63 protein-coding genes, 5 pseudogenes and 1 riboswitch (1 of these 69 cut by a window edge) are annotated in these 56,866 nt (G+C 38.0%); of the genes and pseudogenes, 55 read left to right on the top strand and 13 right to left on the bottom strand.

The window, feature by feature from the left end; genetic code table 11:
- The 5 genes from NR125_RS06880 to NR125_RS06860 form a co-directional block, all read left to right on the top strand.
- Positions 1-310, top strand: partial view of a dienelactone hydrolase family protein gene (locus NR125_RS06880; RefSeq protein ID WP_019379563.1) — the 3' portion only. 320 nt of this gene lie to the left of the window's left edge; 310 of the gene's 630 nt are visible here — the last part of the coding sequence; the start codon falls outside the window, past its left edge; the stop codon is at positions 308-310.
- A gap of 233 nt (positions 311-543) precedes the next feature.
- Entirely contained in the window at positions 544-792 is a 249-nt protein-coding gene (locus NR125_RS06875) for a hypothetical protein (protein ID WP_051005523.1), read from the top strand.
- Positions 793-1,061: 269 nt separating this feature from the next.
- Positions 1,062-1,211: riboswitch (cyclic di-AMP (ydaO/yuaA leader) on the top strand.
- Positions 1,212-1,339: 128 nt separating this feature from the next.
- Positions 1,340-2,602, top strand: coding sequence for a cation:dicarboxylate symporter family transporter (locus NR125_RS06870; protein ID WP_009335337.1), 1,263 nt, complete (start codon positions 1,340-1,342; stop codon positions 2,600-2,602).
- 497 nt (positions 2,603-3,099) lie between these two features.
- Positions 3,100-3,660, top strand: coding sequence for a DUF4256 domain-containing protein (locus NR125_RS06865; RefSeq protein WP_033196451.1), 561 nt, complete (start codon positions 3,100-3,102; stop codon positions 3,658-3,660).
- A gap of 183 nt (positions 3,661-3,843) precedes the next feature.
- Positions 3,844-4,611: an SDR family oxidoreductase gene (locus tag NR125_RS06860; protein ID WP_256814861.1), complete on the top strand. Its 768-nt coding sequence runs from the start codon at positions 3,844-3,846 to the stop codon at positions 4,609-4,611.
- Between the two features lie 544 nt (positions 4,612-5,155).
- Here NR125_RS06860 and NR125_RS06855 read toward each other — a convergent pair.
- Entirely contained in the window at positions 5,156-5,578 is a 423-nt protein-coding gene (locus NR125_RS06855; RefSeq protein WP_019379556.1) for a hypothetical protein, read from the bottom strand.
- 586 nt (positions 5,579-6,164) lie between these two features.
- On the opposite strand from NR125_RS06855, the gene modA reads away from it, so the two are divergent.
- Entirely contained in the window at positions 6,165-6,974 is an 810-nt protein-coding gene (gene modA, locus NR125_RS06850; protein ID WP_192908133.1) for a molybdate ABC transporter substrate-binding protein, read from the top strand.
- A gap of 47 nt (positions 6,975-7,021) precedes the next feature.
- Positions 7,022-7,170: pseudogene (locus tag NR125_RS29885) on the top strand (molybdate ABC transporter permease subunit); the annotation flags it as partial.
- Between the two features lie 226 nt (positions 7,171-7,396).
- Here the strand turns inward: NR125_RS29885 and NR125_RS06840 are convergent.
- Both NR125_RS06840 and NR125_RS06835 read right to left on the bottom strand, forming a co-directional pair.
- Complete coding sequence (locus tag NR125_RS06840; protein WP_251157278.1) at positions 7,397-9,040, bottom strand: hypothetical protein; 1,644 nt, start codon at positions 9,038-9,040, stop codon at positions 7,397-7,399.
- Between the two features lie 2 nt (positions 9,041-9,042).
- Positions 9,043-9,822 (bottom strand): ABC transporter ATP-binding protein, encoded by a 780-nt coding sequence (locus NR125_RS06835; RefSeq protein ID WP_256814858.1) that lies wholly within the window; start codon positions 9,820-9,822, stop codon positions 9,043-9,045.
- Positions 9,823-10,020: 198 nt separating this feature from the next.
- Here NR125_RS06835 and NR125_RS06830 point away from each other — a divergent pair.
- Positions 10,021-10,550 (top strand): annotated as a pseudogene (locus tag NR125_RS06830) (SF0329 family protein).
- Between the two features lie 77 nt (positions 10,551-10,627).
- On the opposite strand, the gene NR125_RS06825 reads toward NR125_RS06830, so the two are convergent.
- Complete coding sequence (locus NR125_RS06825) at positions 10,628-11,038, bottom strand: VOC family protein (protein WP_256814857.1); 411 nt, start codon at positions 11,036-11,038, stop codon at positions 10,628-10,630.
- Positions 11,039-11,127: 89 nt separating this feature from the next.
- On the opposite strand from NR125_RS06825, the gene NR125_RS06820 reads away from it, so the two are divergent.
- The 11 genes and pseudogenes from NR125_RS06820 (at position 11,128) to NR125_RS06770 (ending at position 18,587) form a co-directional block, all read left to right on the top strand.
- Positions 11,128-11,823: an RNA polymerase sigma factor gene (locus NR125_RS06820; protein WP_252245883.1), complete on the top strand. Its 696-nt coding sequence runs from the start codon at positions 11,128-11,130 to the stop codon at positions 11,821-11,823.
- Positions 11,820-12,377: a GNAT family N-acetyltransferase gene (locus NR125_RS06815; protein WP_192908139.1), complete on the top strand. Its 558-nt coding sequence runs from the start codon at positions 11,820-11,822 to the stop codon at positions 12,375-12,377. Before NR125_RS06820 ends, NR125_RS06815 begins: the two co-directional genes overlap by 4 nt.
- Before the next feature lie 84 nt (positions 12,378-12,461).
- Positions 12,462-12,941: a GNAT family N-acetyltransferase gene (locus NR125_RS06810; RefSeq protein ID WP_256814855.1), complete on the top strand. Its 480-nt coding sequence runs from the start codon at positions 12,462-12,464 to the stop codon at positions 12,939-12,941.
- Positions 12,942-13,206: 265 nt separating this feature from the next.
- Entirely contained in the window at positions 13,207-13,512 is a 306-nt protein-coding gene (locus tag NR125_RS06805) for a metal-sensing transcriptional repressor (protein WP_217034665.1), read from the top strand.
- A 185-nt stretch (positions 13,513-13,697) separates the two neighbouring features.
- The gene (locus NR125_RS06800) at positions 13,698-13,886 is read left to right on the top strand and encodes a metal-sensing transcriptional repressor (protein WP_306219726.1); all 189 of its coding nucleotides are present in this window, start codon (positions 13,698-13,700) and stop codon (positions 13,884-13,886) included.
- A 106-nt stretch (positions 13,887-13,992) separates the two neighbouring features.
- Positions 13,993-14,208, top strand: a complete 216-nt coding sequence (copZ, locus tag NR125_RS06795) for a copper chaperone CopZ (protein WP_009335323.1) — start codon at positions 13,993-13,995, stop codon at positions 14,206-14,208.
- A 111-nt stretch (positions 14,209-14,319) separates the two neighbouring features.
- On the top strand, positions 14,320-16,737 hold the full coding sequence (locus tag NR125_RS06790) for a heavy metal translocating P-type ATPase (RefSeq protein ID WP_009335322.1): 2,418 nt from the start codon (positions 14,320-14,322) through the stop codon (positions 16,735-16,737).
- A 22-nt stretch (positions 16,738-16,759) separates the two neighbouring features.
- On the top strand, positions 16,760-17,056 hold the full coding sequence (locus NR125_RS06785) for a hypothetical protein (protein ID WP_256814854.1): 297 nt from the start codon (positions 16,760-16,762) through the stop codon (positions 17,054-17,056).
- Between the two features lie 41 nt (positions 17,057-17,097).
- Entirely contained in the window at positions 17,098-17,565 is a 468-nt protein-coding gene (locus NR125_RS06780) for a hypothetical protein (RefSeq protein WP_256814853.1), read from the top strand.
- An 80-nt stretch (positions 17,566-17,645) separates the two neighbouring features.
- Positions 17,646-17,864 (top strand): annotated as a pseudogene (locus NR125_RS06775) (glutaredoxin family protein); the annotation flags it as partial.
- 105 nt (positions 17,865-17,969) lie between these two features.
- Positions 17,970-18,587, top strand: coding sequence for a nitrite reductase (locus NR125_RS06770; RefSeq protein WP_256814852.1), 618 nt, complete (start codon positions 17,970-17,972; stop codon positions 18,585-18,587).
- 296 nt (positions 18,588-18,883) lie between these two features.
- On the opposite strand, the gene NR125_RS06765 is transcribed toward NR125_RS06770, so the two are convergent.
- Positions 18,884-19,294, bottom strand: coding sequence for a MerR family transcriptional regulator (locus NR125_RS06765; RefSeq protein ID WP_256814851.1), 411 nt, complete (start codon positions 19,292-19,294; stop codon positions 18,884-18,886).
- A 244-nt stretch (positions 19,295-19,538) separates the two neighbouring features.
- Between NR125_RS06765 and NR125_RS06760 the strand changes: the two genes are divergently transcribed.
- From NR125_RS06760 to tatA, 3 genes are all read left to right on the top strand, one after another.
- The gene (locus NR125_RS06760; RefSeq protein WP_009335318.1) at positions 19,539-20,579 is read left to right on the top strand and encodes an NAD(P)-dependent alcohol dehydrogenase; all 1,041 of its coding nucleotides are present in this window, start codon (positions 19,539-19,541) and stop codon (positions 20,577-20,579) included.
- A gap of 424 nt (positions 20,580-21,003) precedes the next feature.
- Entirely contained in the window at positions 21,004-22,452 is a 1,449-nt protein-coding gene (locus tag NR125_RS06755) for an alkaline phosphatase PhoX (RefSeq protein ID WP_251157283.1), read from the top strand.
- A 72-nt stretch (positions 22,453-22,524) separates the two neighbouring features.
- Complete coding sequence (tatA, locus tag NR125_RS06750) at positions 22,525-22,761, top strand: twin-arginine translocase TatA/TatE family subunit (RefSeq protein ID WP_009335316.1); 237 nt, start codon at positions 22,525-22,527, stop codon at positions 22,759-22,761.
- 413 nt (positions 22,762-23,174) lie between these two features.
- Here the strand turns inward: tatA and NR125_RS06745 are convergent, their stop codons facing one another.
- Positions 23,175-23,327, bottom strand: coding sequence for a hypothetical protein (locus tag NR125_RS06745; protein WP_009335315.1), 153 nt, complete (start codon positions 23,325-23,327; stop codon positions 23,175-23,177).
- Between the two features lie 211 nt (positions 23,328-23,538).
- On the opposite strand from NR125_RS06745, the gene NR125_RS06740 reads away from it, so the two are divergent.
- Positions 23,539-24,426 carry a glycine-rich domain-containing protein gene (locus NR125_RS06740; RefSeq protein WP_009335313.1) on the top strand — a complete coding sequence of 296 codons (888 nt, stop codon included), beginning with the start codon at positions 23,539-23,541 and terminating at the stop codon, positions 24,424-24,426.
- A gap of 98 nt (positions 24,427-24,524) precedes the next feature.
- On the opposite strand, the gene NR125_RS06735 is transcribed toward NR125_RS06740, so the two are convergent.
- The gene (locus tag NR125_RS06735; protein ID WP_009335311.1) at positions 24,525-24,743 is read right to left on the bottom strand and encodes a DUF3231 family protein; all 219 of its coding nucleotides are present in this window, start codon (positions 24,741-24,743) and stop codon (positions 24,525-24,527) included.
- A gap of 96 nt (positions 24,744-24,839) precedes the next feature.
- Here NR125_RS06735 and NR125_RS06730 point away from each other — a divergent pair, with 96 nt between their 5' ends.
- The 15 genes and pseudogenes from NR125_RS06730 to NR125_RS06660 all read left to right on the top strand — a co-directional run bounded on the left by NR125_RS06730 (position 24,840) and on the right by NR125_RS06660 (position 39,268).
- Positions 24,840-25,118, top strand: a complete 279-nt coding sequence (locus NR125_RS06730) for an ArsR/SmtB family transcription factor (RefSeq protein ID WP_009335310.1) — start codon at positions 24,840-24,842, stop codon at positions 25,116-25,118.
- A gap of 111 nt (positions 25,119-25,229) precedes the next feature.
- Positions 25,230-25,613, top strand: coding sequence for a VOC family protein (locus NR125_RS06725; RefSeq protein WP_026041539.1), 384 nt, complete (start codon positions 25,230-25,232; stop codon positions 25,611-25,613).
- Between the two features lie 192 nt (positions 25,614-25,805).
- Entirely contained in the window at positions 25,806-26,606 is an 801-nt protein-coding gene (locus NR125_RS06720) for a peptidoglycan-binding protein (protein ID WP_256814850.1), read from the top strand.
- Positions 26,607-26,772: 166 nt separating this feature from the next.
- Entirely contained in the window at positions 26,773-27,228 is a 456-nt protein-coding gene (locus NR125_RS06715; RefSeq protein ID WP_009335307.1) for a VOC family protein, read from the top strand.
- A 98-nt stretch (positions 27,229-27,326) separates the two neighbouring features.
- Entirely contained in the window at positions 27,327-28,715 is a 1,389-nt protein-coding gene (locus NR125_RS06710; protein ID WP_009335306.1) for an aminotransferase-like domain-containing protein, read from the top strand.
- Positions 28,716-28,815: 100 nt separating this feature from the next.
- Positions 28,816-30,132 (top strand): MFS transporter, encoded by a 1,317-nt coding sequence (locus NR125_RS06705; RefSeq protein WP_256814849.1) that lies wholly within the window; start codon positions 28,816-28,818, stop codon positions 30,130-30,132.
- A gap of 50 nt (positions 30,133-30,182) precedes the next feature.
- Entirely contained in the window at positions 30,183-31,388 is a 1,206-nt protein-coding gene (locus NR125_RS06700) for an aminotransferase-like domain-containing protein (protein ID WP_256814848.1), read from the top strand.
- A gap of 964 nt (positions 31,389-32,352) precedes the next feature.
- Complete coding sequence (locus NR125_RS06695; RefSeq protein WP_009335303.1) at positions 32,353-33,900, top strand: glycine betaine uptake BCCT transporter; 1,548 nt, start codon at positions 32,353-32,355, stop codon at positions 33,898-33,900.
- A gap of 208 nt (positions 33,901-34,108) precedes the next feature.
- Positions 34,109-34,619, top strand: a pseudogene (locus NR125_RS06690) (DinB family protein).
- Positions 34,620-34,808: 189 nt separating this feature from the next.
- Positions 34,809-35,102 carry an antibiotic biosynthesis monooxygenase family protein gene (locus tag NR125_RS06685; protein ID WP_009335300.1) on the top strand — a complete coding sequence of 98 codons (294 nt, stop codon included), beginning with the start codon at positions 34,809-34,811 and terminating at the stop codon, positions 35,100-35,102.
- 396 nt (positions 35,103-35,498) lie between these two features.
- A complete protein-coding gene (locus NR125_RS06680) occupies positions 35,499-35,789 on the top strand; it encodes an RNA polymerase alpha subunit C-terminal domain-containing protein (protein ID WP_009335299.1) in 291 nt (96 codons plus the stop codon).
- A 231-nt stretch (positions 35,790-36,020) separates the two neighbouring features.
- On the top strand, positions 36,021-36,500 hold the full coding sequence (locus NR125_RS06675) for an SRPBCC family protein (protein ID WP_256814847.1): 480 nt from the start codon (positions 36,021-36,023) through the stop codon (positions 36,498-36,500).
- Between the two features lie 579 nt (positions 36,501-37,079).
- Positions 37,080-37,970 (top strand): mechanosensitive ion channel family protein, encoded by an 891-nt coding sequence (locus tag NR125_RS06670; RefSeq protein ID WP_009335297.1) that lies wholly within the window; start codon positions 37,080-37,082, stop codon positions 37,968-37,970.
- 180 nt (positions 37,971-38,150) lie between these two features.
- Entirely contained in the window at positions 38,151-38,528 is a 378-nt protein-coding gene (locus tag NR125_RS06665; RefSeq protein ID WP_009335296.1) for a cupredoxin domain-containing protein, read from the top strand.
- Positions 38,529-38,707: 179 nt separating this feature from the next.
- Positions 38,708-39,268, top strand: a complete 561-nt coding sequence (locus NR125_RS06660; protein ID WP_009335295.1) for a hypothetical protein — start codon at positions 38,708-38,710, stop codon at positions 39,266-39,268.
- Between the two features lie 67 nt (positions 39,269-39,335).
- On the opposite strand, the gene NR125_RS06655 is transcribed toward NR125_RS06660, so the two are convergent.
- Positions 39,336-40,748 (bottom strand): PQQ-dependent sugar dehydrogenase, encoded by a 1,413-nt coding sequence (locus NR125_RS06655; protein WP_256814846.1) that lies wholly within the window; start codon positions 40,746-40,748, stop codon positions 39,336-39,338.
- Between the two features lie 154 nt (positions 40,749-40,902).
- On the opposite strand from NR125_RS06655, the gene NR125_RS06650 reads away from it, so the two are divergent.
- The 4 genes from NR125_RS06650 to NR125_RS06635 all read left to right on the top strand — a co-directional run bounded on the left by NR125_RS06650 (position 40,903) and on the right by NR125_RS06635 (position 43,854).
- On the top strand, positions 40,903-41,058 hold the full coding sequence (locus NR125_RS06650; protein ID WP_157380262.1) for a hypothetical protein: 156 nt from the start codon (positions 40,903-40,905) through the stop codon (positions 41,056-41,058).
- Between the two features lie 133 nt (positions 41,059-41,191).
- A complete protein-coding gene (locus NR125_RS06645; RefSeq protein WP_256814845.1) occupies positions 41,192-42,124 on the top strand; it encodes a D-2-hydroxyacid dehydrogenase in 933 nt (310 codons plus the stop codon).
- A 201-nt stretch (positions 42,125-42,325) separates the two neighbouring features.
- Positions 42,326-43,354, top strand: a complete 1,029-nt coding sequence (locus NR125_RS06640) for a DUF3231 family protein (protein ID WP_009335291.1) — start codon at positions 42,326-42,328, stop codon at positions 43,352-43,354.
- A 287-nt stretch (positions 43,355-43,641) separates the two neighbouring features.
- Positions 43,642-43,854, top strand: a complete 213-nt coding sequence (locus NR125_RS06635) for a hypothetical protein (protein ID WP_009335290.1) — start codon at positions 43,642-43,644, stop codon at positions 43,852-43,854.
- Between the two features lie 177 nt (positions 43,855-44,031).
- On the opposite strand, the gene NR125_RS06630 is transcribed toward NR125_RS06635, so the two are convergent.
- Positions 44,032-44,154, bottom strand: a complete 123-nt coding sequence (locus NR125_RS06630) for a hypothetical protein (RefSeq protein ID WP_256814844.1) — start codon at positions 44,152-44,154, stop codon at positions 44,032-44,034.
- A 363-nt stretch (positions 44,155-44,517) separates the two neighbouring features.
- On the opposite strand from NR125_RS06630, the gene NR125_RS06625 reads away from it, so the two are divergent.
- A complete protein-coding gene (locus tag NR125_RS06625; RefSeq protein WP_256814843.1) occupies positions 44,518-45,024 on the top strand; it encodes a hypothetical protein in 507 nt (168 codons plus the stop codon).
- Here the strand turns inward: NR125_RS06625 and NR125_RS06620 are convergent.
- On the bottom strand, positions 44,996-45,268 hold the full coding sequence (locus NR125_RS06620; protein ID WP_256814842.1) for a hypothetical protein: 273 nt from the start codon (positions 45,266-45,268) through the stop codon (positions 44,996-44,998). The genes NR125_RS06625 and NR125_RS06620 overlap by 29 nt on opposite strands.
- Positions 45,269-45,529: 261 nt before the next feature.
- Between NR125_RS06620 and NR125_RS06615 the strand changes: the two genes are divergently transcribed.
- Positions 45,530-45,676: a hypothetical protein gene (locus NR125_RS06615; protein WP_198286729.1), complete on the top strand. Its 147-nt coding sequence runs from the start codon at positions 45,530-45,532 to the stop codon at positions 45,674-45,676.
- 268 nt (positions 45,677-45,944) lie between these two features.
- Here the strand turns inward: NR125_RS06615 and NR125_RS06610 are convergent, their stop codons facing one another.
- A complete protein-coding gene (locus NR125_RS06610; protein WP_009335286.1) occupies positions 45,945-46,997 on the bottom strand; it encodes an alkene reductase in 1,053 nt (350 codons plus the stop codon).
- Between the two features lie 157 nt (positions 46,998-47,154).
- On the opposite strand from NR125_RS06610, the gene NR125_RS06605 reads away from it, so the two are divergent.
- The 4 genes from NR125_RS06605 (at position 47,155) to NR125_RS06590 (ending at position 49,430) form a co-directional block, all read left to right on the top strand.
- Positions 47,155-47,592: an Lrp/AsnC family transcriptional regulator gene (locus NR125_RS06605; protein WP_256814841.1), complete on the top strand. Its 438-nt coding sequence runs from the start codon at positions 47,155-47,157 to the stop codon at positions 47,590-47,592.
- 298 nt (positions 47,593-47,890) lie between these two features.
- Complete coding sequence (locus NR125_RS06600) at positions 47,891-48,088, top strand: alpha/beta hydrolase family protein (protein ID WP_306219718.1); 198 nt, start codon at positions 47,891-47,893, stop codon at positions 48,086-48,088.
- A gap of 93 nt (positions 48,089-48,181) precedes the next feature.
- Entirely contained in the window at positions 48,182-48,637 is a 456-nt protein-coding gene (locus tag NR125_RS06595) for an NUDIX hydrolase (RefSeq protein ID WP_009335284.1), read from the top strand.
- 283 nt (positions 48,638-48,920) lie between these two features.
- Positions 48,921-49,430 carry a DinB family protein gene (locus tag NR125_RS06590; protein ID WP_256814840.1) on the top strand — a complete coding sequence of 170 codons (510 nt, stop codon included), beginning with the start codon at positions 48,921-48,923 and terminating at the stop codon, positions 49,428-49,430.
- A 761-nt stretch (positions 49,431-50,191) separates the two neighbouring features.
- Here NR125_RS06590 and NR125_RS06585 read toward each other — a convergent pair.
- Both NR125_RS06585 and NR125_RS06580 read right to left on the bottom strand, forming a co-directional pair.
- Positions 50,192-50,980, bottom strand: a complete 789-nt coding sequence (locus NR125_RS06585; protein WP_372675455.1) for an SDR family NAD(P)-dependent oxidoreductase — start codon at positions 50,978-50,980, stop codon at positions 50,192-50,194.
- A 31-nt stretch (positions 50,981-51,011) separates the two neighbouring features.
- Positions 51,012-52,025, bottom strand: a complete 1,014-nt coding sequence (locus NR125_RS06580; protein ID WP_256814836.1) for a helix-turn-helix transcriptional regulator — start codon at positions 52,023-52,025, stop codon at positions 51,012-51,014.
- 628 nt (positions 52,026-52,653) lie between these two features.
- On the opposite strand from NR125_RS06580, the gene NR125_RS06575 reads away from it, so the two are divergent.
- The 7 genes and pseudogenes from NR125_RS06575 (at position 52,654) to NR125_RS06545 (ending at position 56,734) form a co-directional block, all read left to right on the top strand.
- Positions 52,654-53,379, top strand: a complete 726-nt coding sequence (locus NR125_RS06575; protein ID WP_009335280.1) for an alpha/beta fold hydrolase — start codon at positions 52,654-52,656, stop codon at positions 53,377-53,379.
- A 130-nt stretch (positions 53,380-53,509) separates the two neighbouring features.
- Positions 53,510-54,243: pseudogene (locus tag NR125_RS06570) on the top strand (SDR family NAD(P)-dependent oxidoreductase).
- Between the two features lie 82 nt (positions 54,244-54,325).
- On the top strand, positions 54,326-54,694 hold the full coding sequence (locus tag NR125_RS06565; protein WP_071157464.1) for a YunG family protein: 369 nt from the start codon (positions 54,326-54,328) through the stop codon (positions 54,692-54,694).
- 142 nt (positions 54,695-54,836) lie between these two features.
- Positions 54,837-55,208, top strand: a complete 372-nt coding sequence (locus NR125_RS06560; RefSeq protein ID WP_009335277.1) for a VOC family protein — start codon at positions 54,837-54,839, stop codon at positions 55,206-55,208.
- Between the two features lie 377 nt (positions 55,209-55,585).
- Positions 55,586-55,777: a hypothetical protein gene (locus NR125_RS06555; protein WP_034297392.1), complete on the top strand. Its 192-nt coding sequence runs from the start codon at positions 55,586-55,588 to the stop codon at positions 55,775-55,777.
- A gap of 88 nt (positions 55,778-55,865) precedes the next feature.
- Complete coding sequence (locus NR125_RS06550; protein ID WP_071157466.1) at positions 55,866-56,207, top strand: DUF3221 domain-containing protein; 342 nt, start codon at positions 55,866-55,868, stop codon at positions 56,205-56,207.
- A gap of 137 nt (positions 56,208-56,344) precedes the next feature.
- Positions 56,345-56,734, top strand: coding sequence for a hypothetical protein (locus NR125_RS06545; protein ID WP_256814827.1), 390 nt, complete (start codon positions 56,345-56,347; stop codon positions 56,732-56,734).
- Positions 56,735-56,866: the final 132 nt, after the last annotated feature.

Raw genomic sequence — 56,866 nt, 5'->3', positions numbered from 1 at the left:
TATAGGTGCAACTGTTGCCTGGCTGTGCAGTGAGGGAGATTGTGTTGATGGTATAGTGGGATACTACGGCTCAAGGATCAGGGACTATTTAGAGTTAACACCCCAGTGTCCCATAATGCTATTCTTTCCACAAGAAGAGCAGTCTTTTAATGTTGATGAGTTACTATTAGCTTTAGAAAAAAAGAAAATTAAAGTACATAAATTTAAAGGGAAACATGGATTCAGTGATCCATATTCCTCCAGATATGATGCAGAATCAGAACAAGAAGCATTTAGCAAAGCCATGGATTTTTTATTGCATATTGATTGAGGTATTATTATGAAGCTAACCGTGAGTGTTATCACCTTGAATTTTAATAAAAGTTTACAAGCCCGTTCAATTTTCTTAATACAAGGATGCTAATTTAGATTTAGCGGGGATAGCATGTGTGGCTATCATTGTATTTGGCGCAGGCGGAGCCAAATGCCTTTTTTGTTTTGCTTATATTCAATTTATAAAATTTACTGTCTATTATTTAGCCTCTATAAAGGATCAAGTGGGAAATGTCCATTATTTTGAGGAGAAAGATCTTAACATCCATTCTTAGCAGTGTGTTATTTGTACTGATTTTTTCAGTGCCAACAGTCTTTGATATGAATGCATTTGTTAATTTATATTATTTAAATCTTATGTTTGTCGCTGCCTATGGAGTAATCACTTCGATGTTCAGTGATTGGTTGAGCAAGAAGATTTTCATTGCAAACACTAATCGTGAAATTGCCTCCTTTTTATTCTATTTGGTTCAGTATTAAAAGAACTTAGTCTTGTTTCTGCTGTCTCTTTTTTCATCATTGACCGTGTACTGACAAAAGCAGAAATAAGGTGGTGGTCAGTAAATACAGCATTATCCGTGATAGTCCTTATATTTATTATTGCTATTAATATTGATTTCCCATAACAAGTCCTAGAGCTGAAAATTCATTGAATTTCAGCTTTTTTTGGTGTGTTAAAGAGGCCATTTAGTTTACTGCCGGGAAAACTTAACTATTTACAAAAAATATCTTGAAATAATATAATGATATAGTGATTTATGCTTAATCTTATTTTAAGAACGGGGGACCCATTATTTACAGCGGAGTTTCCGCTTGGGGTGAATCCTACTATGGAAGGGCTTACTGTTTCCGCAGTCCTAACCCGAAAGCTAACCTCGTCAGCGTTTAAGGAAACATAAGAGAATATGAAATAGTGTGAATTGACAAAACCAGCATTTTTGTCGATTTTCTTTTTTATCAGGATCTCATCTTTGTTTCCCTTGCCTGCGCAGCACGTATAAAACTAAACAAGAAGGTAGGGTAATTGATGAAAAAAATTAAATTAAGTTTAGCCACTCAAATTTTCATCGGTCTTATTTTAGGAATCGCTATTGGCGGTATTTTCTATGGAAGTGAAACGGCGCAAAGTGTGCTGCAGCCCTTTGGCGATCTTTTTATCCGCTTAATTAAAATGATTGTTGTTCCTATTGTACTATCAACAATTATTGTTGCCATTGCTGGTGTGGGTGATTTAAAAGCCGTCGGGAAGCTTGGCGGTAAATCATTGACTTACTTTATTGGCATGACTTTGGTTGCTATTGTGGTGGGCCTCATTGCAGGTAATGTTATTCAGCCTGGTGCCGGCCTGAATATGGACAGCCTGCAGCAAAGTGACATTTCGAGCTATGTTGAAACCAATAAAGAGCAGGAAGGCAAGTCGATAGCAGATACATTTTTGCATATCGTACCTACTAATCCTGTACAAGCCATGGTTGAAGGCGATATGCTGGCGATTATCTTCTTTGCTGTTGTATTTGGCCTTGGAATTGCAGCAATTGGAGAAAAGGGAAAACCAGTACTGAGATTTTTCGAAGGCACGGCAAAGGCCATGTTCTATGTGACAAACCTATTTATGAAGTATGCACCAATCGGAGTATTTGCCTTAATTGGTGTAACGATTTCCAAGTATGGTTTTGCCTCATTGATTCCATTAGGCAAGCTGGCACTTACTGTATATGGAGCCATGATCTTCTTTGTTCTTGTTGTGTTGGGGATAATGGCCAAAGTTGTCGGGTTCAGCATCTTTAAATTATTGAAGATGATAAAAGAAGAATTGATTTTGGCATTCTCAACTGCAAGTTCTGAAACAGTGCTTCCGAGAATCATGGACAAAATGGAGAAAGCGGGAAGCCCGAAACATATTTCGTCATTCGTTATTCCGACAGGCTATTCTTTTAACCTGGATGGATCCGTTTTATACCAGGCAATTGCCTCTTTATTTATTGCACAGATGTTTGGCATAGAATTAAGCATAGGACAGCAAATTACGTTAATGTTAGTACTGATGGTTACATCCAAAGGAATGGCGGGCGTGCCAGGCGTATCCTTTGTCGTGCTGCTGGCTACTTTCAGCACAATTGGATTGCCTGCAGAAGGCCTTGCCTTTATTGCCGGCATCGACCGTATCCTTGATATGGGCCGAACAGCTGTTAACGTGGTGGGGAACTCACTTGCGGCTATTGTTATTGCCAAGTGGGAAGGGCAATTTAACCCTCCAGCAGAAGAAAGATTTGAGCAACAAGCTTCATAATAGATTGGAAAACACTAACAAATGGCAGCATATTTGTTAGTGTTTTTTTTTGCTTCTTTGTGTTATTCCATAAAGAGAGGATGATGGAGCAGGTTCGGACAGAGAAGCGGGAAACCAACGTGAAGGAGTCCGAAGGTGGAGCAGGCTCGGACAGAAAGGGGAGAAATCAACGTTAGCTAGTTAGAAGGTGGAGGAGGTTCGGACAGAGAAGCGGGAAATCAACGTGAAGGAGTCCGAAGGTGGAGCAGGCTCGGACAGAAAGGGGAGAAATCAACGTGAGCGAGTCCGAAGGTGGAGGAGGTTCGGACAGAAAGGGAAGAAATCAACGTGAGCGAGTTCGAAGGTATAGGAGGTTCGGACAGAGAAGCGGGAAATCAACTTGAGCGAGTCCGAAGGTGGCTTATGAAAAGTTAATGCTGTTCCACTTTTATCAAATAGCCCTTAAGGGTCATAATTATATTATAATGGAGTAAAAACTAGGAGGAGTTAATTTGACAATGGGAAATATGGAGCTGTCACCAGAACAGCGTGAAGAACTGCTGGAAACTCTGAAAGCGCGTTTTGAGAAAAACATGCACCGTCATGAAGGTGTGGAGTGGGCTGATGTACAAGCTAAGCTCGAGGCTAATCCTGAAAAATTGTGGTCACTCAATGAAATGGAAGCAACTGAAGGCGAACCGGATGTTGTACGCCATGATCAAGAGACCGGCGAATACATATTTTATGATTGTTCAGCTGAAAGTCCAAAAGGCAGGAGAAGTGTTTGTTACGATCGTGAAGCGCTGGAGGCACGGAAGAAACACAAGCCGGAAAACAGTGCTATGGATATGGCAGCTGCCATGGGCATTGAGCTTTTAACCGAAGAGCAATACCGGGAGCTTCAGGAGCTTGAACATGTCGATAAGAAAACCTCTAGCTGGGTGCAAACGCCTGAGAATATCAGAAAACTTGGCGGGGCGATCTTTTGTGACCGGCGCTACGACACTGTTTTTGTGTATCACAATGGAGCCGATTCGTACTATGGTGCAAGGGGTTTCCGGGGCTCGCTGAGGGTTTAGATTCATTGCAGAAATTTGGGGGCCTGACTTCCTGAAGACTACAGTTTAATGAACAGGTTTTGTATTTCGCTGCCATTACGGCGGCTTTTTCTTTATTTAAAAACTGGCAGTTTAGTTGAATATAGCACCAAATATCTGAATAATACAATATAAAGGAAACCCATTAGAATGGGAGTGTTGTACTTGAAAATACTGGTCACCGGTTCCACAGGCCAACTAGGTTCAGCTTTACTTAATCAACTAAAGGAGTCTGGTTATAAAGTAAAATTAACTTCTAGAAGAAAACCTGATGGAATTGAAGATTTCAAGTGGATTTATAGCGATTTATCGTCAGGTGAAGGGTTAGAAGAAGCAGTAAAAGATGCAGATGTCATCCTTCACGCAGCAACAAGTCCAATAAAGAATTCAAAAAGTGTTGAGGTTTCAGGCTTTAAGGAGCTATTAAAAAAAGCACAGCACGTAAAACATTTTATTTATCCGTCAATTGTTGGGATTGATGAAATACCATTTAACTATTATAAGCTAAAATTAGAAGCAGAAGAATTGCTGAAAAACAGCTCTATCTCTCATACAATTGTACGCGCAACTCAGTTCCACCATTTTATTGATCATTTATTTCTATCCAAATCCTTTCTTAAAAGATATATTGTCCCGGATAAATTTAAGTGCCAAAGTGTAGATGCGGGTGAATTCGCTGAGCATCTAATAGGTTTAGTGGATAAAGAACCACAAGGAAGAGCGGAGGATTTTGGCGGACCAGATGTAATGACATTAAGAGAAATGGCTGAACTGAAAATCAAACTAAATAATGAACCAAATAAAGTTTTAAGCTTATCTCTAACTGGAAAACTATATAAATCTTTCTGTGATGGGAAAAATACCAATCCTGCTCGAAAAATGGGAAAAATCACTTTCGGTGAATATCTAAGTGAAAAGATAAAGGGGCAGTAGTGCGCTCTTAATGATTGAGGCGTTGATCCAGGAGGGGATTAACGCTATTTTTTTGGAACTGCCTTAATATGCAGGTTAATAAGGATCCAGATTAAAAAATACATAATAGAGGTAATAACCTATGATTTATTTTAGATTTTGTTTTTATCAATTCTTTTTATTTTCCACACTCTTTGTTATTAACATCAACTTTGATAAATATATCAGTAAACCATTTACTCGTGTTGATTTAATCGCCATATGTATAAGTGTGCCTATCCTGTTTATTCTTTTTACCGCTGTAAGTAAGTTATATAGACGATTCGAGGTTATTAAATTACGAAATAAAATATTCATTTCAATACCTGTTTTTATCATATCAGTCCTATTTGCAGGGTTTCTGGGACAACTGTTCTTCTAGATGGATTTTAACATCGAAATCATTTATTTTAAAATAAAATAGATGAATTATTAATTTTGTTAAAGAGAGCTATTTCTGCGACCTGCTTTTTTTAACTAAATAGGCAGATTTGTTGAAAATGTTACAAAGGCCGATAAGGGGTTGTTAAAGAGAAAAATCTAATGTTTTTAGTAACGGATCAATTTTTGAGTCAAAGGTGAAAAAGTAAGATTTATTTTCATCATCAAATAAGAGTAAATATGGCTTTTCGTTTTTTGGAATGATAATGATCATTTCATCAATCAAAGCATATATCCATTTGTTTTCTACTCGATGAGACGGCTCTAAAGGGATTTTAATCATGTAGCCTTTGTCTGGAATTGGTTTTAACTTTTTAACAACATTATCAATTTCTTTAATTATTTTTTCAGCTTCGAATTGTATCTTAGGATTTGTTGGGACTGTCTTTGTTATCTCATTTTTTTCAATATCAAGAAGTTCAATATTCGGCCTGGTTTGTGCATTTACTACGATTAGATTCATTAGCAAAAATATGTGAATGAATGAAAGCAATATTTTATGAACCACAAAGTTCACCTCGTTTGTTATTATCACCATCGATTATTAAGTTATGTATAAGCTTGTTGTGCTAATGAAATCTTGGCTGAAGGAGCCAGCTTTTTCTTATTTAGCTAACGGGTGTGGATTCCGATTCTATAATAATATGAATTTCATTATATTAATGAAAAACAGCAATGTTTTATACCATTCATTAACGGAATTATCTGAGGCGATAGGAGCTGCAGAGGACAGTAATAAGCTGTATTAGCGGGATTCATTTAAGCAAGCACTGCTGGTTCAAAAATATTAAAAGGAAGGCATTGTGCCTTCCTTTTTAGTATGTTTCATACTCCTGTCTTGGAAGTATAATAATCCCCTAATGACTTACTTCTGATTGAAACTGTGGAAGATTGAATTTCTTTCATAATGGATACTAGCTGGTTTCTTTTAGCTGTTTATAGAATAAGCTGTTGAAGCTTCCGGTAAAAAGATCTTATCGCCTTGCAGGCTGATTTTTTCACTGTATTTGCCCAGAGTATCTGACGATAACCAGGGCATTAGCAGTTATAATTAGTTATAATCAGAAATAACAAATTGGGAAGGGAGATTTATAATGAAAAAGCAGTACCTGTTATTTTTTTCATTAATAGTCCTTTTTTTATCATTGGCTGGATGTTCAAATAATGACCAAACTAAAAAATCAGGAGAGGAGAAGCAGGAAGGAACCGAAGAGAAAGTGGAATTGACTATTTCGGCAGCAGCAAGCCTGCAGGATGCCTTAATAGATATTGAAGCAAGCTTCGAAAAAGAACATCCGAATATACTTGTAAACTTTAACTTTGGAGCATCAGGCTCTCTTCAGCAGCAAATTTCGCAGGGAGCACCTGTTGATCTTTTCTTTTCAGCAGCAGAGGATAAATTTGATAAATTAGTACAGGACGGGCTCATCGAGGAAAAGAATGGAATCGATTTAGTTGGGAATGAACTTGTACTAGTGGTGCCGAAAGATTCAGCATTTGGAATTAAATCATTTAATGATCTTGCTGAAGCAGATAAAGTGTCTATCGGCACTCCAGAATCTGTTCCTGCAGGGAAATATGCGAAGGAGTCTTTAGAAGATACGGGTATTTGGAAAAACATAGAAGAAAAAGTGGTGTATGCCAAAGATGTTCGGCAAGTACTTACATATGTAGAGACAAATAATGTGGATGCTGGAATTGTTTATAAAACGGATGCGTTAGTATCTGAAAAAGTTAACATCGTGGACACGGCAGATGAAAACACTCACGATGCCATTATTTATCCTTTGGGAGTGGTTAAGGATACAAGTCATCCAAAGGAAGCCAATTTATTCTATGATTATCTTCAGAATGAAAAATCAATGAGTATTTTTGAAGAGTATGGGTTTAAAGGCCTTAAATAATTTAAATGGCTGCTGATTTTTGGGCACCAGTTGTTATGAATGTTACCGGAAATATCCCAGGAAAAACACAAACGATCCCAACAGCTATAGTTGTAGCTATTAACTTAGGCAATATGGAGGTGGCCTGGTTATGGGGGCGAGCATGATTGGGATGTCGTTTATCAAGTTAGTTTTAGTCCAGATAATAAAATCTTAAAAATGCTTTTATATTAGCAGGCATCCTTTTGCGGGATGTCTATTTTTATTGGAAGAAGACTGGAATTCGTAAAAAACATCAGGTGACAGTACTAAAAGAGGCAAAAAAAGAGCTGCCAATATTGGCAGCTAAAGCATATAACATATTCAGATTAAAATCTGCGAAGGAGAATTTATGCGGTTATCCCGATATCAAAATGACCATCCTTTGTTAAACGCCAATCGGGTTATTCAACAATCTGTTCCCAACTAATATTGAAAGCAAGCTTCCAAAAAATACGCAGGCAAATAATCGAAACCCCCAAATACAGATAGATTCCATATGGCAATAATGTGCTGGCGAAATGAAGTCCGGCAAATAAGGCTACAATCAGCATTAATCCGAAAATAATGGCACTATTGCCGTTTTGATTGTACTCATCAAAAGACTCCGAAAAGGGAAGAGCTTTCTTTAGGACCATAAAACAAATGACCGCATATAGACAGGCACTGATAAATACAGCGACAAGATCAGGCAGAATTTTTGCCCCGAACAGGAAAAGGAATAGTGCACTCAGAAGCAAGTATACTGGCAAATATAACTTAAAGATAAATGCCTTGATGGTACCGCTGAAAACCGGCTTTAGCTGTTTGAGGGGGGCAACCCGGTAAATAAAGGCACCCTTATATTTCCCTGAATACTTTAGAAGAATCATGATGGTCGGAATGATGATTAAGCTAAAGTAAATCGTTAAATAGGACTTGCTGTCAGATACCTGTACAAAATCTTCTCGAAGAGTATTCATGATAATAATAAACGGAATCACGATAGAAAAACCCAGAGACGGATAGGCTTTTAGCTTAAAATCCCGTTCATTTCTCATCATGCTGCCGGCAAATCTGAACACTGCTCTTTCTTCAGGTGAGCGGCAAATGATGTTGAGAAGGAATTGCCCTACTTTACTTCGTTTCTTTTCTTTGGATTTTCCATGATAAGCAAGCTTTTGCAAGTTTTGCTCGAAGGTGCTGGAAAATTTCATATAAATCCAGATGGACAGGATCGGAACAATGAGTCCTAATGCTGAAAAAATGAGATAAAACGGCTGGAAGGTGCCCTTCATCATCATTTCGATATTTGCCCCAAACCACATTGGAAAGATGAACACCTGCCACCACTTTGGCTGAAGCGAGACCGTTAAGTCAATTAACTCAAAAGAGCGAATAAGCAATTGATAGCCAACCATGATCATAAGGGAAAGCCCAATTTGGACATAGTTGATGATATCTTTTAATTTTTCCCCATCAAAAAATCGCAGGATCGTTAAATAGATCAGTGCGGTTAAACCAACAACCAATAGGTCAATCAGGATGATGTTTACCGCAGCAATAAGGAAAAATAAGAGCCCATTTTTGATAAGTCCCACTATCAAAGGGATTCCAGCAAGCGCAATGGTAAGGAAAGAAAGATAAATCGTAACATGCACCATTTTTGCCGTGCTGATCGTTTTTCGGTCGACTGGCTTTGGAAACAGGATGTTACGATCACGAATATCCAGTAAAACCGAAGAGAAATCGGAAATCATGGAGGTCATAACGAAAAAGGTGAATATCCCATAAAAGAGGCTCATCTGGAATAGGTAATTGTCCCCCATAAGCACAAATGGTATCAAAAACAGCCCAAACAATACATAAATCCATAAAGATTTTATGTACTGATTGTTTTTTTCCTTGTTTTCTTTTTTGGCATTCTGCGAGAAAATGGTGGGCACACGCCGTCCATCCATCGTCAGCTTTACTTGCAGGAGTCTTCTCATTATCTTGTAGTCTACGCCAAAGCCGCTGAAAATCCGCTCAAAACGATCCAATAGTTTAAGAGTGCGATAGTCCTGCATCCCTACATCTCCCTTACTACTGAAACAAATCTGGCACCAAGTTCCTTATGTTCACTGAATCCCGTAAGCTGGTTGAAGATCTGTTCAAGTGAACCTTCCGTATTTTGCTGCCTTAACTCTTCAAAGGTGCCATCAGCAGCAATTCTTCCGTCATGCAGAAGAATAATGCGGCTGCTTATCTTTTCAACCACATCCATAATATGAGAAGAATAAAAGATCGTTTTTCCCTGTTCGGCAAGCTGCGCCATGATTTCTTTGAATATCATAACACTGTTCGCATCCAGACCATTGATGGGTTCATCAAAGAACAGAAGTTCCGGATTATGCAGTAAGCTCGAGATAATGAGGAGCTTTTGACGCATTCCTTTTGAATAGGAGGCTATCCGGGAATGGTAGACTTCCCCTATGCCGAATAGTTCCATCAGGCTTTTTGCCTTATCACTGGCGAGGTCCGTATTAAGGCCATACAATTCGCCAACAAAGGTTAAGTATTCCTGGCCGGTCAAATTATCGTATACTTCAGCGATTTCCGGCACATATCCGATCTTTCTTTTATATTCAATATTCCCATCTGAAATATCCTGGCCAAAGATTTTGACTTGTCCTGAATAATCATCTTCAATGCCAAGCGTGATTTTGACAGTGGTGCTTTTCCCAGCGCCGTTCGGGCCAATATACCCGATGATTTCCCCGCTTTTCACCTGAAAAGATACACCATTCAGCACGGACTTCGGACCATAGTTCTTTCTCAAATCACTAATTTCTAAAATAACTTCCTCCATCACCTTAACCTCATTTCAAAATTATTCCATTAATTCTAGTGTAACATTAGAATTGTTGTTGGCTAAAGGGGATTTGGGAATTCTTTTTGGTTTTGTCCTGCTTACTGGAGATGGAATAAAAAGGTTGTTAATCGAATGACCCTTTAAGATAATTAATCTGAAGGGATTTTGGTAATGGAAAATATTTAGGGGGATTAAATGTTGCGGAATCAGCAATGGAGCAAGGTAAAAAAAGATTAGACAGTTTTAAATGTGATTCTCTGAAAGAAAGGCTGCAGTTTACAGTGACCAATTACAGGAGGGCTCACTATCAATTGGGGAGAGCCTTTATTACGGTTGATAAAAAGGAAGTCATCAATATATGTACCATTACTTCTGAGACCGCTCTAAACAGAAGAACTTATGAAATAAAAAGAGAGAAACATATCCCTTATACCGATTGGAGCCAGGAATCAGTGATTTGGGATGAAGCACATGAATGGGTATTAGACGAAGGGATTTTTGCTCAGTATGATTTCTTTGATGCCGTAGAGGAATACTTTCTGCTGCCTATTGAAGAATCATTAAAATCCAACAACATGCTGATTAAAATATTCGCCTTGATAGATAGGAGGGTGGGGAAAAGGACTTTAGAAAAAATGAAGCAGTCTATTCTTTGCGAGAAAGAAATCGTCCAGTTCTTTTATACATTGCGATGTAAAGCTGAAGGTATAAGACTTCATGGTTAATGGAGCAGGAGGTATCCTCGCATGCTAAAAGGCCAGGTTAGTGGAAGCACACCATTCGCTGCTTCCACTATTTAAGTTTACAAATTGTCTTTATGATAGGGCGAATTCATTTCTTCGCTTACCACACTGAAGGTATTCCCATCAGGGTCAAAGAAATCAAACCCTTTCATAATCCCATAATCATGGATGTCTGTTGTTTCCACTTCATTTTGTTTCAACCGATCGTAAGCTTGCTGGATATTATCTACTTCGAAATTATAATATACGTTTTTATTTTTTCCTTTGACAGTAAATTCTGTTGGCTGAGGTTTTTCTGTTTTTATTAAAGCAAGACCTGTGACGTCATTCTCAAAAACATAACCCACACCATGATCAGCCCCATTTTCTTGCCACTCATCTACCTTCGTTAGACCAAGGTTTACTTCATACCATTTTTTAGATCTTTCCAAATCTGTCACCGGAATAAAAATACTGCCTACCTTAAACATGCAAAATCACACTCCTTATTTTTTGTTCCTATACAAACGATTATAATGAAAGAAAAGTTACAAAATAATGAAAATTTTCGGGGGATATAATGATTACAGAATCTTTAACTATTGAGGAGATTTCTTTGAGGCTGTATAAATATTGTTTATCCTTATCATCCTCAGAATGGCTGGCCGAGGATTTAACCCAGGAGACACTGATTAAATTTTTCAAAATAAAAGAAAAAGAGCCAGACCGGGTGATTAACATAACCTTTTTGTACACCATTGCCAAAAATATTTTTATTGATGAAAAGCGAAAGAAAAGTGAAATGCTGATCGATCCTCATGAGTTATTTGAGAAAAGTTGGGATTTTACGGAGTGGGACAGTTTATTAGAAATCTTATATAGTACACTTCCACTCCGTCAGGCTATGCTAATAACGTTAAAAGATGTGTTCCAATATACTTCTGAGGAAATCGCCGCAATGCTGAGAGTCAGTAATGAATCAATTAAAACAGCCCTTCACCGAGCAAGAACTTCATTAAAGAAAAATACTTCTCCAGATGCTAATAAACAGCCATACAATGACAATATAATAAATGAATTTTCATCAGCAGTTAAAAACCATCAGCCTTTAAAGATATTTTACTATTATCGACTGCTGCAAACAGAAAATTTCAAGGTGATGACCAATAGGGAGAAGGGTTTCCATGCCATTTTTATATCAGATCCTGATGGAAATATTCTTCAGATATTTTCAAGAAAGAGTATAGCTATAGGAGTTAAGGGGAGAGAAAAGTGATACCGACATTAGAGACTAGAAGATTAAAGCTGAGAGAAATAGTGAAAGAAGATGCCGAGAGTATATACGCTTGTTTTTCTAATGACAATGTAACTCGGTACTATGGGCAGGAAACATTAGAAAAGAGGGAACAAGCTGAAGCATTTGTTGACTTTTTTGCAAATAGCTACAGGGAGAAAAAAGGAATGCGCTGGGGAATTGAATTAAAAGGAAAGAAAGGAATAATCGGGACTGTTGGCTTCAATGCATTGTCCCATAAACATAAGCGTGCAGAAATAGGATATGAAATACATCCTGAACATTGGAGAAAAGGGTATACTTTCGAAGCTGTGTCGAAAGTTATTCAATATGGATTTCAAGAATTGGATCTTACTCGTATTGGGGCAGTTGTATTTATGGATAATGAGGCATCTAATAAATTGCTGACTAAAGCCGGGTTTCAAAAAGAGGGTATTCTAAGAGGTTATATGCAGCAAAATGGGGAAGCACACGATACCTATGTATATTCTATTCTAAAAGATAATAGGCAGGCTCTACATGATGAATTTATGTGAAAGATTCAAGAGCTGCCAGCCAGGTGTTTTTTTCATTTTACACAAGCGGGGAAAAAGATTTTATAACATTTGAGGTGACTTATAATGAACACTTACGCAGTTGAGGATTTACCGAGAAATAAAATAACAGAGTTTTTTAAATTGCAATGGGGAAGCCCAGAAATGGTTACATCCAGTGGAATTTATGATTGTAGTGCATTAGATGGTATTACGGTTGTAAATGAAGAAGACAATATCATTGGCTTAATCACATACATAATTAAAGATAAGGTATGCGAAATTATATCATTAGATAGTATGGAAGAAGGTAAGGGGATAGGTACATCGTTAGTTCAAGAGGTAGAAAATCTTGCAATAAAGAATAATTGCAAAATCCTTAAACTCATAACAACAAACGATAATTTATTAGCATTAAAGTTTTATCAGAAACGAGGATTTATCCTGTCCAAAATTATTAATAATGCGGTGGAGAGAGCAAGAAAGTTAAAACCCGAGATACCCTTAATTGGAAATGATGGTATTCCGATCAGAGATGAAATTGAATTGGTAAAGGTATTGAATTAATGGGTGCTTATATACAAAATTAGCTGCGAATCGAGCAGCTTTCTTCTTTTTCAACTAACTGGGAATTTTTGTTCAAAAACGAATTATTTAAAAAATGTTAACCCTTCCCTATTACTGGTATTATTCTTTTGCACCGACAGTCGAGATATCTTCAAATGAAAAACACAGACTTAAAATTTCTCTTAAATAGAACTTTAAATAATATATGGTACAATATATCATACCCCAGACGAGTATACTTTAATGTATAAGAAGGAGAGAGTTTATGCATAATTCTGAAGAAGAAAAGTTGACCCATAGGTCAACAAAAGAAAAGGATAAGTTAGTCACTCGATTAAAAAGGATTGAAGGGCAAGTACGCGGCATTCAAAATATGATTGAAAATGACCGGTATTGTGTAGATATCCTAACTCAAATATCTGCAATTAATTCAGCCATGAATAATGTTGGGCTTCATCTGCTGGAAAATCATACAAGACATTGTGTTTCAGATGCTGTAAAAGATGGTAATGGAGAAGAAGCGATTCAGGAATTAATGGATGTATTTAAACGATTTTCTAAGTCACAATAACAAAAGCCAGCACTCGATTGCTGGCTTTATTTTTTATATATTGACATACCCATCATGGGTATGGTAAATTTAAAGCGTAATAAAAATTAATCACAAATAAACAAAAAAATGAAAGGGGTGGAATGATTGGCATATTTGCTTTCTAAGGAATCCTGTTGTTTTTACAGGAAAAGCTCATTAAAAGGATGAACAGAATAGAAGGGCAAATTAAAGGAATAAAAAATATGACGATTAAGCAAACTTTTTGTGATAATATTTTGCATCAAATCACAGCTGCTCAGGCTGCATTAGATTCCGTTTCCAGAGTTTTGTTAGAGAGTCATATAAACACGTGTGTCATTACAAGGTTGAAGAAGAAGATCCAGACATTGTGAAGGAGTTTTTAACGACCATTTCTAAAATTACTAAATAAAATTTTTTGTTTATTTTATACCCAGCGGTGGTATAGTATATATACCGATGATTAAGGAGGAATTTTTTATGGAACAAGTAACACTTAACGTTCAAGGAATGTCTTGTGTGCATTGTGTCAATTCAATTGAAGGTAATGTAGGGAAGTTAAAGGGTGTTGAGTCTGTCAAGGTTCATCTTTCAGAGGGTAAGGTGGATGTGACATTTGATTCAAATACAGTAAGCTTGAACGAAATTACAGATGTTATTGAAGAACAAGGATATGATATCGAACAACCAGCCTAAGTTTATGTAGTTGTTAAATAAAAATGAAGCAGATCGTGCCCTTTTCAGCGCGATCTGTTTTCGGAAAAAAACATACCCCACTGGAGTATGAGGACGATAGGAGTGAAAAATATGAGCCAGAAGGAAGCAACCCTTCAAATTGCTGGAATGACTTGTGCTGCTTGTGCAACAAGAATTGAAAAAGGATTGAAGAAAATCGAGGGAGTCGAAGACGCCAACGTGAACTTTGCCCTTGAGAAAACAAACATCAAATATGATCCAGATAAAACTGGCACAGCAAAATTTAAGGAGAAAGTCGAATCTTTAGGGTATAACGTTGTAAGTGAGAAAGTAGAGTTTGATATTACAGGAATGACCTGTGCAGCCTGTGCCAATAAAATTGAAAAACGCTTAAATAAGCTGGATGGAGTTGAAAAAGCAGGGGTTAACTATGCAATAGAAACTGTTCTGGTTGAATATAATCCTGAGCAAGTTTCTATCCCTGAAATGAAAGAGGCAATTAAAAAGTTAGGCTATAACCTTGAACAAAAGAAAGAAAATGCAGGGGAACAGGTTGACCATCGACAAAAAGAGATAGAAAAGCAGCAAGGAAAGTTTCTTTTCTCTGCCATTTTATCATTCCCGCTATTGTGGGCAATGGTTAGTCATTTTGAATTTACGTCATTCGTTTGGCTGCCCGACATGTTTATGAATCCTTGGGTACAGCTAGCCCTGGCGACACCAGTTCAATTTGTGGTTGGTAAACAGTTTTATGTTGGGGCCTATAAGGCGTTAAGAAACAAGAGTGCAAATATGGATGTGCTAGTTGCTCTTGGTACATCAGCTGCATATTTCTATAGTTTGTATCTAAGCTTTGCATCGATAGGCTCCGATGGCCACATGGTTGAGCTCTATTATGAAACGAGTGCTGTTCTTATTACCTTAATTCTATTAGGTAAACTGTTTGAAGCGAAGGCGAAAGGCCGCTCATCTGAGGCGATTAAGAAGTTAATGGGACTTCAGGCGAAAAATGCAACAGTCGTTCGTGATGGCCAAGAAATGATTATCCCAATCCAAGAAGTTTTAGAAGGGGATATTGTTTATGTGAAACCTGGTGAAAAGGTACCGGTAGATGGTGAGATTGTGGAAGGAAGATCAGCCCTTGATGAATCAATGTTAACGGGTGAAAGTATTCCAATTGATAAAACGATTGGAGATAGCGTTATTGGTTCAACAATTAATAAAAATGGATTCTTGAAAATTAAAGCAACAAAGGTTGGAAAAGATACAGCTTTAGCTCAAATCATTAAGGTAGTTGAAGAAGCCCAAGGCTCTAAAGCACCAATCCAGCGATTGGCAGACGTAATTTCAGGTATTTTTGTACCGATTGTAGTTGGTATAGCGATTATTGCTTTCCTTGTGTGGTTTTTCTATATCAATCCTGGAGATTTTGCAGATGCTCTTGAAAAATTCATTGCGGTTCTAGTTATTGCTTGCCCTTGTGCCCTTGGTCTTGCAACACCAACTTCGATTATGGCCGGTTCAGGCCGTGCAGCTGAATTTGGGATTTTATTTAAAGGTGGGGAACACCTTGAAACAACACATCGTTTAGATACGATTATCCTGGATAAAACAGGGACAGTTACAAACGGTAAGCCGTCCTTAACGGATGTCATTTTAGCAGAAGGAATAGATGAAATCGAATTTCTTACGCTGGTTGGCACAGCTGAAAGAAACTCCGAACATCCACTTGCAGAAGCCATTGTGGAAGGTATCAAAGAAAAAGGAATTAATCTTGGGTCATCGGAGGCATTTGAAGCTATCCCTGGTTTCGGTATCCAGTCAACGGTGAAAGGTAAGCAGTTATTAATCGGGACACGAAGACTCATGGCTAAATATAGTGTCAATGTTCATGAAGTATTGTCCAAAATGGAGAACTTGGAGAAGCAAGGGAAGACAGCTATGTTAGTAGCAATTGATGGCAGCTATGCAGGTATGGTTGCCGTTGCTGATACCATTAAGGATACATCTAAAGAAGCCATTGCCCGCTTAAACAAAATGGGCTTAGAAGTAGTAATGATCACAGGGGATAATACCCAAACAGCAAAAGCTATTGCGGACCAAGTTGGAATTAAGAAAGTCATTGCGGAGGTTTTACCAGAAGGCAAGGCTGAAGAAGTAAAAAAGCTTCAGCAAGCTGGTAAAAAAGTGGCCATGGTTGGGGATGGAATCAACGATGCCCCTGCACTTGCGACAGCTGATATCGGTATGGCGATTGGTACAGGTACCGATGTGGCAATGGAAGCAGCCGACATCACCCTCATCCGAGGCGATTTATCGAGTATTGCAGATGCGATTTTCATGAGTAAGAAAACAATCACGAATATTAAACAAAATCTATTCTGGGCACTTGCCTATAACGTCATAGGAATTCCAATCGCAGCAGCTGGTTTCTTAGCTCCTTGGTTAGCGGGGGCAGCGATGGCATTTAGTTCTGTATCGGTTGTTCTTAACGCACTAAGGCTTCAAAGGATTAAGTTAAAAGCTTAAATGTAGAAAGGAGGGACCTATTTTGAAAAAAGGTATTTTGATTTGGACGCTTTCGGCTATCGTGTACCTTGGGGCAGTTATCGCAGGCTACAATGTGTATGCAAGTATAAATCCAAAAACTGAGGAACACGCTAATCAAAAAACTACTAATCAGGAGGGAGAAAATATGAACCACGACCACGGGGACCATAGTACAAATACTATTAGCGAAGTTACACCAAAAGTATCCTACGCTAACGGAGAAATCACCATTGAGTTAAAAGATAAAAATAACCATGTTCCGGAACTGGAAGTTTCCCATGAAACTTTATTGTCGTAGGTTTAGACTTACAAGAGTACCATCATTTACATCCAGAGAAAATGGGAGATGGAATCTACAAACAGAAAGTAAGTTTAGAGGGTAATTCATATAAAGCGTTCGTTGATATAAAACCAAAAGGTCTTCAATATTCAGTAATGCCTATTGAATTCCATGCTGGTGAAGCGCATCATGAACACGGTAATAACGATCTCGCTGCCGATACGGATTTTACAAAGACAATCAATGGTAAAACGGTTGAATTAACTGCTGAATCCTTTGAGATCAGCAAAGAGGTAACTCTTAATTTTGATTTGAAGGATGCAAAACCTGAGCCTCATTTAGGCGCCTTAGGCCATGTTGTTGTCTTGGATGAAGATGGAGAAAAATATATCCATGTTCACCCTGTGGCAGATGATAAAACAGTATTTGACACGAAATTTGATAAGCCGGGCATTTATAAGATTTGGGCTGAATTCAAATTTGAAGGACAAGTGAATGTCTACCCATTCGTTATAGAAGTTAAATAAACAAAAAAGGAGAAGTGATTATTATGACAAAAGTTCAGCTTGAGCTTTATACAAGACCTACATGAACAGACTGCCAGGCGGGGAAAGAGTTTCTTTCCCAAAATAAAATATCCTATATTGAATACAATTTAACAAAACAACCGCATAAAGAGGAAGATCTAATTAAAATTACGGGTACTAGAATTGTTCCAGCTTTTGTGTTTAAAAATAAATCCTTATTAGGTTGGATGAGTAAGCCTAAGGTCCTTATTGGGTTTGAACAAAATATAGGTGAAATAAAGAAGATACTAAAAATATAAAATTAGATATTTCCTGCAGCTAGATACTGAGGAGGTTATACTTTTAACCATTTATTATACCCTCCGTTGGTAGGGTAAATAAAGGAGTGTAAAGGGGAGAAAAAAATGGAGAATGATTCAAAAAAAATAAAGCTAGCTATAAACGGAGGAATTGGATTTGGTGCAAAACTCTCCTCTAAACAACTATTGATGATTTCAAAGTATATGGATGAAGATGAAGAACTTGAGCTAACAACTTTTCAACAACTCTATATAGAGATACCAGAAAATAAAAAGGAAGAGATTATAGCGGAATTCCAGCATGTCGGGTTAGCATGTTATCCAGTTGGATCCTTTGTTAAAAGCTTGAGGACCTGTAATTTTTGCAAAGGGGAAGAGGAAGAGGGAATGCCAGTAGCAAAAGAGATAAATCGCCGTATAGCCGGCAAGCCTGTTCCCTTTACATTAAAGGTTGCGTATACTGGCTGCCCTATTGGCTGCGGTGAGCCCCTGTTAAGCGATATAGGTATTATGAAAATTAGAGAGCATTACAATTTATATGTTGGAGGCAAAGCAAAAGGCAAAGACGCTGAGGTTGGTTCCTTGTTGGTGGAGAATCTTACGCCAGAAGAACTGTACGCTGTTGTAGAAAAGATTATATCTGTCTACTCACAAATGGGGAAAAAGCGGGAGTCATTCTATAAATTTTTGAAACGGATTGGCAGAGGTCAATTAATCAGTTAATAACAACTGAAATATAGCTGCCAATTAACCTAACGGGAATTTTCATTCAATCTCTATAGTGATGAAAGATTAAAAGTATCCTGCTTTTGCTCAAGGTGGAATTTTTTTTTGAGAAGAGTACCCCTTTGTATTTCAATTAAGTTCTGATGAAAAGGCCCATTTCAACATTGCAGATAGTGGCAGTTTCTATTTTTCTATAATCAAGAAAAACATGACTGGATTGTGTACTGTGATTTTTATTAGACCTTTTTTAGTTAAAAAGAAAGCCGTCTGTACTAAATACAGGCGGCTTTCTGTCAGCTATTAATCTCTATTTTATCTTCATTATGAATATCTTCCGTTCCGGCTTCCAGTGCAGTCTTGTAGTATAGGCATTTATGCTCGATGACTTCCATTGTTTTTCTTAGTTCTTCCATTTGTGCTTCAACATTTGCTCTTCGCTCCAGAAACATGTCATATCTTTGCTGCAGTGTGGCATCCCCTTCAGAACACCAATCAATGAAATTTTTAATCTCCTTTATAGGCATCCCGGTGGCTTTCAGGCATTCTATTACTTTTAGAGCGCTAAGGTCGGATTCTTTAAACAAGCGGTTTCCGCTGGGGGTCCGTTCTACAAAAGGCATCAGACCTTCCTTATCGTAGTAGCGGAGGGTATATACTGTCAGATTCAATTCCTTTGCCACTTCACTGATCGTGTATGTCTTCATTATTTATCTCCTATTCTTATAGATATAGACCTAGAGTTAACTATAAGGTTTGACGTGAGATTACCATGGTATTTTGTAAATGTCAAAGTCACTTTAATGAGCATGAAAAAAATTTTAAATTTATCGCTTGACCTAGAGTTAACTATAAGCCTTAACATGGTTGTGAAAAGAGATAAATGATGGGACATAATTGAGTACTATTTTAAATCTATCATTCTCTTAAAAAATACAGGAGGTCTTATTTATGATAACTGCTAAAGCGCGGGCTGTTGATGGTCCCGACAAGCCGTTTAGAGCGGCTGAAATTAAAAGGCGTGATCTGGATTTGCATGATGTTCTGATTGAAATTAAATATGCCGGCATTTGCCACTCCGATATTCATACTGCTCACGGGGAGTGGGGGCCTGTGAACTATCCACTCGTACCCGGGCATGAGATTGCAGGAATTGTTGCGGAAGTAGGAGCTGAGGTGACAAAGTACAAGGCAGGAGACCGGGTAGGAGTCGGATGTATGGTTGACTCCTGCGGTGAGTGTGAAAACTGCCGTAAAGGAGAAGAACAATACTGCCTCAAAGGAAATATCCAAACCTATGCGGGTGTGGACAAATACGGCGAGCCTACTCAAGGCGGCTATTCTACGCACATTGTAGTACAGGAAGAGTTCGTACTCAGAATTCCTGATAGCATTGAGCTTGATGCGGCAGCCCCGCTGCTTTGTGCGGGTATTACTACTTATTCGCCGTTAAATCATTGGGAAGCTGGGCCGGGCAAGAAAGTAGCGGTTGTCGGTATGGGCGGCCTTGGCCATATGGCTGTCAAAATTGCACATGCCATGGGTGCAGAAGTGACAGTCCTTTCGCAAACATTGAATAAAAAAGAAGACGGCCTGAAATTCGGAGCAGATCATTACTTTGCCACAAGCGACCCGGAAACTTTCAAAAAACTTGCCGGAACGTTTGACTTAATTATTAACACGGTAAGTGCGAAAATCGACATAGATGCTTACTTCTCACTGCTCACGCTTGACGGAACATTGGTTAACGTGGGTGCTCCTGCAGAGCCATTGTCAGTCAATGTGTTCTCACTCATCGGCCATCGCCGTTCCTTTGCGGGTTCAATGATTGGAGGCATCCGTGAGACTCAGGAAATGCTGAATTTCTGTGCAAAACATAACATCGTTCCAAAGATTGAAGTCATTACAGCTGATCAAATAGATGATGCTTACGAACGAGTATTAGCTTCAGATGTGAAGTATCGATTTGTAATTGATATTAGTACAATGTGATGTGTCCAATGATAAGTTAATCATTGTAAGGTGTCTTGAAAGGCTGGCTTTCAAGACACTTTTTTTTTCGAATGATCGTACAAAAAGTAGCTTATAGTTTTGAAGCCATTCTCCAATAATCCCCCAAACTACAGATAGATCCCATATGAATAAAGTGCTGACAAAAGCAGGTCAAAGTTTCGCTGTCCTTTTTTATTTATAAGTCTTTTAAATTAGATCCTAAATCTATGAAAATGAGAATCTTTTTAACGCCTATTTCAAGATCCTAACCAGTTCATCAATGAAAAATTAATCGATATTTTTAATAGGTTTTTACTAAAGCCTTACATATATTTAATATTCATTTAAGAATAGTCTGATAACTTATGATAGTGGACACGGAAGCAAAGGATCATAAGTCATCAAATTATTTATCAGGAGGCGGATGAGATTGAACAATAGCGGCATGAACAGACGGGACTTTTTAAAAGCTGGAGGAGCAGGTACGTTAGCAGTTGCTTTAGGAGCGTCGGGTGTCTATTCTTTAGGCGGCATCACAAAGACATTAGCTGCAGCACCAGGCAACAATCCAACTAGTGGTTTTGGCGGATATGGCCCATTAGTAAAAGATCCAAACGGAATATTAGATCTTCCTAGAGGGTTCCATTACAAAATTATATCCAAAACGGGCGATAAAATGTCAAACGGGGACCTCGTGCCTGCCATGCTAGATGGAATGGCTGCTTATAGAGGAGAGAAAAACACGACCATTCTTGTACGGAATCATGAAAACAGCACAAATTCTCAATACCCTGTAAACGGAAAAAATCCTTGGAGCAAAGGTGCTGCAGGAGGTACAACCGCAATAGTCGTTGGTTCGAACCGAGAGGTTATTCAGGAGTATGTGACAAGTTCTGGTACAATCCGCAACTGTGCCGGTGGCTCCACAACCTGGGGGACTTGGTTAACATGTGAAGAGACACGGGAATTGGGACATGGCTTTGTTTTTGAAGTCAACCCGCTTGATCCGGAAAACGAAATGTCGAAAACCCCAATCCGTGATATGGGTTACTTCTCTCATGAAGCCTGTGCAGTCGACCCTGCAACAGGGATATGGTATCTGACAGAAGATGCGAGCCCAAGCTTCCTTTATCGGTTTACTCCAAATGACCGTACCCGGACTCTCGGCTCCCTTCAAAAAGGAGGGAAATTGGAGGCATTGGCAATCGATGAACTTCCGGCATCTAAAGCAAGTTCGTTTGAAAAAGGACAAAAATTTGGCGTCGTGTGGAAGGAAATCAATCCAGAACGCGCACAGCAGGATGCCAAAGACAAAGGCTGTATTCAGTTTAGCCGCTTAGAAGGTGCGTTCTTTTCTGCTGGTGTGTTCTGGTTTGACGATACGAGTGCCGGGGATGGCAGCCTTGGCCGTGTTTACCGCTACATTCCTGCTACAAATACATTAGAACTTTTTTATGAATCCACTGATAAAAATGATTTGGAAATGCCAGACAATATTTGTATGAGTCCCTGGGGTGACCTTTGGATTGCTGAAGATGGCGGCGGGAATGACAGAATCATTGGCCTGACACCTGAGGGAAAGGTTTATACCTTTGCTGAGAACACATTGAATGGCTCTGAATTTGCCGGACCGGCATTCTCCCCTGATGGAAATACGTTCTTTGTAAATATTCAAACCCCAGGTATCACATTTGCGATTTGGGGACCATTTGCGAGGCGAAACTCTGCCCGCCAAAGGGCCATGGGACATGCTGCTCCGCCTGCCGGCCTCGGCCCGATTGTGTCCGGCAAAGTCGCATCACTTGCCGAAGAGCAAGGAATGAGCATACTGGAAGCAGCTGCATTAGAGCGTCATGGAATGCCAATTCTATAAGTGCTAAATTTATATGAGTTTTAATGGGAATTCTCTGGAGGATAATAGCCATCCAGATTACGGAGGTGCAGGATGCTGCAGAATATCGGGATACCCGGGCTCATTTTAATCCTGGTGATTGCGTTAATTATATTTGGACCTTCAAAGCTTCCGGAAATTGGACGAGCTTTTGGCAATACGTTGAAGGAATTCAAGAAAGCGACCCGTGACTTAGCAAATGGTGCTGAAGAGAATGAAGAAACGAAAAATGTGAAAGAGAAAGCCCATCTAAAGGCAATAGAGACAAAGGAAAGTAAGACTGTGAATTAAAGCCTGCTTTTTACCGGAATTCTCGCTTTTTTTAAAGAACAGGGAGGGGGATAGAGACAATTTCTCTCCCTGTTTATCAAATGAATTGAAAAATTTCAACCTGTGTCCAATAGAAAGGGTGTTCTTTTAATGACTGCCACTAGTCCACTCAAATTAAAAGAAGAAAGCAAGGAGACTTCCGTAAAAGAGATTCATTGCAATAAGTGCTTCACCTGCCGTCTTTGTTCCAAAACAGGAAAGAATATAGCAAAAGTGATGGAGGCTGTCCCTGAAGATCGTTAAGTTACGGTCTTTTATGGACAGCCTTTAATTTTTTTTAAAACCTATACGATATAGAACCAAAATCATTTGAATATTCGATGGAGAACCAATAGTTGTTTTCGGGCCTGTACGAAAGATAGAAAAGGCAGGACTTATTCAACTTCCCTTAGTCCCTTCCCTTCAAGTATCATTTGACCTGCCTTCTTCACAAATCCATATACGCCAGGAACAACTTTTACATTGGCAATCAGAGAGTTCGACATACTCTTGAAGGTGCGATTTAATGTCCATAACAGAATGGCCATTGCGGCCTCTTTCCTTTGTTCGAACCAGAATGAGAAACAAGTACTAAGAGGGGATTATGCGGGTGTAATATTATCTTAAATAGTTCTTATATTGGGCGCTGCCGTGAAGGCGGCTTTTCTTTTGGACTAATGAATATAAAAATTGAAAAATATGGAACCCTCGACAATGAAATTCGTAATAGTAATAAAGAAATGTATAAGGGGGGATTACATGGTCTGGTTACTCATGCTTCCAGTGGTTATCTGGTTTATTTTATTTTTGCGAAAAAAGGTCTCATTTAAATTTGGTTTATCTCCAAAATCATTAGATATAAAGCCGATTAAAGGGTTAAAAAAGCTAAGTGATCACCTGGAGAGATCTCTTAGTAAAACTTATATGGGGAACGTAGAAGAGAGGGTAATGAAAGAAATTAAACTAAAAGAAAATGAGTACAGCTGGCGTTTGCTGGATTTAAAACGCTACTTTATTTTGACTTCTCTTTTAAAAGAGTCCCCTATGTTCAGCGAAAAGGTTGATGATTTGTGGCATCAGATGCTCATGTTTACCCGTGAATATGATGATTTTTCAAAAGAATATTTAGGAAGCACTCTTCATCATAGTCCGAATCTAAAAAAGTCGCCTGAACCTGATTTACGCGGATTTTTTGATTGGGTGTATGGTGAGCTCTTTTTCATAAGAAATGAAAATATCCATCTTTATAAGGGATTTTACAGATTCCCTGTACCTCCAAATATAATTGATGAGTTTAAACGTTTGCCGGAAAATGAACTAATAGAGCTCTATTTTAAGAGTGATAGCAAGTATATGGCTACTGTGATCTCACTTATTTCTGCCATGAAAAAAACAGCAAAGAAAGTAAAAAAGTACGAAAAAAGCGCTATACAAGAAATGATGAGAAAAAGAAAAAATCAGCAAAATTATAACGCAATGCTTGTTCCTTTTTTATCTGTGTCCTATTTTCATTATGATGATTTTTCCAGTTACATGAAAATCAGCAGCAAGCTTTTATCAAGCAGTACAAGCTGCGGGTCGGGCAGCTCCTGCAGTTCCTGCTCATCCTGCAGTTCCTGTTCAAGCTGCGGCGGGGGCGGAGATTAATAAAAAGAGAGCCGAGCTGGTCGAAAGGTCAAGCACGGCTCAGCTGCCGGTAAAACATTGACTGGGGGAACATCGCTCACACAAATGAGGGGGAAAACTTATTTATCCTGAGCAAGCTCTTTTCTATTGGGAGCAAGTGGCGGCTGTTCAAACCACTTGTTTTTCGCCATGATACCGAACCATTTTCTGGTGATTCCCAATGTCTTTAGATTGGCTTCTTCATAAGCTAAGGCCAAGTCTGTTCGCTTGGATTCGGCTAGGCCTGTTCCGTAATATCCTTGAGCCGTTTGAGCCAGAAAACCCATATGGTACAACATTGGTGCTTACCGTCGAGTTTGATACGGCACCACCATTACGCAACCCTTAAGTTGCTTGTGTTGACAAGTAACCACAAGGTTGCTTATAATCGAAATATGAATTGGGACAAAGACGCTATATTCAAAGCACTTGGTGATTCGACTCGGCGGCTTATATTGGACGAACTGTCCGAACGTAAAGAGATGACGCTGTATGAATTAACTGCTCGTCTCATTATGAAGCACGATCTTTCCATTTCGCGGCAGGCAATAGCTAAACATCTTTCTGTATTGGAAGATGCAGAGCTTATAAAATCCGAACGAAAGGGAAAATATCGCGTAATTATTTTCAATAACCAGCCACTTAAAAATTTGCTGAAAGGATGGCTAGAGTAATTTACTAAAGGCGGAATAGGTATTCTAACTAATGTGCGGGCTTGTTTTGCTGGGGCTCAGATTGTTAGTACAGTATCATCCGTCACAAATATCAAAGGAGGCAAAAACATGATGAAAGTAATTGTTACCAGTATTTTCGTCCAGGATCAGGATAAGGCATTAAAATTTTATACAGAAACGCTGGGGTTTGTAAAAAAGCATGACATTCCAGTCGGGGAACACAGGTGGATCGCCCTTGTTTCTCCAGAAGATCAAGAAGGTACGGAACTATTGCTGGAACCGAATGCACATCCGGCCGCCAAAGAATACCAAAAGAAGATATTTGCAGAAGGAATTCCGGCAACAATGTTTGGCGTAGCTGATGTTCACGAAGAATATAACCGATTAATAAAACTGGGAGTGAAGTTTACGATTGAGCCGACAGTAATGGGCGATGTCACATTGGCTGTCTTCGATGATACATGCGGCAATCTTATTCAAATAGCGCAGAATTAGCTTGAAAAAAAGGCACTTTTTGTGATCTTTTTTCTCATTATGTCGCGTAATTTTACTCAGACAAAATAGAACACATTATTTCAAATTAATGGATTATACAGGGCCGAACGTTGTGATTCTGCTTTCTATACACGAATAATGTCATTTCCTCCCGAATTCTTTTATGTAAAAAGAAATTGGGGAGGATTTTTTATGTTAAAGAGATTTAGAAACATGCTAATGGTTTTTGCGGCTGGAGTTCTCATGCTTGCCGCTCCTTCATTTACAGAAGCGGCGCTTGGAGATCGGACACTTGCCAATGGATCATCAGGGTCAGATGTGGCCGAATTGCAGGATTACCTGATGACAAAAGGGGTTTTCCCGTACCATACATCGACAGGATACTATGGATCTATCACAGTGGAAGCCGTCAAGGATTTTCAGCGTAAGCGCCATCTGAAGGTTGATGGAATTGCAGGATCGCAAACAAGCCATGCGTTAAAAGTGCTGAGATATGGAGACATTGGGAAGCAGGTCATCCAAATTCAATATCAATTGAAACAAACAGGTCACTATGAATCTAATTTAGATGGAATCTATGGTAATGGCACAGTGAGTGCCGTCAAGAGCTTTCAAAAACAGCAAGGTCTAACTGCAGACGGAATTGCCGGTCCGAGAACAAGAGCAGAGCTGGACCGAAAGGCCAAGCACGGTTCAGCAGCCGGTAAAACATTGACTGTGGAAAGCACAGCGTACACGGCAGATTGTGAGGGCTGTTCAGGTGTGACACGGATGGGTCTGGATTTAAATAAGTACCCTGATGCGAAAGTGATTGCTGTCGATCCCAGTGTCATTCCGCTTGGATCTATCGTAAAAGTTGAAGGCTATGGAGTTGCGATAGCAGCGGACATAGGCGGCGGCATAAATGGAAGTTCAATAGATGTGTTTATTCCTAATCGCAGCGATGCCCTCCAATGGGGGCGAAAAAGCGTGCGTGTGGAAGTAATCGAATAGGTATGGGCTGTCCCGCACAATCATGCGGGGCAGCTTTTTTGTTTTGGAAAGTCCTTAAGAGGTCAATACGTTTAAAGCAGTAGAAAATATCATCCATATTGTGTACGAAATATGGATCCGTTACTGGTATATTAATGCTAAGAAAATGAAGGACAGGAGTGAAAAAATGATTAAAGGACTGTACGAAGCACATTTACCGGTAAGTAATATCAGCAAGTCAATTGAGTTTTACAGGGGCTTGGGAATGGAATTAGCCATAAAATATGAGAAAACTGCATTTTTTTGGATCGTTAAGAATGAAAGCTGGCTTGGGTTATGGGAATGTGAACAAGTACAATTTTCTTATCATCCATCCATCAGACATATTGCATTTAGAGTAGATTTAGAAGATCTAAAGAATGCCAAAACGTGGCTGGAAAAGCGCGGCATTGAAATGCGTGAAGAATTCGGCTTTAAACCTCTTGAACCCATTGTAATGCCAGACCAGACACATGCAATGGTTTATTTTCATGACCCAGATGGAAACTCATTGGAGTTTATCTGTAAATTACCATCTAAGCCTGAAGATAAACCTATGATGTATTTAAGTGATTGGGAAAGGTATTTGAAGAATAAAAACTAAAATTTTTCTTTTTTCAATGATATGGGCAGTGGAGTGGAACAAGGGTTATAATTGGAGAAACAGCTCATTGAAAACTTGTACAAAAAAGGGTGCGTACCATGCCGACTAATTCTTTTGAAAACTATCCTATGACCTGGAAGCCATCCATTGATAAAACAGAAAAGCCCATTTATCAAGCGCTGGCAGGGCAATTGGAACAGGATATTTTAAACGGAGTGTTATTGCCCGGAACCAAGCTCCCTCCACAGCGGGAATTGGCTGATTATTTAGATTTAAATTTGAGCACTATTTCAAAAGCATTTAAAGTTTGTGAGTTAAAGGGCTTATTAAGTGCAACGGTCGGAAGCGGCACTTTTGTATCGTATGGTGCGTTATCGAATGCGTATTTACTAGAAGATACAAAGCCGAAGCACTTAATTGAAATGGGGGCAACACTTCCGGATAATGCTTCTTTCGAGCCGCTGATGCTCCAGCTGAAAAGTATGCTGCAGGAGACAGATTATGAAAAATGGTTTGGTTATGGCAGGGGAGGAGAAAGCCATTGGCAAAAGGATGCAGCGGTAAAGCTAATCCGCAGAGGCGGGTTAGAAACTACCGCTGATCACATTTTATTTGCGAATGGGGGTCAAAATGCCATTGCTGCTGCACTGGCAAGTCTATGTATGCCCGGAGACCGCATTGGAGTAGACCAGCATACATACCCTGGCTTAAAAACGGCTGCAGCAATGCTTAGTGTGCAGCTGGTGCCAATAAAAACAGAGAACTATGAAATGTGTCCAGCGTCTTTTGAATATGCGTGTAAAACTGAAAATATTAAAGGCATTTACTTGATTCCGGATTATCATAATCCAACAGCTTCCTTTATGTCGGTTGAGACTCGAAAAATGATCGCAGCCATTGCCAAAAAGTATAATCAGTTCATTATCGAAGATGCTTCATACCATCTTCTCAGCAAAGAACCACTGCCGGCAGTCGCATCATTTGCACCAGAACAGGTCATCTATATTGCAAGTTTATCCAAATCGTTTGCACCGGGTCTGCGGCTGGCCTATGCTGCAGTGCCGAGTCAATTCAAGGAGCCAATTTCAAGGGCACTTTATAATTTTAATGTTTCCGTTTCGCCATTATTGGCAGAACTGGCAGCACGTACAATTGTATCAAATCAATTTGAAGCCTTGATTGAGGGCCATCAGGAGCAGACGATTCGCAGAAATCAACTTGTAAACAGGTACCTGGCAGACTTTACGTGCTTAGGTGCTGAAACAGGCATCTTTCGCTGGCTGCTATTGCCAGGCAAGATTACAGGGGCTGAATTTGAAGCGTTAGCTAAACAGCAAGGAATTCAGGTATTTGCAGCAGAACGGTTTGTAGTAGGAAACAGTTGTCCGGAGAGGGCAGTAAGAGTTTCTGTTTGTGCCCCGGAAACGCTTGAAGAGCTTGAGAGAGGATTGATTATCCTTAAACGACTGTTAGACAGTCTTATCTAATATTGTTTGCCATACAATTATAATATTGTATGGCTTTTTTGCACGTGTTAAGATGATTGAAATCTAGTTGGAATATTATGAAAATAAGGGAGGTTAGATTTTGCCGGTTAAAAATAGTGAAAAAGTTTTAGCCCCCCAATCTGCTTGGCTGCAGAGCTGCATAAATTCTTCAGAAAAACAGCAGCAACTATACAAAAGAACATTAATTGTCATTGTCATATCCCAGATTTTTGGTGGAGCAGGACTTGCAGCCGGGATAACAGTAGGGGCACTTTTGGCGCAAAACATGATGGGGACAGATAGTGTAACTGGAATTCCAACGGCGTTATTTACTTTAGGGTCAGCAGGGACTGCGCTGCTGGTAGGACGGCTTTCTCAGCGGTTTGGCCGCCGTCCTGGACTTGCCGCCGGATTTTTGGCTGGAGGCATCGGTGCCATTGGGGTAGTGGTTTCATCATTAACAAATAGCATTCTGCTATTATTTATTTCACTGCTCATCTACGGGGCTGGAACGGCTACAAACTTACAAGCACGCTACGCTGGAACTGACATGGCAAACCCGGCACAAAGGGCAAAGGCTATTAGCCTGGCCATGGTCTCCACCACATTCGGAGCTGTTGCCGGGCCAAACCTGGTGGATGTAATGGGGGATTTTGCTATATCCATAGGAGTTCCTGCTTTAGCCGGTCCCTTTATATTAGCGGCTGCAGCGTATATACTTGCTGGTTTCGTTCTATTTATGTTCCTCCGTCCTGATCCCTTTATTGTGGCAAAAGCAATATCAGATGCACGAAATAAAACGAATCATTTAGAGAAAAGTTCTAATTTGGCATCGATAAAAAGGCGAGGCATTTTTGCAGGAGCTGGCGTAATGGTTTTAACTCAATTTGTGATGATGGCCATTATGACGATGACACCCATTCATATGGGACACCATGGCCATGCTTTGAATGAAGTTGGGCTTGTCATTGGATTTCATATAGGTGCGATGTTTTTGCCTTCGTTACTTACTGGTTTCCTTGTTGATAAAATTGGCCGTGCTCCTATGGCTATTGCTTCTGCTATTACGCTGCTTGCTTCTGGCATTCTGGCTGCAGCGGGACCTGCTGATTCAATGGCCGCACTCAATTTAGCCCTTGTTTTACTCGGACTTGGCTGGAATTTTGGCTTAATTAGCGGAACGGCCATTCTTGTAGATTCAACTCACGCTTCTACTCGGGCTAAGACGCAGGGTTCTATCGATGTATGGATTGCTTTATCAGGAGCATTAGGAGGAGGTGTGTCGGGAATAGTTGTAGCATATTCCAGCTTTGCAGCCCTTTCAATTTCTGGTGCTATTCTTTCATTACTGTTGATTCCCATTGTTTTTTGGGCAGGTATCCATCAAAAAGAGAAAAGTATAAGTGTAAGTGACTGAATTTTCAGTATGATCATTAACTCCAAAAAATATAAAAGGAATGTTTATAAATGGAACATAAATTTGCTGAGAGAGCTCGATTTGTAACATCTTCTGAGACACGTGAAATATTAAAAGTAACAGAAAGACCAGAAGTAATCTCTTTTGCGGGAGGACTGCCAGCTCCAGAGCTGTTTCCTGTAGACCCTTTAAAGGATGCTTGCAGTGCTGTATTGAACGAAGAAGGTGCGGCTGCCCTTCAATATAGTACGACTGAAGGATATATTCCTTTGAGAGATGCTATTTGTCAGAGAATGAAAATGGCTGGGATTGACTCTAGCCTTGAAAATGTTCTTATTACATCAGGATCCCAGCAGGCAATCGACCTTACTGGAAGATTATTTATCAATGAGGGAGATACTATTATTTGCGAAAGTCCGACTTATCTAGCTGCCATTAATGTATTCAAGTCATATAAGGCCCAATTTATTGAAGTGGCAATGGATGATGATGGAATGCTAATGGAAGAGCTGGAGAAAAGGCTGCAGGAGCATCCCAATGCAAAATTTATTTATACGATTCCTGATTTCCAAAACCCTACTGGCCGGACCTTAAAACTCGAAAGGCGAAAAAGAATGATTGAGCTTGCTAATCAATATGATGTGCTGATTGTTGAGGATAATCCCTACGGTGCTGTAAGATTTGCTGGAAAGGAACTCCCTCCAGTAAAACATTTTGACACAGAAGGCAGAGTCATTTATTTAAGCACTTTCTCGAAGATTTTCACTCCCGGTCTTCGGCTTGGATGGATTTGTGCACACCCATTTTTCATTGATAAGTATGTTGCTTTCAAGCAAACAGCTGACTTGCACACTGATAGTTTTGCTCAAAGAATTACGGCAAAGTATATGGAGCTTTACGATATCGAAGAGCACATTCATAAAATAAAAGCTGTTTATAAAGAAAGATGCACAGCTATGTTATCTTGCATTGAAGAATTTTTCCCCAATAATATATCTTACAGTAAGCCGGAAGGCGGATTATTTATTTGGGTTGAGCTTCCAGAGGGCATTGATTCAGCACATATATTTACAGAGTGCCTGAAAAACAATGTTGCTTGTGTACCTGGTGCTCCCTTTTTCCCAAATGGCACACAAACAAATACATTGCGTTTAAATTACTCTAATATGCCTAAAGAGAAAATCATTGAAGGGATGAAGCGCATGGGAGATGTATTGCATCGGGAATTAGCAAATGATTCAATGCTGACAGTCTGACGGAAACAAGATGCTGTGTCACAATCCTGTATAGTTTATTGTATGTAAGCCTCAATAACTACTCCATTCCTGCATTCAATCTGAACCTCAACAATATCGACAAAATCGGGGGTACATTCATGGAGTTTGAAATTTGGATGAGCGGGAATACTCAATCAGAAAGAGGCCCATCTTTCACACGTGCATTCATACAGCATAGACACTGCAAGATAGAGGAATGTAAAAAAAATCCTGGAAGACCCATAAGTTTCCTCACCCAATAACTGGCCATCATTAAAGGTAAGGTGCCGTGTATATTGTTAAATAATGATAAGAAAAGAAGAGCCCAATTTTTTCATAAAAGCGGGCTTTTCTTAATTAAATTAAAAAGCGGCAGTTGGAAATGATAGTGAAATTCCGATATCCATTATTTCCTTATCTGCAAAAAATACTTCAAACATTATTTATAGTGCTCCCAATAAAATCACTTTTGAAAGTATTGAAGGAGACAGGAGGGTTTTAAGCCGTGTGAAATCAGGATTTTAAACCGCTGAAAACTGTTCTCTCTTGAAATATGGACTCTATTAGAGGATTCGGGAGTTATATTAAGATTATGTCCTATAGAATCTTTCTGAGCAGGGAATGAAAGTCTAGAATCCCAAATAAGCCTCTTTTTTGTATGTGATTGGTTTAGCGCATTTTGTTAAAATTTAAATATTCCCCAACAAGCCTGTAAAATAATTCACAACCAAAATACCTCTGCCGTATTTATCTATCTATTTTTCCAATACCCAAAAGATGGACAATGGTGATTTTATGTTAGTAAGAATGACGAAGATAATAATAAATGAATTTTCGCAAATTTTTTAAGGGTGCGTTTCGTAATACTTCACAAAAAATATTTTTGTTTGTTTTGCATTTTTATTTGTTCACCATTCGAAGTAACCCACTGCGAATATATCAAAGATGGGAGATAAAACTTTATATGAAAAATGCTTCAACTGTTTTTTATGTATCATTAGCAATAATGGCTGGTCTTGTTCTTATGGGAATTACAATGCCAGCGTCGTTAGAAAAGGTCACGAGCAGTACACAAGGCGTGATTACGGATTCGTTTGGGTGGTATTACCTAGTGATTGTTTCGCTATTTGTGTTCGTCTGCTTCTATTTATTAGTAAGTCCAGTTGGCCGGATAAAGCTCGGGAAGCAGGAGGATAAGCCTGAGTTTTCCCGTCCAACTTGGCTTGCGATGCTTTTTAGTGCAGGTATCGGGATTGGGTTAATTTTTTATGGAACATTTGAACCCATTAGTCATTACATGATAAGTTCTCCTACAGGCCAAGAGGGTACTGATCAGGGAATTAAGGATGCAATGAGATTTACCTTCTTTCATTATGGGGTCCATGCATGGGCTATCTATGGTTCGATTGCGATGGCTCTGGCTTATTTTACCTTCAGAAAAGGGGAGCTGAGTTTAATAAGCCGAACCTTACGGCCGCTGATTGGAAAACATGCGGATGGGGCAGTCGGGAAGGCAATTGATGTCATTGCGGTCATTGCTACGGTTTTAGGGGTATCTACCTCTTTGGGATTCGGTGCCATGCAAATCAACGGGGGACTGTCCTACCTTTTTGATGTACCTAGTACGATAACAAACCAAACCATTATTATCCTCATTGTGACAGTCTTATTTATGATTTCGGCTTTAACAGGTCTAAGTAAGGGAATTAAAGTGCTAAGCAATTTGAATATGGGGCTTGCGGCTGTCCTTTTCTTGATTGTCTTTAGCTTTGGACCGACACTTTTTATCCTTAATTTATTCACCGATACGATCGGGACTTATATGCAAAACTTCATTGACATGAGTTTTAGGATAGCACCCCTGAATGAAGAGGGACGCAGCTGGATTAATGGATGGACGATTTTTTATTGGGCTTGGTGGATTGCCTGGTCTCCATTTGTTGGTGTGTTTATTGCCAGAGTCTCAAAGGGCCGAACAATTCGTGAGTTTGTTGTAGGTGTCCTTCTCGTTCCGTCACTAATAGGATTCCTTTGGTTTACAACTTTTGGGGGGACAGCCATTTTCACTGAATCTACAGGGCTGCTTTCGATTTCGTCATTATCTCCCGAGGAATCTCTTTTTGGCGTGTTAGAAGGGTTTCCGCTCAGCATGGCAATATCTCTGTTAGCCATTTTGATCATTGTTACGTTCTTTGTGACATCAGCTGACTCAGGTACATTTGTCCTAGGGATGATGACAACGAATGGATCGCAAAATCCAAGTACACCCATAAAAGTAACTTGGGGAGTTCTTCTCTCGATTATTGCGATTGCTCTCCTTTATTCTGGGGGCCTGCAGGCTCTTCAAAACACCATGATCATCGCAGCTCTTCCATTCTCAGTCATTTTAGTGTTAATGACAGTCAGCTTGCTAAAATCTTTAAAACAGGAAGCAAAACAGCTCGGACTAGGTCAGATTAGAATGAATCGGAAGGAAAAGCAAAGCAAAGAGGATGTTCAGGAAGCTGGATAAACAATATTTATTAAACTGGCAACATGTCAACTTCGGTTGGGATGTTGCTTTTTTTTAGTAAATCAATAATTTGATCGTATATCGTAATCTGTTTCCAAATGGCCTTCTCTTTTGTACAACCGGGACAGGTTGGTTAATATAATATGTGAGTCTATTAATTTCCAATATTAACAAATTATGAAAAACAGAACGAGAGGTGTATTATTGAATGATTTTAGATTTAAAAGGCGAGCTAACAATGGAACCTATTGTAGGGCTGCTCTATTCTATGGTGGATGGGAATTATCGACGGCTGAAGTCTATCGTGGGAGGTATGTCCCAAAGGGAGTTGGATTATAAAGGCCCTAAACAGAATTATAACAGCACAGCAATTGCTTAGACATCTAGCTTTGGTCGACCTGAACTGGGTGTTTAGAATAAAGGGTGAGATAATGCCGTTAAATCTGGAGAATAAATATGGACCAATATTGGATAAAGACAACCGATTACCACAGTTTGATGGAATCCCCCTGGATGTGCTGCTTAAAGAATACGATGATGTTATGGATATGATTAAGACGTTATGTCAGCAGTTAACAGATTTGCAATTAACTCGAATAATTGAATATGAAAATGGAAACCAAGCAACAATCCAATGGGGTATATGGCATATAGCAGACCATAGCAGGTATCATCAGGCTCATATAAATCAATTACGCAAATGGTTTAATGAAAGTTGAAATTTTCACTTTGATCAACATAAGGGGTGAGTCTTCTATAATGGAGGAATCACCTGTATTATTATCCTAATGGGCTGCATTCCTTTAATAAATGAAGTATGGAAAATAATTAGAACATTCTCTTGTAATCATTAATCAGAAATCGGAACTATACAGTAAATGAACAATCAGGGAAAGGGGATAATTTACATGATTTTAGAAGCAGTAATGCTACAAGTAAAAGAAGGGATGGAGGAAGAATATGAACAAGCATTCCGTGAGGCATCAAAAATTATTGCTTCCATGAAAGGGTACATATCTCACGAGCTGCAGAGATGTATGGAAATTAAGGGGAAATATCTATTACTTGTGAAGTGGGAATCATTAGAGGCCCATACAGTTGGGTTTAGACAATCGAAAGAGTATCAGGAATGGAAAAGACAGCTGCATCATTTTTATGATCCGTTTCCTGCAGTTGAGCATTTTGAAAACGTTCCTCTTTAATTGGTTTTTAATTAAACAGCCTCCATACAGACATAAGGAGGCTATCATTTTAATATTTAGCTAACCCCATTGGCGGATTATCCAGTTTCTCTCGTATGAAGGAAACCTCATCATTGTCTGAGATCATATAGGAGGTCCTGCTATTCTGGTTTATTATTTTGGGTCAGGTGTAAAACTTGGGTAAAATTCATCGTCTCCATGATTGGAGATTTCTCTACTGGTTTTCCAGTCTTGCTTACGACCCGAAGAAGTGGCCGTAAAGGTACAAAGGTTATCCTTCATTTTCTTGGCCAGATTTGTTGAAAAGTGCCATTCATAGTTTTTGTCGAGTTTATATATCTAATATACAATTAATAATATATGATACTGGATCAGAAACTGTTTGGAGGAATTATTTTGACAGCAGATAAAAGTTTAAGGGTTTGTGAAAAGGGACATAAGTTTTACAAAAGCAGTGAGTGTAAAAGCTGTCCTATCTGTGATAAAGAGAATAAGCCTAAAAGTGGCTTCCTTTCGAAGCTCAGCGCTCCTGCAAGGAATGCATTGGTTCACGAAGGAATAGACACTTTGAAAAAACTGTCAAAGTTCACTGAAAAAGAAATATTAAAAATTCATGGTATTGGACCATCTTCCTTACCTATTATGAGAACTTCCTTAAAAGAGGAAGGGCTTTCATTTAAAGAATAAAAGCTTCACTGGCAGGTTTTTCAAGAACTGCTGCTGATCAGGCAGTTTTGTTCTTTTTATACTAAAGGGCAAGATTGTTGAACACTTTATGATTATTGTTTTTTTAGTTAAAAAAATGTTTTGTAAAAGAAACAATTCTGAATATAGTGATGTTTTTTCTGAACCTATACAAATTTTTAATTTTATTTGTTTTAGCAACACCTGAAGGATTAGAAGAAGGAGGATGAAGGGATGAATGAAATTGGTGCATTACATGAGTCAAATGGCAGTTATGCTTTAAGATTTGAGCGATTTTTTTCCCATAATCCAGAAGATGTTTTCCTTGTCATTACAAATCCCAATTCCTTCTCTCAATGGTACCCTTTTGCAAAAGGGGAGATGGATCTCAGACTGGGTGGAAAAATTGCCTTCGATGATGGGGAAGGAACGACATATGAGGGTATCATTACAGAATTAGAAAAGCCATATTTATTGGGTTTCCGTGAAGTTGATGATCGGATAAACATTTCATTGCAGGAAGAGGGGAAAGGATGTCGAATGATCTTTACCCATACTTTTAAAGATGATTCATGGGCAGTTAATACAGCGGCAGGATGGCATAGGTGTCTGGATGTATTGGTCCAAATCGTCAATGGTGAACCAATTAAGTGGGACGATAACTCAGCTAAGCTGCGTAAAATCTATAGTGAAGCATTTAATATGGGAAATTAATATAGTGCGCCTTTCTTATAAAGAAGGCGTATTTCGGTGTCCCCTATACATTAAGAATTTAGTTATTATTACGGGAGAGCAATATAGTGAATATCTCACTTAATCAAACAGTGGCGTTTCTGCAAGAGTGGAGACACCATTAAGCTTCAGGGCAGATAAGATCAACAAGGGTGAGCGGTATTCATAGATGAATCATAAAAAGGTCTTAAGGTGTTTTCCTGTTAAAAGGGGCAGGTTTATTAGGGTACTTAAGCTGTCTTTGTTGAATGAAGGGCTGAAACAATAATTAATTCTTGAGCCAGTATTATATATAGATATTAACTACTACATTATTGCAATGACTATAAAAAACAGATCCAGCTGCCATCTTAGGCCGATTTTCTATTGTGCTGACATTAAGCAGCTTAACTGTATTATTGACATTACGGTCACGTTTCCACAGGACGTGTCTTTTTTATTTGGGCCAAATTATTGAAGATGAATGGGGAATGATAATGAAAATACATAGTTAAGGAAACGATATTTAAGGAGAAGGTAACAGAAGGATCATTGGAATTTGCCTTTTTAGGGGGTGGATGGATGGACCTGCTAACTTTTACAGAGGAATTTTTTAATTATATAAGGGAGTTTTTACTTTTAAGATTTACTCTATTTGCTTTGGTTCTCATCACCTTTTCATTTGCCATAAACCGTATGATTGATTGGTTCTTTAGGAAGTCTAATTTCTTTGATGAAGAGGTAGAACAGACGATACAAGGTGTGACCCGATCCATTTTTAGGTATGGAATTGCGATTAGCCTTGTTATTTATCTAATAAGTCAATTTGTTGATATAAAAGGTATTCTTGCAGGTGCAGGGATTGCCGGTGTGGTCATCGGTTTTGCAGCACAGCAGATGCTAAAAGACGTTATTTTGGGGTTCGCAAGATTAACGGATAAAGAGTTTCGGGTCGGCGATTTTGTTACTTTCAACGGGACAAGTTCAGGTACCATTGAGGAGATAAGTATTCGCTTTATGCAAATTCGTGAATGGTCGGGAAAGCTCCTTACGATCCCGCATGGAGAGATTAGAGCGATACAAAATTTTAATAAAGGCTGGATGCGGGTTATTGAACGGATTACGGTAAGTTATCAGGAAGATCCAGCAAAAATAAAGGAATTGTTAGAGAAAGTAAGTGTGATCTGCAATGAAAAATTAGTTCATAGCCTGTATAGGCTAGGGGACGAGGCTGTTGAACCCTTTCAATATATCGGGATTACAGACTTAAATCCAAACCATAAACATGTCGGGTACGAATTTTGTATTGTTGGCCTGGTTAAGCCTGAAGAGTATTTTGAAACGTCCAGGCAGGTAAGATTTGAACTAATGTCTTTATTTCATAAGAGTCAAGTACAAATGCCAACCGCGAACATGTTCGTTCAAACTGAGAATTCACAGGACACTTTTGAGCAGCCTTCACCCAGCACGTAAAAGAACCAGCTGATTTGGGAGCCCAGCCGTTTATGAGGAGCGGCAGCAAATTATTTAAAGTGTGGATTTCTGCAGTGATCTTGGTCTATTCACAGTTTTAGAAAGCACTTTTGAACATAATTTATGGTGATAAAATTTTGTGAATCAGAAAAAATAGGTTTAGGAAAGGAGGGATTGCGAATGTCTGTGAAAAAGCGGGTAACAGGATTGGCCTTTGTGTTTGCAATGCTTGTGGTTTTGTCAACTCCAGGCTCATTCGGCGTATTTGCCGAATCCGATGTTTCAACTAAGGGGAAATCGATTGAGGTCGAGTTGAACGATGATTACTTTAATCCGAAGGTCATCACTATTCCGAATGGAACATCCACAACATTAATATTGAAAAATAAAGGTAAGAAGGAGCACACCTTTACAGTAGAAAAGCTCGGAATTGACGCCGAGATTCAGCCAGGAAAAGAAACGAGTATTTCCGTGAAGCCAAAACAGCCCGGTACATATGAACTGATATGCCGGTACCATTTCCAGGAAGGAATGGTTGGAAACGTAATAGTCAAATAATAACCGGGGCCAATAAGGCCCTTGTTTTTTTATGGTTGCAGGTATTTGCATAGTATTATCCAGATAGCACCATAACAGCTAACTTTCCTCTGCAAATGGATCATAAAAAGTTGTTCCGCCTCTATAAAATGCAAATATAATGTAGGGTAACATATAACCATTATAGAAGAGGTGAACAGGTGTATTTTTTAAAGCCTATCACGGATGAGGTTTATCTATTTCAAAAAATATTGAATAAATATAAAAAAACAATGAAGCTCATTCTAGTGTCTATTTTTACCTGTATTGCTGCTATTCTGCAGGCTGCTGGCGGCCTCTTGCCAGGTATAGGATATTTTTTAAGTCCGCTTGCCACTGCACCTATTCTGTTATGTTCCATGTTTTCCATTCCATTTGGAGTAATGTCCTATTCTCTGACAATTATGTTGTTATTAATCCTGCAGCCATCTGAACTAATTATTTTTCCTTTTACTACAGGATTGTTAGGGCTTGGCATCGGGGCATCTTTTTCCTTTTTCAGGATGAGAATAAGTATTATTGCTGCTGGTGCAATCCTTTTAATGCTAGGAATTATGGGTTTACTATTTATTTTTCACTTTCCAGTTTTAGGTCCAGCCGTCTCTGATTCCTTTTCATTTCTTTCAGCGGGAGGTATCTTTTTATTTGTTTTCCTTTATAGCTGGTTATGGGTTGAGATTGCTTTAATCATTATTAAAAGATTAAAAATGATGATCATGTAGTGGTTTTCATTTAGATGGCAATCCATATAAGATATTTATCAGATTAAGCAGAATTCTATCATTATACTTATGGAACTATTTCAAAAACAGTGCCTTGATGTAAATCAGTCACTTTCATAGAGCCATAAACCCCTAAATATAATCTGGTCTGTTTCAGATTCGTCCCCAAATTAACATAATAGGCTGATTGCGACCCAAAATCATAATCGGTTTGTATCACACTAAAGTCATTTTGTTTACCATTAGGTCTAATGATGGTATAAGCTAAAGCCCCTCTAACCTGAGGCTGTGATTCTTTCCGGGCAAGATCGGTAAACACAACGCTTCCTGTTAAAGCAGGGATTCTTTTCCCCATATAGACTTGCACTCCTGTCAGTGCAGTTCCTCCAAACTTATCGGGTCTGGGATCTTTATGAAAATAACTAGTTAAAGGCTGAAGACGACTCGCTGAAAGTGCTGCTGCTTCATTGTAAAAAGCCATTGTCTTCTCATCCAAATTCTGATTATTAGTGCAGTCTCTTATAATCGAAGCAGGAAAATCACCTTCCCAGCCCCGCCAGCCAAAGTTTATAAATCCTTCCTTGTCAGGTTCAGAATTCACCAAAGATGCTTGAATAAGCTGAGTAACCGGTATGGGTTTATAATGAACAAATGAATAAATCGACTCGACCAAATCCTGGCCGACATTTCCTGCATATTTAATATACTGAATATAAAACCTTTGAAATGAAATACCTGGAATATTGCGAACCCCTTTGGCCATTACCGTGAGGGTTTCCTGAATCGCTGCGGGAAGTTCATTAAAGCGTGTGACAATAGGGGGATCTATGATATAAGTATTCTTATCTACATCAATTTCAATTATTTTACCGGCAATCTCCAGATCATCCTGGCTTAAGTTAAATGGATCATAGCCTGATCCGCCATCTCCGGTTGTTAAAACAAGTCTGCCTGTTTCTGGTGAAAAATTTAAACTATTGACCCCATTATGATTTGAAAATGGCCTTCTTAAGTTAAGTAAAGTCCTTCGTTTTTGGGGCCCGCCATTGGATTGTATAATCCATTCTTCGATTGTATCAATATGGTCATATTGTGTTTCCCTATTCATCCACCTTAGGTTTAAAGTTTTAGGATCACAAGGGTCAGGATTAAACGATTCAGAAAGTGCACCCGGTCCTTGTGCTCCGGCTGCTGAATAATGAAGATAAAACAGACCGTTATAATAAAATTCGGGATGAAAGGCTAGTCCCAGCAATCCCCGTTCATCATATCCGCCACCAGAAGCACCTAGTTTTAGGATTCGGGGGCGAATATCTAAAAAAGTCCTGATGCTTGTGTCTCTTATGTAAAAGATCTCTCCTACCTGGGTTGCAATAAATAGCCTTTCCTTGGAATCATCAGGAAGTATAGCTGTTTTCAAAACAGTAGGTAAATTTATCTTACTGGCAATGGGCCGTAAACCAACCTTAACTTTTATCAATTGACTTTGCACCCCTTCATTTTTTTTCTTTTATAAGAATATGATTAGAACTGGCTATTAGTACCAAATTAGGCAGGGAACAAATCGGAACAAGATAACGGATGTAAGTTCTCGTGTTAAAATGAAATAAAAAAATCAAGGAGCAGCAATGTTTATGAAAAAGGATTACATAAGTTTAAAAGAACAGTTCATTGCATGGCCACGCTGCGTTTTAGTGACAGAAGGCAAGCATCGGATTGTCATTTTAAGTGAGGATGAGCCTGCAGGCTTCTTCTATTTACCTTCAACAGAACGAGTAAGGAAGTATTAGATAATCCGAACACTATAATTGCACTGCACTATCTGTTAATCATGGGAAAGTCTTTAACTATTTAGCGTGAAAAATAATGTCTAATGACTTAAAATCGCAGGGGGCAAATATCATAGAGGGTGGGGGAAGTCGAATGAACATACATAATATATTGGTTGCAGGAAGCTATGAAAAGGAATTCCAGGAACAGCTGCCAGCTAATACATCTCAGAGCTTTCGTTTTAAGCAGGTTGCTGATATTACAGAAGAGGATTTATCATGGGCAGATGCCTATGTCGGTTCCAAGCCGTGTCGTGGCTTCCGCTTGGCCGATATGAAATGGGTACATTCCTTTAATGCGGGTGTAAATAATTACTTGGAAATTGATGGATGGAAGGGACATGAGATTCTTCTAACCAGAACTGTTTGCTCGTTTGGACAAAGAATAAGCGAGTATTGTTTAAGCTATATTTTAAGAGATCTTCAAGCTCACCACTACTTTGAAGGAAAACAAAGGGAGAAGGAATGGGCTCCAAAAACTCCGCAAATGATGAAGGATCAAACGATTGTTATCTATGGTACAGGGGAGATTGGGAAGGAGGCGGCCAGAGTATTCTCAAGTTTTGGATCCGCCGTCTATGGCGTCTCGCAAAGCGGGCAACCAAAGGAGTATTTCGAAAAGGTGGCAAAAACCAGCACTGGAAGCACGCTGGCTGCAGAGGCAGATTGGATTATTAGCACATTGCCTTTGACAAAAGAAACAAGTAAGCTATTTAATCGTGAGTTTTTCAGTCATTTAAACGGAGCGGTCTTTATCAATGTCGGCAGAGGCCATACAGTGGACGAGCAATCCCTTATTGAAGCGCTCAATTCCAAAAAAGTCCGTTATGCTGTGTTAGATGTTCTTGAAACAGAACCGCTGCCAGAGACTTCCGAGTTATGGGGAAGAGACGATATCATCATCACTCCTCATATATCGGCTGTGACAGAGCTGAATGAAGCGATCTCATGCTTTTGGGATACATTAAAGAGAATCGAAAATAATGATGCCATACCTAATAGGGTGGATTTTTTGAAGGGGTACTAATAAAAGGCAAGTATGCCGATTGGAAACTGAAAAAACGAAGCAGATAATAAAGGTAAGGTGAATTAATAACTGTTATAAAAATAAAAGGAGGAAGCCCTTCTCATTTGAGAAGGGCTTTTTATGTCTAAAAAAACGAAATGGATATTAGTAAGTATATGAATTTAAAGGGAGGAAATATTAGATAAAAAAGGAGGTGTTCACATGAAAAAGATTAAACCCATTAAATTAAGTTCTTACAAAACAAACACCTCCGAAAAACTAACATCAGCAGAAATGGGAAAGCTTTGGGCTACTTATATGGGAAATAGCATGGCATCATTTATTTTAAAATACTTTCTGCAGCATGTTGATGATAAACATATTAAGACCTTATTAGAAAATGCCTTACAACTATCAGAAGAATTCATGAAAACCATTAAAGGTATTTTCGAGAAAGATGGATTTCCCATCCCTAAGGGTTTTACGGAAGAGGATGTGAATTTAGGTGCTCCCAGACTGTTTTTGGATGAATTCTATGTCCACTACTTGAAGTATGCATCAAAAGCTGGATTGAGTATTTACAGTATTGCAATACCTCTTGTGTTTAGAGAGGACGTAAAAGAATTTTTTAGGCATTGTATGGATTCCACCATGGATTTGATGGAGCAAATCAAAGAAATATTAATGCATAAAGGGCTAATAAGTAAACCCCCATTGATTCCAGTTCCAGAAAAAGTGGAATTTGTTCATAAGGATTTTTTAAACGGCTATCTTGGAAATAAACGCCCTTTGCATGCTATGGAAATCACCCATCTTTACGATAACATAGAAAATAATGTAACAAGTAAAGCACTCATTATGGCATTCGCACAAGTAGCAAAGGATGAAAAGATACGCAAATTGTTCGAACGAGGAAAAGATCTTACCACAAATAATATTGAGAATTATAAGCAAAAACTGCATGATGAAGATTTGCCTTCCCCACCTTATCTGGATGACTTAATAACTAATACCATTTTTTCACCTTTTTCTGATAAGTTAATGCTCTTTCATAAGATGGATATGTTTTCAATAAAAGTTAGATCCTTCGGAAATTCTGTGGCTGTAAATGGCCGGCATGATATCGGGATGGTTTATTTGAAGGCCATTATGAAAAATTCATATTTTGTTGAGAATGCTGCAAGAATTATGATTGAGAAAGGATGGTTTGAACAACCTCCAGCTGCAGCTGATAGAGACAAGTTATCCTAATTACTGCTATGATTTTGAGAGCCCCCTCGCCGGAGAGGGGCTTTCTTCGCATTAAATGGTGCAGTATAGTTAAAAAGGTCTTCTCCTAATAAAGTCCGTCAGAAATCCTTTCTCTCCACGACCCCTATTCGCTTCGTATATTACGAACGGGTGCATTAATATAGAGTTCCAGCTGCCAATTGGCGGCTTTTTTTATTGTACAAATGGTGCAGGCAGTTCAAGAAGGTAATGGTTTCATTAAACAAGAATATATATAATAACCCGAGACTAAGATGAGGTGGATAAAAATGGATAAAAGAGTGATATTCGACTTTGAAATCGAATTTACTAATGGCGGTGGATTACAAGGACAGGATTTTCGTCTTGATATTGATGGTAACGACATTACTGATGAAGAGTTAGCGAATTATATTGTAGAGGATATGAGGTTGCTTATGGTTGGAGAAGTTAGAATAATTAACAAAAAAATAATTATTGAAAAACACAAACGTAAATCATAACAACTTACAAGACATGGAATTAAACTTTTACATCAAGCTGCCAATAGGCGGCTATTTTTCTTGTCTAATTAAAGGGGCAGGCTAGTAAAGGAGGGAATAGAGTGTATCGCTCTTGTTTTTTTATATTTGTAAATGTTGGTATGGCTTTTGGGAATAATACATGTATCTGACAGCTATTTAAAGGATGATCACTATGTCAATCGCTGTTTTAGCAATGTTTGCCTGGTTAGTAATGATTGTATTCGCTATTGTTCCCAAAGGATTTACTCTTACTGAGATGGTTTTTTTGTACTTCATCATCGGAATATTAACTATTACCCAATTCACCATACTTGATGTCAATCTGCACTGGGTTCCAGTCACCCGAAGTGTGGAAGGGTCTTTCGCGATTTATATTTGCCGCTTTATTGTGATACCTTTTCAAATTCTTTTGTCAGTATGCATACTAAATTCGCACATGAAAGCAAAATGGCGATGGGTTTTATCAGCCACAATCGTAATCTCCCTATGCTTGGGAGACCGGATATATTTGTGGGCTGGCCTCATTACTTTCCAAAGGTGGAATCAATTGTACTCTGCTCTTATGTATGTGGTATCTATAGCCTTAGTATGGTTGATAGCCCGCAGGTTTGTTTGCCTGGAAAAAGGAGAATTTAAAAAAACATGAATGGAATTCGTTATTATGATCATAATTTTAATGCTAATGAGTGGTTTATCGTCATTTCGCTCATTGTTGGAACTTTAGTGGTGTTAAAACTGCCAAAACGTTTTACAAATAAGACAACCTGTGTGTACCTTTTATGTGGCGTGTTTACTGGTTTCTTTTTCGATCACATTTTAAGTGTGCTGCCAGTTAGTTATTATGATATTAATGATAATTCTTCCTTTCAATTGATGGATTTTTTATCTCATGTGATGTATGCACCATTCAGCTATCTATTCTTTTATATATATGACTTCTTTAATATAAAGCTAAATTTATCTCTGTTATTCATTTTGGGATGGGCGTTTATAAGTGTTGGGATAGAGCTATTTTCTGAGTACATAGGGATCTTTCACTATCAGAATGGATATAACAGCTATTATTCTTTTGTTATTTATTTGGTGGTCCAAAGTTTATGGGTGAGATTTTACAGGATTATTAAAGCATATGGAGAAAAACAATTTTAAAATGAAATGGAGATGTCTGGGGATTTTCAGGAATTATTGATCCAAAAGGTATTCCTAAGTTAATCATATATTGAAGTAGAACACCTTCGTTCATAGTTACGTTAAACTCTGCCTCAACCTCCTCCAAAGTTCTTTTAGTTTTGACATATCTATATTGTTCCAAATCTTTATTAGCAATTTGCTTTGATAGCTTTTTCACTCTCTGCTGCATCCATGAAAATACCGAAAAATAAATCAAATTCATTATGATCTGCATCTAGAGCCGATATGATAAGGCTGCTTTTATCTTCCTTAGTAGTAGGAGCATTTTCATTATTAATAATTAAATACAAAGAGTGCAGCAATAGAGACAAACATCTTCATTCCTATTTATAAATGGGCAGGTAACTTCCAAAGCAATTATGGGTTTCTATGGTGAAGTGAGTTGAAAAATAGTATTCGCTCTGGATATAGAAGGTAAAGTTGGAAAACCTATAATGAATGAATTCTAAAAGGAGGGATTCGAATGAAAGACAATGAGCAGGAAACTAGCGAAGGACTGAATCAGATATTTGAAATAATAAATGCCAAAGGCGATGTTGGCGAAATCAATGAAATTCTGAAAAATGGAAGTTCTGACTCTATAGCGGAAAACTCCTCTCCTAATTCCTAAGACAAAGAAAACCCGTTAAAAAAGAACCGGCCACTGCAGCAATGGTTTTTGAGAATATAGATAGATGCAGAGAAGCTGCCTTGTACTTAAGTTAAGGGTGCTTATGCTCAAGATTAGCTGCCAAGTAAGGCAGCTTTTTCTTATTTAACCAAATCTTTTACATAACGGTTCCTTTTACTGAACAAGAAAAATTTTAATAAATTTGTTTATAGTATAATAACCATTTCGCTGAACAATAATAGTAGCCCAACGAAATGATTAAGGTTTCCTATTTCAAGTATTTTAAATCTATTGCTGCTTGATAGGGTTTAATAGGGTGTCCTTCTTTTATCTTATGAACAAAATCAGGATTAGCTAGTAGAGGGCGTCCAAAGGCAGCAAGGTCAATTGTACCATCCTTAATCGCCTTAGAAGCAATCTCTGTATTTAGATTTCCCACCCCAATAATAATACCATCCCAATGTTTCCTCACTAGTTGATGAAAAGTCATGCCACTAGCCATTTTTTCAGTAAAATTATTTGTTGAGGGGTGTATAATTTGAATTCCCACTTCTTTAAACACTTGAACTAAAGCCTTTATATTCACTTCAGGATTGGTCCACTTATAACCGGGGATATCATCTTTTATTTCAGAAAATCTAATAATAGTTCTATCTTGGCCGACCTCTTGAATAACCGCATGTAATACTTCCTTCATAAATAATAACCTGTTCAATATATCCCCACCATACTCATCAGTCCGTTTATTGGTAACTTCAGAATTAAATTGATCAATTAAGTAACCATGAGCTCCATGTATTTCAACTCCATCAAATCCAGCCTTAATTGCGTTTCTAGCAGCCATAGCATATTCTTGGATGACATTTTTTATATCATTCAAAGACATTTCTTCAGGTGTCTCATAAGGTTTTCTCAATCGGTGAACTAAACCATCAGCCTTTATAACGGAAGGTGCTTGTGGTGGGAGTCCTCCAGTCAGTTCGTGATGTGTTAATCTTCCTACATGCCAAAGCTGTGCCACAATATTTCCTCCTTCTTCATGAACAGCTTCAGTTACTTTCCTCCAAGCATCTACTTGGCTTGTTGTGTATAGGCCAGGAACACCAAAAGTTCCTTTGCCTCTAGGGGAAGGGTTAATACCTTCTGTAATAATGAGACCAATACCATCTTTAGCTCTTTTGCGATAGTAGGTGACAATATCATTACCAACAGTACCTGTATTGTTATTTGCAAAACTTCGTGTCATTGGAGCCATCACAATTTTTGTTTTCAAGTACCAGTTACCGATATTAATTGATTTTAATAACTCAGTGTTTTCCACTTTGCCTTAACTCCTTTATAGAAGTATTAACTTCGTAAATAATCTTATATAATTTTAAAAAGAAGTTATATAGAAAATTTCAGTTAAAATGTCTTAATTAGTTTTAAATTAATTTTATTTTAAATATTTTACTTAGAAATTAAAGGTGGGGATCATTATGGATAAACTGGATAAAGAAATTCTTTTGGTATTACAGGAGAAAGGAAGAATATCCATGACGGAACTGGGGAAAGAGGTAGCTCTCTCTCAGCCGGCAGTTACCGAGAAAGTACGAAGAATGGAGGAAAAGGGAATTATTGATCACTATCGTGCTATTGTAAGGCCAGAAAAAATAAACAAACCTATAACAACCTTTCTGTTATTCCATACTAAGAGCTGTGAAAACTTTGTGGACTTCTGTAATAATTCAAATGAAGTAGTAGAATTACATAGAATAAGCGGTGAATATAACTTTTTGGTAAAAGTAGTTACTGAAACACTTCAGTCGCTAGAGGTTGCAATTAACGAGATGGGTACCTACGGAGATTCAACCACATTAATAGTACTATCTTCACCAATAGAAAATAAGAAATTGATTCCAATAATAAACAACTAAATCACAATAAATACTGAGTGAACAGATATAGTGGCGGATAAAAATTACTATTTTCTAACGAGTCAAGGTTGAATAGATTGTGAAAAATGCACTTAAACAAAACGGTGCATTACCTTAAGATCCAACTGCCACTTAGTGTTTCTATTCAAAAAGTGATTAGCTTAGCAGGAGTTACAGACTTAGTAAAGATGTGGAATATACATGAACAAAGGAAAATAAAGAGTCACATAGCTGCACTACTAGAGGGTCCCCTGAAGAAGTCCCTAAGCGTTATAAATTATCTTCTCCAGCTGAATTATTGCCAATGAATGTTGAACAAGTATTAATACATGGTGAAATGGATCGACATGTTCCAGTAGAATTAAGTAAGGATTATTACAAAAGTGCTGTTGAAAAGGGGGAAAATGTAAAGATAGTTATTCTCCCAGATATAGACCACTTTAAAATTATTGAACCAACTTCTTCAGCATGGACTTCGGTTATTAACTCGATATAGTTGCTTTATTGAACTAAAGAAGCAGGTTAGTGAAAGAAAGCAAAACAGGTAAAGAGATCACTGTAACTATAAAAGGGAAATGGGGAGAATCAAATGTCGCAAGATGGAATTGTTCTAGTAGCAAGTGTGTCAATTTTTAATGACGATAAAGTCTTGATTATAAAAGAGAATAAACCTACTGCTATTGATAAGTGGAACTTTCCAGGTGGTCATATCGAAAACGGTGAGGACATTATTTATTCAGCTCAGAGGGAAGTTAAAGAGGAAACAGGGTTTGAAGTAAAACTGATTGGAACTACTGGAGTATATAATTTTGTCAGTAGTACAAACGATCAAGTTATTTTATTTCATTTTGTTGGTGAGGTTACAGGGGGCTCCCTAAATCTCGAAGAAAATGTAATTTCTGAAAGCAAGTGGATAAAAGTAAATGAACTTGTAACATTTCAAAACAAAGACCTGCGAGAACCCAGTGTAATAAAGCAAATAATTAATAACTTATTACAAGAGAAAATACACCCAATTAGCGTGTATAATGAGCAAATAATTTGAATCGCCCTTGGTCAACTAAAGGGTGCAAGAGTTGAAGATCAATTTGGATCGGCAGCTCTTTTTTCTTATTCGACTAACCGGGCAGGTTAGTGGAATAAAAAGTGAATTAATCCATTATTATTATGTTAACTGCATAAATCATTTGTACAGAGATAATAAAGTTGTTTAATTTGCAATTATTTTGCGGTAATGAAATTAAATATCAAAAATAAAGGACATATCTTTTTGACAGTCGAATATTAGCCTAGAACCATAAATAACTATTCCGATGGGGAGGATTCTTGTGCGTCCACGACCATTATTTATTGAAAATCCAGAGCATGATAGGTATGTTAGTCTTGTTCCAGATGGAGATATTGAAGAAATACTTAGTAAGCAACGAACTAAGACCATTACCCTCTTAAGCAGCGTATCAGAGGAGTCAGCAAGGAAGGCGTACGCACCAGGGAAATGGACTTTAAAAGAAGTGATTGGGCATATGACCGACTCGGAACGTGTGATGTCGTATCGATTGCTTGCCATTGCACGAAATGAAAGTGCACCACTCCCAGCAATGGATCAGGATCAATACGTTTCTGCGGCAAACTTCAACAAATTATCCTGGGAGCAGTTACTAGCTGGTTTAGACACGATACGCTCCAACACCTTAAGCCTAATTTCAACCATTGATGATGCAGCGTGGGTTCGTAATGGAACTGTAATGAACAGCCCAGTTTCGGTAGGTACCATTGCATATGGCATTGCCGGGCACGAGTTACACCATATGAAAGTGGTTCGTGATAAATACTTATAAGTCTTTTTCTATTAATGAAAAAACCTAATTTCTCATTTAAAGCTGAAAAATTAGGTTTTTTAATATTGAAAATTCCTTAACGTTGTTTTCCTGACGCTACCCTTTATAGCGAACTTATTATACTTTCAATTAGAACTAAAGAGATAATTTATGATGGATTTAGAATACAAAAGAAAAAATCATTGCCTTAGATGAGTCAGAAGTTAAATAGCATTAAAATGATGACCGCCGCTTATTTGGAAATGGCAAAAGACGGAGAAGGTGGTGATTCAACTTAAGGATGCTTATATTCGAGATTAGCTGCCGAATTGGGCAGCTTTTTTTATTCAACAAAACGGACAGTTTAGCACAAGAAGGATAATGTTATATCCAGTAAAAGTAGGAATAGATACCTCAATATTACGGAGAGCGAATTATGGGAATTTTAGCACTCGAGAAGAATATAGAATAATATTTATATTTAGAAAACGTCTAATGATATGGTTATAACAAATTAAATGAGCATCTCTAGGGGAAAATTGCGTTAGGAGGTACGCTGCGAAACCATTATAAAGGCATTGAAAGAATCCATACGAGGCCTTTTTTTAGGTAAAGGGTTAGTAAAAGTAAACGCTCCGAACTTTGCCGTGAACTTTGAAAGCTCATATAAATTCGGAAGTTTACTTCAAAGGTAAGTACTGCACGAGAGTTATAACAAATTAAATAGGCCACTCGTAACCTATGTTATAATATTAAAATTCTCCTCCTGGCCGCTTTTTAAATTAAAAAATGGTCGGGACCATTCCTCCATCCATACGGATTGGTGAGCCTTTAAATGCAGATGCATAGGGACTGCATAAGAATGCAACTAGTCTTCCTATTTCAAACGGTCTGATAAATCGCTGTATTTCAGATTGTGGCAGATTATTGACCATGAATTGTTTTTCTTTTTCTGAAAAGGTTATGTTTTCATTTCTGTAAATACCCTCAATTATATCCTGGACATTTTCAGAAAGTGTTGGTCCCGGCATAATCGTATTGACGGTAACTTCTGTTCCTTTTGTTAGTATAGACAAGCTTTTTGCCAATGATAGCAGCATTGATTTTGTCATACAATACTGAGGCATTTGTCCGGAGGGCATTACTGCTTCTTCACTTGCAATAAAGATGATGCGGCCATCATTATTGTCCAGCATTTTTGGCAGATAATGTTTACATAATCCATTTGCGGCTAATACGTTAGTTTCGAAGTATTTTTGCCATAGTTCATCCGTAACATCCTCGTATTGCATGATTTCGTAAATACCCATATTGTTAACTAAAATGTCTACATTCGGGAATTTTTTAAATAATTCCTCTCTTTGTTGAACATCCACAATATCGGCTGCAGCATTTTGAGGAGAAGTTAGCGGGAATTCTGATTTGATTTCCTGTACAGTTCGTTCTACCTCCTCATAATTGCATCCATTTATGAGAATATTAACTCCTTCTTTAGCCAATTCTTTCGCTATTGCTTTACCTATGCCTTTTGTTGAGCCTGTAACTAAAGCGGTTTTTTTCAATAATTCCATTTCCAAGATACATTCTCCTTTAAGCTGGTTATCAACTTAGTTCGTTTATAAGTGCATATTCAGCGCGCCAATTTAAAGGGGTCATACCTTCCCAGCTACGGAAGGCTCGATAAAACGAGCTCTGATCTTTATATCCAACAAGAAATGCCACTTCTTTAATATCTAGATTAGGATTAGCCAAGTACTGTCTTGACTGTTCATGACGGGCTTCCTTAAGCAGCTCCTTAAAACTGGTCTCTTCATTAGTAAGCTGGCGCTGTAAGGTTCGTTCGCTCATGCCGAGCTCACTTGCTACATCTTGTATGTCGAGTCGTTCTCCTGTTAAATTGCGTTTCAATATCCACTTAACTATCTCCGTTATGGAGTGACTGTGTCGCTGTTCCTCTAATGTTTGCTCCAATACTGGTGTTAAGATCTCCAGTAAGTCAGCGTTGTAGGAAGTAAAAGGGCGATTAAGGTCATCACTTTGCAATGTAAGACTATTACGTTCTGCTCCAATGTGGATAGGGCAGCCAAAGTATTCTTCAAGCGCCTGTACTTGATCAGATGAATGTGTAAATTCCACTAATTCCGCTTTTATAGAATAACCGGTGCCTCGTCGTCCAAGTTCCAATAAAAACGCGAGAGTGGTCCCAACAAGTAGGGGTGGTCCCGCATGCTCCGTATCAAACCATTCCAGTTCAATTACACAATTTGTGTCTTCCTCCATAATGCGTAATTTTTCAGGTGGACACATTTCTTTGTACCGAGCGATTCTTTCAAGAGCATCCCGATAATCGCGGGCATGGTAAGCTGCCAGTACAGACGGGGGATACTGCGTTGTTTCAAATACTGTCGGAAGTTGCAGCATTCCAACTTCCATGTCACCGATGATATCGGAATATGCTTGCCATAATGCGTAATATTGGTCAACAGTGACAACTTGTTCAGTTATTACAGTAAGAGGCAATTTTGATTTCCGAACCAAATCATGAGCATTAATTCCAAGTTTTTTTAGCCCCCTCCAAAGTCCATCCGGTATTCTAATACGAGAATTTATAGTCATTCCTATTACACCTCTCTATCTATCAGCACATTACAGCCAGCTCTGTTAACGGGATAGTTATTTCATTTTACTTATATATTGTCTTTCTGTAATTAGCAAGGAACGACAATCCATTTGCAAAAGACGCCAAGAATGAGGAATTCTATTGTAATTATAACAACTTTAATAATTGCTTAAAGCTACTCACTGAAGATATAGATGTCATTTCACTTAATAGTTCAGTAACCAGTAAATTAGAGGAATACTTAATTTGATTTTGTTATGTTACGGTAGATATTACTGTTTATTCGATGAATTAGAAGTTTTCGAGTGACACGATATATTTTTTATTGAATTTCCTTCTGATTAGAACATAATATACTGTTAGAAAGTAAAGTTAGCGAGGTTTCTTCATTATCTAGTTACTTATTTGGCAAAGTGGCAATCAATTAGTATTCCTTTAATAACTGAAAATATTTTTGAGTTTGTGAATTAATGTACTTAACAAACGGTTGCCTTACTTTTAAGATTCAGCTGCCAATTGGCGGCTTTTTTTAATTGAACAAACGGGGCAGGTTTTTTGAATAAGAGTTTTTAATAATGTTAAATTTTAACTAAGGATAGTTGGCAAAACGAGAGGAATGAACCAATGGATAAGGAGATGTTTATACATATAAGTAAATGTAAACTATATGCTAAATTGGTGGGAGAAAATAAAGGAAAGCCAACAGTCATAATGGATGCTGGATATGGAGACTTTTCTAAGGCCTGGAATTCAGTATTAAGGGAGATTTCAATGCTCTCTAGTGTACTAATTTATGATAGAGCTGGACTTGGGAAAAGTGAATCAAGTTCTAATCCCAGAACCAGCCGTGAAATGGTAAAAGAATTAAAGGAACTGCTTAGTGAAGCCAAGATTAAACCTCCCTACATATTAGCAGGTCATTCATTTGGTGGAGTAAATATGCGGATGTTTGCTACAGAATATCCAAATGAAGTTTGTGGACTAGTCTTGATTGACTCTACTCCCGAAGATTACAGAGAACGATTTCTCCCTACTATGTCACAAGATTTTCAACAAGCATATAACAAGCAATTCGTTTACGAAGGAAATTATGATGAATTTATGGAAAGCCTAAAGCAGTTGAAAGACACTAGACAAAAATTAAATGTACCATTAATTGTTCTTTCAGCGGGTAAGAAAGCTCATTATTCTGTGGAATCGCAAAATTTATGGAATGAAATGCAGAAAGAAATTCTTGAAATATCCTCTGATGGAGAATTGGTAATTGCTGAAAACAGTGCTCACTATATACAAAATGATGAACCGGAAGTGGTAGTCTGTGCGATAAAAAAGTTAATTGAGAATAATTAGTTCAGCTGCTGATCAGGCGGCTTTTTTCTTAATTAACAAAAGGGGAGGTTAGTACAATAAGGTAAAAGAGTAACGCTCTTGATAAAACTTAGTTAATTGGAGTAATAAATAGAGTGAGGAGTTTTGATAAGTGCTCAAAAATAGAAAAATAATCGTAACAGGTGCGGCCTCTGGGATAGGAAAAGAAGTTGTCAAGCAATGCCTACATGAGGGTGCTTCAGTTATTGCATGTGATATTAATGAACATTCCTTATATGACATGAAACGGTCAATGGATGATCGCTCTGATCTACATACATATCAATTAGATGTAAGTAACTATGAAGAGGTCGCTAAATTTTTTGTATATGTTGAAGCAGAACATTCTGATGTAGATGGTTTAGTTAATAATGCGGGGATTTATTTGGCGAAAAATATATTGGATTATCAAGTAGATGAAATTGATAAAGTCTTAGATATAAACGTTAAGGGATTTATTTATTTCTCACAAATGTTCGGCAAAAAATTGTTCCAAAGCCATCGTAAGGGAGTCATCATAAATATGTCTTCAGTGTCAGGCATGGAGGGCAGCTCAGATGCAATTTATGGGTCATCAAAAGCTGCTATACTAGGTTTAACTAAAAGCTGTGCCATGAATTTCTCACCATACATCCGGGTTAATGCTGTTGCTCCTACGATGGTTAATACGCCAATGATGGGTATGATACCTAATTGGAGAAAAGAGGAGTATTTAGGTCATCAACTCATCGACACGCCTGCCCTGCTGAAGATGTGGCTGATACTGTTATCTTCTTATTATCAGATAATGCCAAACATTATACAGGCGCAACGTTCGATATTAATAATGGAGGTTATCTACGGTAGTTCTGGTTCTTGTTATACTAACGGGGCAGGTCTGGTTAATTAGAATTAAGATAAGTATTTAGATGTAAGAGAAGGGACTTTTATGGAGAATAACACGTTTAAAATAGAACAAATAATGAATGCTTTGTCTAAATCTTGGTCTTTAGAATCAAGTTCAAAATGGAGTAAGTATAATCCTGCAAAGGGGCAATGTGGTGTAACCACATTAGTAGTAAATGATCTATTAGGTGGAGAAATAAAGAAAACTAAATTACCTGATGGATGGCATTTTTATAATATGATTAATGGAAGACGACACGACTTTACAGCTTCTCAATTTATAGAAGACATCTTATATATGGATATTCCTTCAAATAGAGAAGAAGCATATAAAGATACTAATGATAAACAGTATAATTATCTAAAACAGAATGTTTTAATCAATTTAGATACTTTATTCATCTCATGGTGAGTTTTATTTCAAGAACAGCTGCCAAGTAAGGTGGCTTTTTCTTATTCAAGTAAAGGGGCAGGTTAATTCAATAAGCGGAAGGAAAAAGGTATATAGAAAGGGAACTATTTGATTTACCGGATTAAATAAAGGAGAGAAGGCTATGGGTAAATCATTTATTGATCAAGTACATTATATTAGAATTCCCGTAAAAGATTTAGAACTGTCTGCACAATGGTATAGAGATATATTAGGGCTCCAGTTACTAAACAATACTGAGGAACTTGCAATTTTAAAAGTAAATGAAGGACCTTTCTTACTTATCTTAGTTCCTACCGAAGATGAAACATTTGCACATTTTACAATTGATAATGAACAAGAATTTAGCATTGGCTTTACAAGTCCAGAATTATCTAAATTTCATCAACACTTAATTGATAATCAAGTTAAGGTCGAGGATATAAAAGAAGATAATGGTCATGCCTTTTTCCACTTTTATGACCCAAATGGTAATAAACTTCAAGTACATTGGTAAGATTACAATAAATTACCTTATTTCATTAACGGGTCCTTTAACGGAATATGAACGGGAACGTCCAAATCAGACGTTCCCATATTTTTTGCCTGAAAAACAACAATACTATTTAACAAAGCCTTTCTTTTTAAACAAACGGGGCATTTAGTTGAAAAAGGATTACTTCAACTAATATAGAATTTTTAACCTCAGAATTATACTTTGGGGAAAATAAATGACAATTCGAATGGACGTATAAATTTGTAATGCATGGGGAAATTTTCTCACCTGCATTATTAGAAAAGAAAACAGGTTGGATACTATCTTGAAAAGATTTTGAGTGTGCAATTTTTTGTCCACCGAAAAGTTTGTCTAGTAGTGATGACGGAGAAGCAGGCTTGAAGTGGATTGTGAAAAAAGTTGGTGCGGGTATAAGTACCATAATACAATGTGGTGCAGAAGACAATTATTTAGACATTGCCGTATATTTCGAAGGACAATGCAACGTGGCTTTTGAACCAATTTCAGAACTGAAGGTCCCCTTTATAATAAGTTGTTATGAAAATAATGAAGATGAAGTATTAAAATAAAGGGGCTGTTTAGTAAAAGAGGAATCTAAGGATAGGAGTTGAAATACTCATATAATTGAAATCAAGGGAGTGAATAAATGGGTTAGCTATGAAAAAACTAGTGATACTTTTGGTAATTCTATTTGCAATTATTATCCTTGGTGACCTCGTTAATAAAATCGGTGCAAATGAAAAAATGACAGTAGAAGGATATATCTTAAATAAAGAAGGAGTATGGTATTTGATTACAGATGAGGATTTTGATGTTAAAACTGCTAAGGAACAATCAAATCAAGAATTCATCCGAAGCTATGGAGGAATTTATAAATTAGATAGTGTTCCATTTTCTTTTTCCCCGTATATAGACGGTCAAAAAATGAAGGTTTGGTTCGGTGAAGTTTTGGAATCACATCCTGCCAAAATAAAGGTTCTTAAAGTCGAGAAGAAATAATAGGGAAAGTGGTTAAAGAATGATTTCTTGTTCAACTAAAGGGACAAGTTTGTTGAAGAAGCTAATCCAAAGGTAAGTTCAAATGCTTAGGAACTTATGATAAGTGATAAGCGTCTTGTTAGAAAGGAGGTAATGAATTGAAAAAGGGTGGAATGATTTTAGGTTTATTTATAGCCGTTATTGCAGTGTTCGTATTTGTAAATAAATTGCATTACCCTTCTCTTCCGATAGCTGATACGTCTGCAAAAGAAGCGATTGATATACTGAAAGAATCGGAAAGTAAAATAGCAGAAATTGCAGTAGAAGGCGATTCTATTTGGTATATCACAAGTAGTGAGAACCAAGGTGTTTCGATTGCTGATGAAAATATAAAACAAATGATTAGTTCAAATGGATGGGAATTTAAAGAAAGAGATGGTGCTGGTCTGTTCTTTGAAAAAGACGGAAGGATATTAATTGCTACCACTCAAATGTGGACTGGAAATTATGTTCTCGTTAAAATCCCAGGTAATTTCAAACAATCTTGAGAGGCTTTTTATTAACCTATCGGGTGCGTTGATCTAGGGGAGGATTAACGCCTTTTTTGTTGAATTCCTTTTTGAATTAAAGACCTGCGGTAATATGTCAACTCCAAAAGTTTAAAGATGTTTAGTTTTCAA

Source organism: Cytobacillus sp. Bac17 (assembly GCF_024519925.1).
In the GTDB taxonomy this organism is placed as follows: Bacteria; Bacillota; Bacilli; order Bacillales; family Cytobacillaceae; genus Cytobacillus; species Cytobacillus pseudoceanisediminis.
This window is presented reverse-complemented; position numbering and strand designations above follow the sequence as displayed.

Bases quoted from the DNA above. Each gene is read 5' to 3' on its own strand.
- NR125_RS06875 (WP_051005523.1), top strand. From the start codon at position 544: ATGTCCATTATTTTGAGGAGAAAGATCTTAACATCCATTCTTAGCAGT.
- NR125_RS06870 (WP_009335337.1), top strand. From the start codon at position 1,340: ATGAAAAAAATTAAATTAAGTTTAGCCACTCAAATTTTCATCGGTCTT.
- NR125_RS06865 (WP_033196451.1), top strand. From the start codon at position 3,100: ATGGGAAATATGGAGCTGTCACCAGAACAGCGTGAAGAACTGCTGGAA.
- modA (WP_192908133.1), top strand. From the start codon at position 6,165: ATGAAAAAGCAGTACCTGTTATTTTTTTCATTAATAGTCCTTTTTTTA.
- NR125_RS06840 (WP_251157278.1), bottom strand. From the start codon at position 9,040: ATGCAGGACTATCGCACTCTTAAACTATTGGATCGTTTTGAGCGGATT.
- NR125_RS06835 (WP_256814858.1), bottom strand. From the start codon at position 9,822: ATGGAGGAAGTTATTTTAGAAATTAGTGATTTGAGAAAGAACTATGGT.
- NR125_RS06825 (WP_256814857.1), bottom strand. From the start codon at position 11,038: ATGTTTAAGGTAGGCAGTATTTTTATTCCGGTGACAGATTTGGAAAGA.
- NR125_RS06820 (WP_252245883.1), top strand. From the start codon at position 11,128: ATGATTACAGAATCTTTAACTATTGAGGAGATTTCTTTGAGGCTGTAT.
- NR125_RS06810 (WP_256814855.1), top strand. From the start codon at position 12,462: ATGAACACTTACGCAGTTGAGGATTTACCGAGAAATAAAATAACAGAG.
- NR125_RS06805 (WP_217034665.1), top strand. From the start codon at position 13,207: ATGCATAATTCTGAAGAAGAAAAGTTGACCCATAGGTCAACAAAAGAA.
- NR125_RS06800 (WP_306219726.1), top strand. From the start codon at position 13,698: ATGAACAGAATAGAAGGGCAAATTAAAGGAATAAAAAATATGACGATT.
- copZ (WP_009335323.1), top strand. From the start codon at position 13,993: ATGGAACAAGTAACACTTAACGTTCAAGGAATGTCTTGTGTGCATTGT.
- NR125_RS06790 (WP_009335322.1), top strand. From the start codon at position 14,320: ATGAGCCAGAAGGAAGCAACCCTTCAAATTGCTGGAATGACTTGTGCT.
- NR125_RS06780 (WP_256814853.1), top strand. From the start codon at position 17,098: ATGGGAGATGGAATCTACAAACAGAAAGTAAGTTTAGAGGGTAATTCA.
- NR125_RS06770 (WP_256814852.1), top strand. From the start codon at position 17,970: ATGGAGAATGATTCAAAAAAAATAAAGCTAGCTATAAACGGAGGAATT.
- NR125_RS06765 (WP_256814851.1), bottom strand. From the start codon at position 19,294: ATGAAGACATACACGATCAGTGAAGTGGCAAAGGAATTGAATCTGACA.
- NR125_RS06760 (WP_009335318.1), top strand. From the start codon at position 19,539: ATGATAACTGCTAAAGCGCGGGCTGTTGATGGTCCCGACAAGCCGTTT.
- NR125_RS06755 (WP_251157283.1), top strand. From the start codon at position 21,004: ATGAGATTGAACAATAGCGGCATGAACAGACGGGACTTTTTAAAAGCT.
- tatA (WP_009335316.1), top strand. From the start codon at position 22,525: ATGCTGCAGAATATCGGGATACCCGGGCTCATTTTAATCCTGGTGATT.
- NR125_RS06745 (WP_009335315.1), bottom strand. From the start codon at position 23,327: ATGGCCATTCTGTTATGGACATTAAATCGCACCTTCAAGAGTATGTCG.
- NR125_RS06740 (WP_009335313.1), top strand. From the start codon at position 23,539: ATGGTCTGGTTACTCATGCTTCCAGTGGTTATCTGGTTTATTTTATTT.
- NR125_RS06735 (WP_009335311.1), bottom strand. From the start codon at position 24,743: ATGTTGTACCATATGGGTTTTCTGGCTCAAACGGCTCAAGGATATTAC.
- NR125_RS06730 (WP_009335310.1), top strand. From the start codon at position 24,840: ATGAATTGGGACAAAGACGCTATATTCAAAGCACTTGGTGATTCGACT.
- NR125_RS06725 (WP_026041539.1), top strand. From the start codon at position 25,230: ATGAAAGTAATTGTTACCAGTATTTTCGTCCAGGATCAGGATAAGGCA.
- NR125_RS06720 (WP_256814850.1), top strand. From the start codon at position 25,806: ATGTTAAAGAGATTTAGAAACATGCTAATGGTTTTTGCGGCTGGAGTT.
- NR125_RS06715 (WP_009335307.1), top strand. From the start codon at position 26,773: ATGATTAAAGGACTGTACGAAGCACATTTACCGGTAAGTAATATCAGC.
- NR125_RS06710 (WP_009335306.1), top strand. From the start codon at position 27,327: ATGCCGACTAATTCTTTTGAAAACTATCCTATGACCTGGAAGCCATCC.
- NR125_RS06700 (WP_256814848.1), top strand. From the start codon at position 30,183: ATGGAACATAAATTTGCTGAGAGAGCTCGATTTGTAACATCTTCTGAG.
- NR125_RS06695 (WP_009335303.1), top strand. From the start codon at position 32,353: ATGAAAAATGCTTCAACTGTTTTTTATGTATCATTAGCAATAATGGCT.
- NR125_RS06685 (WP_009335300.1), top strand. From the start codon at position 34,809: ATGATTTTAGAAGCAGTAATGCTACAAGTAAAAGAAGGGATGGAGGAA.
- NR125_RS06675 (WP_256814847.1), top strand. From the start codon at position 36,021: ATGAATGAAATTGGTGCATTACATGAGTCAAATGGCAGTTATGCTTTA.
- NR125_RS06670 (WP_009335297.1), top strand. From the start codon at position 37,080: ATGGACCTGCTAACTTTTACAGAGGAATTTTTTAATTATATAAGGGAG.
- NR125_RS06665 (WP_009335296.1), top strand. From the start codon at position 38,151: ATGTCTGTGAAAAAGCGGGTAACAGGATTGGCCTTTGTGTTTGCAATG.
- NR125_RS06650 (WP_157380262.1), top strand. From the start codon at position 40,903: ATGAAAAAGGATTACATAAGTTTAAAAGAACAGTTCATTGCATGGCCA.
- NR125_RS06645 (WP_256814845.1), top strand. From the start codon at position 41,192: ATGAACATACATAATATATTGGTTGCAGGAAGCTATGAAAAGGAATTC.
- NR125_RS06640 (WP_009335291.1), top strand. From the start codon at position 42,326: ATGAAAAAGATTAAACCCATTAAATTAAGTTCTTACAAAACAAACACC.
- NR125_RS06635 (WP_009335290.1), top strand. From the start codon at position 43,642: ATGGATAAAAGAGTGATATTCGACTTTGAAATCGAATTTACTAATGGC.
- NR125_RS06630 (WP_256814844.1), bottom strand. From the start codon at position 44,154: ATGATGAAGTACAAAAAAACCATCTCAGTAAGAGTAAATCCTTTGGGA.
- NR125_RS06625 (WP_256814843.1), top strand. From the start codon at position 44,518: ATGAATGGAATTCGTTATTATGATCATAATTTTAATGCTAATGAGTGG.
- NR125_RS06620 (WP_256814842.1), bottom strand. From the start codon at position 45,268: ATGAATTTGATTTATTTTTCGGTATTTTCATGGATGCAGCAGAGAGTG.
- NR125_RS06615 (WP_198286729.1), top strand. From the start codon at position 45,530: ATGAAAGACAATGAGCAGGAAACTAGCGAAGGACTGAATCAGATATTT.
- NR125_RS06605 (WP_256814841.1), top strand. From the start codon at position 47,155: ATGGATAAACTGGATAAAGAAATTCTTTTGGTATTACAGGAGAAAGGA.
- NR125_RS06595 (WP_009335284.1), top strand. From the start codon at position 48,182: ATGTCGCAAGATGGAATTGTTCTAGTAGCAAGTGTGTCAATTTTTAAT.
- NR125_RS06585 (WP_372675455.1), bottom strand. From the start codon at position 50,980: ATGGAATTATTGAAAAAAACCGCTTTAGTTACAGGCTCAACAAAAGGC.
- NR125_RS06580 (WP_256814836.1), bottom strand. From the start codon at position 52,025: ATGACTATAAATTCTCGTATTAGAATACCGGATGGACTTTGGAGGGGG.
- NR125_RS06575 (WP_009335280.1), top strand. From the start codon at position 52,654: ATGGATAAGGAGATGTTTATACATATAAGTAAATGTAAACTATATGCT.
- NR125_RS06565 (WP_071157464.1), top strand. From the start codon at position 54,326: ATGGAGAATAACACGTTTAAAATAGAACAAATAATGAATGCTTTGTCT.
- NR125_RS06560 (WP_009335277.1), top strand. From the start codon at position 54,837: ATGGGTAAATCATTTATTGATCAAGTACATTATATTAGAATTCCCGTA.
- NR125_RS06550 (WP_071157466.1), top strand. From the start codon at position 55,866: ATGAAAAAACTAGTGATACTTTTGGTAATTCTATTTGCAATTATTATC.